Genomic DNA, 56,956 nt, shown 5'->3' with positions numbered 1-56,956 from the left:
GTCACACGGCACTCGTCGGCACGCACGCCGACGTCACCACCGTCGCCGCCGTCGGCACACAGATCCTCGCCGACGACATGCGCGACACCGTCCGCAAGTCGTTCACCTCGCCGGCGACCGGCCGCTGGCAGATCATCCTCGTCGAGGACGCCGAGCGGCTGAACGAGAAGTCGGCCAACGCCGTCCTCAAGGCCGTGGAGGAACCCGCCCCCCGCACGGTCTGGCTGCTGTGCGCCCCCTCCGTCGAGGACGTCCTGCCGACCATCCGCTCCCGCTGCCGCCACCTGAACCTGAGCACGCCGAGGGTTGACGCCATCGCCGACATGCTCGTACGCCGCGAGGGCATCGAGCCGGACGTCGCCGTCGCGGCGGCCCGCGCGACCCAAGGCCACGTCGAGAGGGCACGCCGCCTGGCCACCGACCCGGCCGCGCGCGAACGCCGCGCCGCCGTGCTCAGGCTGCCGCTGCGCGTCGAGGACATCGGCGGCGCGCTGAGGGCGGCCCAGGAGCTGGTCGACGCGGCCGCCGAGGACGCCAAGCAGCTCGCGGAGGAGATGGACTCCAAGGAGACCGAGGAGCTGAAGGCCGCTCTCGGCGCCGCCCAGGGCGGTCGCATGCCCCGGGGCACCGCGGGCGTGATGAAGGACCTGGAGGACAAGCAGAAGCGCCGGAGGACGCGCACGCAGCGTGACAGCCTCGATCTCGCCCTGACCGACCTCACGGCCTTCTACCGCGACGTCCTCGCCCTCCAGCTCGGCTCGCGCGTGGCCATCGCCAACGCGGACGCCGAGGACGCCCTGGAGCGCCTCGCTCGCGGCAGCTCCCCGGAGGCCACGCTCCGCCGTATCGAGGCGATCGCGGCCTGCCGTGACGCCCTCGACCGCAACGTGGCGCCGCTGCTCGCGGTGGAGGCGATGACGATGGCGCTCAGGGCGGGCTGAGGGGCCGGCAGGACACCCGGGGTCGGGCAGGCGGTTGACTCCGTAACTCGTACGAGGCACGACATGCACGCAGGGCATTCATTTCGTCGCCCAGAGTTACGATCGCTGGATGGACACACGGCGTACCCCCCGTTCCGCCTCCGTCTCCGGGGGTCTCCACCGCAGGACACGCAACCGGGCCGAGACCGCCGCCGGTCTCCTCGCCACGGCCGCGCTGCTCGTCTCCGCCTGCTCCTCCGGGAGCGCGACGACCTCCGCCTCCGCGGCGCAGGAGGCGGCCCTGGCCGCGCTGCCGAAGGCCACGCCCGCGGCGCTCTCGTCGTACTACGGGCAGAAGCCGGCCTGGCGCGGCTGCGGTGCCGGCTTCGAGTGCGCCACCCTCAAGGCGCCGCTCGACTACGCCGAGCCGTCCGCCGGCGACGTCCGGCTCGCCGTCACCCGCAAGAAGGCCACCGGCCCGGGCAAGCGGCTGGGCTCGCTGCTCGTGAACCCCGGGGGGCCGGGCGGCTCGGCGATCGGATACGTGCAGACGTACGCGGGCATCGGCTACCCGGCCGAAGTGCGGGCACGCTACGACATGGTGGCGGTCGACCCGCGCGGCGTGGCCCGCAGCGAGCCCGTGGAGTGCCTGGACGGGCCGGGGATGGACAGGTACACGCGGACGGACACCACGCCCGACGACGCGAAGGAGGCGGACGGGCTGGTCGCGGCGTACCGGACGTTCGCCGAGGGGTGCGGCGCGGACGCGCCCCGGCTGCTGCGCCATGTGTCCACCGTGGAGGCGGCCCGGGACATGGACATCGTGCGGGCGGCGCTCGGCGACCGGAAGCTGAACTTCGTCGGAGCCTCGTACGGCACGTTCCTCGGGGCGACGTACGCCGGACTGTTCCCCGAGCGGGCGGGCCGGCTGGTGCTGGACGGCGCGATGGACCCGTCGCTGCCGGCCCGGCGGCTGAACCTCGAACAGACGGCGGGCTTCGAGACGGCGTTCCGGTCGTTCGCGAAGGACTGCGTGCGGCAGACCGACTGCCCGCTGGGCGGCAAGGGCACCTCGCCGGAGCGGGTGGGCGCGAACCTCAAGGCGTTCTTCGAGAAGCTGGACACGCGGCCCGTCCCCACCGGTGACGCGGGTGGCCGCAGGCTCACCGAGTCGCTCGCCACGACCGGCGTGATCGCGGCCATGTACGACGAGGGCTCCTGGGAGCAGCTGCGCGAGGCGCTGACGTCCGCGATGAAGCAGAACGACGGATCCGGACTCCTGGTGCTGTCCGACGGCTACTACGAGCGGGACGCCGACGGCGCCTACAGCAACCTGATGTTCGCCAACGCGGCGGTGAACTGCCTGGACCTGCCGGCCGCCTTCGACACCCCGGAGCAGGTGCGCACGGCCCTGCCCGAGTTCAAGAAGGCGTCGCCGGTCTTCGGTGAGGGCCTCGCCTGGGCTTCCCTGAACTGTGCCTACTGGCCGGTGCACGCCACGGGTGAGCCGCACCGCATCGAGGCGAAGGGCGCGGCGCCCATCGTCGTGGTCGGCACCACCCGTGACCCGGCGACCCCCTACCGCTGGGCACGGGCCCTGGCCGGCCAGCTCTCCTCGGCGCGCCTGCTCACCTACGAGGGCGACGGCCACACCGCCTTCGGTCGCGGCAGCTCCTGCATCGACAGGACGATCAACGCCTATCTCCTGCGCGGCACCCCTCCCACGCACGGAAAACGCTGCTCATAGCGCTGCCGCCGGCCCCGGAAGGCCCGCCTCCGGGGCTGGTGCGGAGCACTCTTCGAAACTGTGTAGACTTACCGTCGTTGCTGATCGCACCATAGTGCGGACAGCGCGCCGCCTTAGCTCAGATGGCCAGAGCAACGCACTCGTAATGCGTAGGTCTCGGGTTCGAATCCCGAAGGCGGCTCCACCTGAGGCCAGGTCAGATTCCTTCTGACCTGGCCTTTTGCGTTGCCTTCCTGAGGGTCGGTCAGCTTGCGCGATGGCGTCACCACACCCGTGACCAAACCGGCCGGCAGTCACGACATGCACCGTTGCAGTACCGAGCCCCCGGAGACACGGGCGTGCGGTAGCGCGGACGGGGCTTTTGTGCGATATACAGTCATTTGGGTGTCCAAGCTTGCCGTCAGGCCTGATTCTCTGGAGTCCTCCCGATGACGTCGATGAGCCGCCTGCCATGAGGCCCCGGACGCGGGGGCGGATCACGGCGCTGGACGCCTACGACATCCGGTTTCCCACGTCGCGTCGGCTCGAAGGGTCGGACGCCATGAACCCCGATCCGGATTGTTCGGCGTCCTATGTGATCATCCGCACCGATGCCGGGGACGGGCTGGAGGGGCACGGGTTCTGCTTCACCATCGGCCGGGGCAATGAGGTCGAGGTGGCGGCGATCGCCGCGTTGCGCCCGCATGTGGTGGGGCTGCGACTGGGAGAGGTCCTGTCCGACCTCGGGGGTTTCAGTCGCTCGCTCGTCGGCGACAGCCAGCTGCGCTGGCTGGGGCCGGAGAAGGGCGTGGTGCACATGGCCATCGGGGCCGTGGTGAACGCCGTGTGGGATCTGTACGCGAAGCGGGAGGGGAAGCCGCTGTGGAAGCTGCTGGCCGACCTGTCGCCCGAGCAGGTGGTCGGGTTGATCGACTTCCGCTATCTCGAAGACGCGCTGACCCCCGATGAGGCGCTGGAGATTCTGCGGCGGGCGCGGGGCGGGAGGGAGGAGCGGGAGGCGCGGCTGCTCGCTGAGGGGTATCCGGCGTATGCGACGTCTCCTGGCTGGCTCGGTTACCCGGACGGCAAGGTCGCCGGGTTGGCCCGGGAGGCCGTGGACAGCGGGTTCGGGCAGATCAAACTCAAGGTCGGCGCCGATCCGGAAGACGATGAGCGGCGATGCCGCACCGCGCGGGGGACGATCGGCCCCGGGGTGCGGATGGCGCTGGACGCCAATCAGCGCTGGGGGGTCGACGAGGCGGTCGGGTGGATCCGGCGGCTGGCGGAGTTCGACCCGTACTGGATCGAGGAGCCGACCAGCCCGGACGACGTTCTCGGTCTCGCGGCGATTCGCCGGGAGGTGGCGCCGGTGCGGGTGGCGACCGGCGAACATGTGCACAACCGGGTGATGTTCAAGCAGCTGCTCCAAGCGGAGGCGCTCGACTTTCTGCAGGTGGACGCCTGCCGGGTCGGGGGAGTCAACGAGAACCTGGCGATCCTCCTGCTCGCGGCCAAGTTCGGGATCCCGGTGTGCCCGCACGCGGGCGGGGTGGGCCTGTGCGAGCTCGTGCAGCACCTGGCGATGTTCGACTGTCTGGCGGTCTCCGGCACCCTCCAGGACCGGGTCATCGAGTATGTGGATCATCTGCACGAGCACTTCCTCGACCCGGTCGTGATCGTCCGGGGGCGGTACGCGGCCCCGACCGCCCCCGGCTTCAGCTCGGCGATGCGGCCCGAGTCGCTCGCCGCGTACGCGTTCCCCGGCGGCGCCGCCTGGCAGGCCCCGTACGACGTGCCTCCGGCCGAGGGCTCCCCGGCGTGAACCCCGGGGAGGAATTCCAGGGGCTGGTCGCGGTCATCACCGGCGGGGCGTCCGGGATCGGCCTGGCCACCGCCGAGACCCTGGCCGCGAGGGGGTGCCGGGTGGCGGTGCTCGACCGTAGTCCTGGGCCCGTGCCCGCATGGCTGCACCCGGTACAGGCCGATGTCGGGGACGCCGTCTCGGTGGCCGACGCCGTGAGCCGGGTGGCGGACTTGTTCGGGGGCCTGGATGTGCTGGTCAACAACGCCGGCATCGGCGCGACGGGCACCGTCGAGGACAACGCGGACGAGGAATGGCACCACGTGCTGGACATCAATGTGCTCGGCATCGTCCGCACCAGCCGGGCGGCACTGCCTTATCTGCGCCGGTCTCCCAGCGCGTCCATCGTCAACACCTGCTCGGTCGCGGCGCTGGCCGGGCTGCCGCAGCGGGCGCTGTACGCGGCCAGCAAGGGCGCGGTGCTCGCGCTGACCCTGGCGATGGCCGCCGACCACAGCGGCGAGGGCATCCGGGTCAACTGCGTCAACCCAGGCACCGTCGACACCCCCTGGGTGCGTCGGCTGCTCGAACACTCCGACGACCCGGAGGCCGAACGCGCCGCTCTCGTCGCCCGTCAGCCCACCGGCCGTCTGGTCACCGCCCAGCAGGTCGCGGACGCCATCGCGTATCTCGCCGGGCCGCTGGCCGGTGCCACCACCGGGACGGCACTCGCCGTGGACGGAGGGATACAGGGCATCCGCACGCCTCCGGATTCCTTCCACTGACATGACCGACCACTGACCACTCACTCGGAGCCGAGCACCATGAAGCGACGCATCGCTGCTGTCGGAACAGCCCTCGCACTCGGCTGCGGGCCGGCCGTCACCGCCTGCGGTGGGGGCACGAGCAGCACCACCGAGACCGCTTCGGGCAAGGTCGGGGTGGTGCTGCCGCTGCTCACCTCACCGTTCTGGGAGTCCTACGACTCCTACGTCCCCAAGCAGGCCGCCGCCCAGGACGTCCGCGTGCTTCAGATGGTGAACTCCGACTCCGATCCGAGCAAACAGATCACCGACATCCAGAATCTGCTCGCCCAGAACGTGAAGGGCCTGGTCGTCTCGCCGTTGGACTCCGCGGCGATCGTCGCCGGGCTGAATGCCGCGCAGCGCAAGGGCGTGCCGGTGGTCGCCGTCGATGTGGCGCCGGACAAGGGCAAGGTCGCGATGGTGGTCAGGGCCGACAACCGTGCCTTTGGGGAGAAGGCCTGTCGGCAGATCGGCGACGCGGTGAAGACGGGCAAGGTCGTACAGATTCAGGGCGATTTGGCGTCGGTCAACGGGCGGGACCGGTCGGAGGCGTTCAGTGCGTGCATCAAGAAGAACTACCCCGGCATCAAGGTGCTGGACATTCCCGCCGTCTGGAAGGCGGAAAGGGCGGCGGCCGGTCTGGAGGCGCTGTACACCGCCAACCCCGACATCAAGGGCATCTACATGCAGTCCGGCGGCGTGTATCTGGCCCCCACGTTGAGCACGCTGCGGCGGCACAACGCGTTGGTGGCGGCGGGTAGTCCCCGGCACATCGTGATCGTCTCCAACGACGGCATCCCGCAGGAACTGGATGCGATCCGCAAAGGCCTGATCGACGCGACCGTCTCCCAGCCGGCCGACCAGTACGCCAAGTACGGCATCTTCTACATAAAGCGGGCGATGGAGGGCCAGACCTTCCACCCCGGCCCGACCGACCACGACAGCACCATCGTCCGGCTGCCCAGCGGAATCCTGGAGGACCAGCTCCCGGCACCGCTGGTGACCGAGGGCAATGTCGACGACGCGTCGCTGTGGGGCAACCAGATCGGCAAGAGCTCCTGATCACCCGGAAGACCGTCTCCCCGGGCCCCCAGGAAGCGAGAGCGCGATGAACCAGACGCCACCGACCCACCCCCGCGCCGATGGCGCCGGCCGCCGCATCGTGGCCGAGGCCCACGGGATCCGGAAGCGCTACGGGCCCACCGTGGCCCTGGACGACGTGCGGATCGCCGTCCGGGCCGGTGAGTCGCATGCCCTCGTCGGCCGTAACGGGGCCGGCAAATCGACCCTGGTGGCCATCCTGACCGGACTGCAGCGGCCGGACCGCGGCGTTGTCCTGTTCGACGGCGAACCCGCACCCGGCCTGGCGGACCGTGAGGCGTGGCAGCGGCGGGTGGCCTGCGTCTACCAGCAGTCGACGATCATCCCTGAGCTCACGGTCGCCGAGAACCTGTACGTCAACCGGCAACCCACGGTTCGCGGCCGGGTGATCAGCTGGCGGCGGATGCGCGCGGCGGCCCGCGAGCTGCTGGACGAATGGGGTGTGGAGGTCGACGAGACCGTGCCGGCCGGAGGGCTCACCGTCGAGGACGCCAAGATGGTGGAGATCGCACGGTCGATCTCGCGCGGAACCCGGTTCATCATTCTGGACGAGCCGACCGCCCAGCTGGACAGCCGGGCGATCGACCGGCTGTTCACCCATGTTCGGCGGTTGCAGCGGGCCGGGATCACCTTTCTCTACATCTCCCACCATCTGGAGGAGGTCTACGCCGTCTGCCAGGTCGTCACCGTCTTGCGGGACGCCCACTGGATCACCACGGCGCCCGTGGGCGAGCTGGGCAGGAGCGAACTCGTCCAGGCGATGACCGGAGAGCGGGGCGCGGGTGCGGTCCCCGGCTTCGGCGTGATCCGGTCGCGGCCGGCGGACGACGCGCCCGTGGCCGTACGGGTGGACCGGCTGAGCGGCCCGCATTTCACAGAAGTCGGCTTCACCGTCCGGTCCGGGGAGACGGTGGGGCTGACCGGGCTCGCGGGTTCGGGGAGCCGTCAGGTCGCCGAGGCGGTGGCCGGGCTGTACCGGCCCGACAGCGGGCGGATCGAGGTTCTCGGCCGTCCGACGCGGCCGGGCAGCGTGGCCTCGGCGCTCGCTGCGGGCGTGGGCTGTGTGCCGCGCGACCGGCACCATGAAGGGCTGGTACCGGAACTGTCGGTGGCCGAGAACGCCTCCATGACCATCATGGACCGGCTGGGGCGACTGGGTGTGATCTCGCGCCGGGCCAGGGACGCCTTCGCCCGGCGGACGATCACCGGTCTCGACATCACGACGGACGGCCCGGCTCAGCCGGTCAAGGACTTGTCGGGCGGCAACCAGCAGAAGGTCGTCATGGGCCGGGCGCTGGCCAACGACCCGGGGGTGCTGGTGCTCATCAACCCGACGGCGGGTGTCGACGTGAAGTCCAAGCGGGCGCTGTTGGCGGTCGTCGACCGGGCGAGGGCCGCGGGACGTGCGGCGATCGTCGTCTCGGACGAGCTGGCGGACCTGCGGACCTGCGACCGCGTCCTGGTGATGTTCAACGGCTCTCTCGCCGCCGAGTACAGCGTCGGCTGGACCGACGAAGAACTGGTGGCCTCGATCGAAGGGGTCGGCACCGGCCATGAATGACACCGCGCCGAACGGCCCGACGCCCGGTGGTGGGCCGGACCTGGCGGTCCGCCGCCCCGTCCGCGCGATCGCCCTGGGCCGGATCCGCGACCTGGCGCTGCTGCCCGCGGTGCTTCTGCTGCTGGTCATCGGTGCCGTCAGCAACGAGAGCTTCCTCGAGCGGGACAACCTGCTGAATGTGCTCAGCGCATCCTCGGCGCTCGGACTGCTGGTGCTCGCCGAGGCGGTGATCCTGATCAGCGGCAAGATCGACCTCTCGCTGGAGTCGATCGCGGGGCTCGCCCCGGCCCTTGGCTTCATGGCCGTGATCCCGGCCGCCTCGGCGGGTTTCGGCAGCGAGTTGCCCTCCTGGTTCGGGCTGCTGATCATTCCGCTCGCCGGGGCGCTGATCGGGGTCGTGAACGGTCTGCTGATCGTCAAGCTCCAGCTCAACGGCTTCATCGTGACCCTGGCGATGAACATCGTGCTGCGCGGAGTCCTGGTCGGCATGGTGTCCGGCAAGACCTTGTTCGAAGCCCCGGCCGCGTTCTTCGCCCTGGGGTCCGAGAACTGGCTCGGGGTCCCCGTCTCCGTATGGGTGACCGGCGCCTGTTTCGCTGTCGCCGGGTGGGCGCTGCACTACCACCGGCTGGGACGCGCGGTGTACGCGGTGGGCGGCAACGCCCCGGCTGCGCGGGCGGCGGGCATCCGGGCCGACCGGGTGGCCTGGGGGGTTCTGGTCATCGGCGGGACGCTGGCCGCGCTGGCGGGCCTGGTGATCGCCGGGCGGGTCGGGGCGATCAACGCCAATCAGGGACAGGACCTGATCTTCACCGTGTTCGCGGCCGCTGTCATCGGCGGCATCAGCTTGAACGGCGGCAAGGGATCCCTGGCCGGGGCGTTGCTCGGGGTCCTGCTGCTGGGAATGCTGGAGAACCTGCTCACCCTGGCGCAGGTGTCGTCCTTCTGGATCCAGGCCATCTACGGCGCGATCATCCTGGTGGCGCTGATGATCGCCCGGCTCACCACCGGCGAGGGCCAGGAGTAGCGCACGGCCCAGAAGCGGCCCGAGGGGCGCAGTGCCATGCGATACGCCCTAGAATGACGCATATGCCATCCGCCAGATGGGACGGCTGCCATGGTGTTCCACACGGAGGCAACACCGGACGGAACGCATGGACCGTTCGAGATGGCGAACGTGGCTGCTGCGGTGATCGACACGGAGGGCACGGTCATCGGCTGGACAGGGGCCGCTGAGCGGCTCCTGGGATACGGCGCGGCGGAGATCCTCGACCGCTCCGCCGCAACGCTGCTGGCGCAGTCCGAAGACGCCTCACGGGCGGCCGAGGTCGCCGAGGAGTGCGGGACCCGGGAGAGCTGGGGCGGCCTGGTGGGCGCCCGGCACCGTGACGGCCGCCGTCTCGAGGTCGGGCTGCGGGTGACCGCGATGTCCGACACCGAAGACCGCAAGGCCTGGCTCGTATCGGCGATCGATGTGTCGAAGGCCCCGACCTGGGCGGTCAGCGGGGAGGTGCTGGAGGGTTTCCTCACCCGCTCACCCCTCGGCATGGCCGTGCTGAGCCCGGACCTGCGGTACGTGTGGTTGAACGACACCCTGGAGCGCTACGGCGGCGTGCCGCGCGATGAGCGGCTCGGGCGCCGGATGTCGGACTCGTTGCCGGGCCTGAACACCGAGGCGCTCGAAGCGCAGATGCGGCGGGTGCTGGAGACCGGCGAGCCGGTCGTCGACTACGAGTACCGGGGCTGGACCTGGGCGGATCCGCACCAGGAACACGCCTACTCCACCTCGTTCTTCCGGCTCGACGCCCCGGACGGCAGCCCGCTGGGCGTGTGCTATATGGGCATGGACGTCACCGACAGATGGCGGGCCCGGGAGCGCCTGGCCCTGCTCAGCGAGGCCAGCGCCTGTATCGGGGGCACGCTGAATGTGATGCAGACCGCCCAGGAGCTGGCCGACTTCTCGGTGCCGAGGCTCGCCGACTTCGTGACCGTCGATCTGCTGGAAGCGGTGCTGCACGGCGAAGAACCCGGTTCGGGGCCGGCTGACAGCACGTACCTGGTGCGGCGTGCCGGGCAGCAGTCGATCCACGAGGGTTGCCCGGAGTCGGTGGTCGCCACCGGCGACTCGATCGACGCGCCCAGGTCCTCGCCGTACTTCGAGAGCATGGTCAACGGCAGCCCGGTGCTGGAACCGTTCCTGGACCCGGCCACCGCCCCGTGGGTCGCGCAGGACCCGGCGCGGGCCAGGAGCATCGCGGAGTTCGGGATGCACTCGGTGATGTGGGTGCCGCTGTCCGCGCGCGGCGCCGTGCTGGGAGTGGCCACCTTCATCCGGACGGAGCATCCGCAGCCGTTCGAGGAGGACGACCTGCTGCTCGCCGAAGAGCTGGTCAGCCGGGCCGCGGTGTGGGTGGAGAACGCCCGCCGTTACACCCGTGAGCACGCTGCGGCGCTGGCCCTGCAGCGCAGTCTGCTCCCGCGGGGGCTGAACGGTGGGACCGCCATGGAGGTGGCCTCGCGCTATCTGCCGGCCGATGCCCGGGAAGGGGTGAGCGGCGACTGGTTCGATGTGATCCAGCTGTCCGGCGCCCGGGTCGCCCTCGTCGTCGGTGACGTCGTCGGGCACGGCCTCAACGCCGCGGCGACCATGGGCAGACTGCGTACCGCCGTACAGACGCTCGCTGACATGGACCTGCCGCCTGATGAACTGCTGGCCCACCTGGACGACCTGGTGATCCGCCTGACGGAGGAGAAGGGTGGCGACGACGAGCCGATCGCCACCGCGGTGCTGGGCGCCACCTGCCTCTATGCCGTCTACGACCCGGTCACCCAGCTGTGCACCATGGCCCGGGCCGGACATCCGCCGCCCGCAGTGGTCACCCCCGGCGGCAAGGTCGTCTTCCCGGACCTTCCGGCGGGTCCTCCGCTGGGTCTCGGCTCGTTGCCCTTCGAGTCCGCCGAGATATCCCTCCCCGAGGGAAGCCTGATCGCCCTCTACACCGATGGCCTCATCGAGACCAATGACCAGGACATCGACGTCGGGCTGTCCCGCCTCAGCCATGTGCTCGCGCAGTCCGGCCTGCCGCCGGAGGCGTTGTGCTCGGCGGTCGTGAACCATCTGCTGACCGGCCCGCAGACCGACGATGTCGCTCTGCTCCTGGCCCGGCCGCATGCGCTGGGCGCCGACCGGGTCGCCTCGTGGGACCTGCCGACGGATCCGGCGATCGTCGCGAGCGCCAGGGAGCTGGCTGTCCGCGAGTTGCTCGGATGGCAGCTGGACGACCTGGTGATGACGACGGAACTGGTGGTCAGCGAGTTGGTCACCAATGCCATTCGGCATGGCACCGGGCCCGTCAGGCTGCGCATGATCCGGCATGACAAGTTGATCTGCGAGGTGTCCGACGCCAGCAACACCTCCCCCCGGATGGGCCATGCGCGGACCACCGACGAGGGCGGCCGGGGGTTGTTCCTGGTCGCCCAGCTGACCCGCCGTTGGGGTACGCGCTACACCCCGGCCGGAAAGATCATCTGGGCCGAGCAGGACCTGCCGGGCGAGTGGGCCACCGGGGCGGGGGCTGACGGCCCGGGTGCTTGAGAGCCCCTCTCCGGTGGCGTTGTCCACGGTGTGCGCGAGAAGGGATCCGATGCGACCGCGAGGCTCTGGAACCCCGGGCCGGACGGAATCCGGCCCGGGGTTCTTCCGTGTTTCAGCGGGTGGTTTCCCGTTCGACCGGCAGCCACAGCTCGGCGTCCGCCTCCGTGCCGTCGGCGGACAGGCGGGTGCGGAAAATCTCCGGGCCGGGGCGGGTGCGGTAGGGGTTGGACGGGAACCACTCGGTGTACGCGTCGTGCCAGAGACGCTGGATGGCCTGCGGGGCGGGCCCCGAGGTGGTGAAGACCGCCCAGGTGCCCGGCGGTACCGGGAGGGTGGTGGTGCCCTCGGGAGCCGGCGTCGGAACCGGGTTCGAGGTGATCACGGCGTGGTAGTAGTCGAGTTCCGTGCCCTGGGCGCGGCTCGGATCCAGGTCGTCGCAGACCGCGACGAGGCCCTGCGGCTCCTGGTCGGACAGTTTCTCCAGCTGATCCACGGCGGGCTTGTCGAGGCCCCGGACGAAGTCGATGATCGCCTGGTTCGGGCCGGAGTGGATCAGGGGGACTCGGGTCTTGAAGCCCGTGACGGTGAAGGCCGGGCGGTCCATGACGCGGTAGTGCATGCTGCTGCTCCCTTCGACGGTGAGGCGGAAGGCCAACCGGGGCTGGGAGACGAGCGCGGCGCCGGTGCGCCGGGCCTCGCCCGGGCCCACGCCGTGCATCGCGCGGAACGCCCGGGCGAACGCCTCGCCGGAGCCGTAGCCGTAGCGGACAGCGATCTCCAGGAGCGTGACGTCTCCCGCCAGCACCTCCGCGCCCGCGACCGTCAGCCGGCGGCGGCGGATGTACTCCGACAGCGGCATGCCGGCCAGGGCCGAGAACATGCGGCGCAGGTGGTACTCCGAGGTGCATGCCGTACGCGCCAGGTCCGCCGCGTCGACGGTGTGGCGGAGGTCGCGTTCGATCCGGTCCATCGCCTGGTTGAGCCGGTCCAGCACGTCCGGTCCCCTTCCTTTCGTGCCCTCACGCTAGGCAGCGCGTGCCCTGCCGCACCCGACATCCTGTGCCCGTTCCGGTCGGGTGCCGCCTGCGCCGAACGGCGTAGGGGAACCGCTGTCCGGCAGGCGTCCTTAAGACGTCCCTACCGTGAACGGCTAGCATCGCCCGTCAATCAGTCAGCTGCCGACCGGTACGAGGTGAGGACATGGGGGCGCCCAGGATCGCCGTCGCCGTGGTGACGATGGGCAACCGGCCCGACGAGGTCGACGCCCTGCTGGAGTCCGTGGCCAAACAGGACGTGCCGCCCGAGCGGATCGTCGTCGTCGGCAACGGCTGCCCGCTGCCCGACTTCGCCCAAAGACTTTCGCTGCCCGGCGAGGTCACCACCGTCGAGCTCGACGAGAACGTCGGCTGTCCCGGCGGGCGCAACGCCGCCCTGGCGCGGCTGCGGGAGTTCGGCGACATCGACGTCGTGGTGGATCTGGACGACGACGGACTGCTCGTCGACCCCGACGTGCTGCGCCGCGTGCGGGACCTGTACGCCGCCGACGATCGGCTCGGCATCGTCGGCTTCCGCATCGCCGACGAACTCGGCGAGACGCAGCAGCGGCACGTGCCCCGCCTCGGCAACTCGGACCCCCACCGGGGTGGTTACGTCACCGGTTTCCTCGGCGGCGGACACGGGCTGCGGATGGCGATGCTCGACGAGGTCGGCGACTGGCCCGCCGAGTTCTTCTTCGCGCACGAGGAGACCGACCTCGCGTGGCGGGCCGTGGATGCGGGGTGGCGGATCCTGTACGCGCCTGAGCTGCTGCTCCGGCACCCCAAGACCTCGCCCGCCCGGCACGCCATCTACTACCGGGTGAACGCCCGCAACCGGGTCTGGCTGGCCCGGCGCCGGCTGCCGCTCCCGCTCGTCCCCGTCCATCTGGGCGTGTGGGTGCTGCTCACCCTCGCCCGGAACCGTTCGGGCGCCGGGCTGCGGGCGTGGTTCGGCGGATTCGTGGAGGGCGTACGGGAGCCGGCGGGGGAGCGGCGGCCCATGCGGTGGCGGACGGTGTGGCGGCTGACCCGGCTGGGACGGCCACCCGTCATCTGACGTGCCATCCGTGATCTGACGTGCCGCCTGTGATCTGGCGTGTCGCCCGTCATTTGGCGTGCCGCCCGTGATCTGACGTGAGGCCCGTCGTTTGGCGTGCCGCCTGTGATCTGACGCGTCGGCGGAGTCCGCCTTGCCGCGGAACATGCCGCGCCGGAGAGATGGAGAGGGTCCCGGCCGTTCACCTCGCCGACCGGGACCCGGACCCGGCCGCGGCGGCGACACTCCCCCGAGTTGCGCGTCCAGACGCGCGCACCGCCGGGCCAGATCCGATGTAGTGATCACATCAGGCTTTGCCAACGGATCGCTAACATGTGGCCAACGCTTCGCCGTTGGGTCGTCCGCCGATCGGCCGGAAGTCGCCGAACCGGGGCCGAGGACGGCCAGGACATCGGCTGATCCCGACGCGGCAGGTGAGGCCGGGTGGCGGAAATCCGTCGCTCAGGGGTGGAAACCCGCCACGGCGGGGTGCACGGGGGGTAGTGGCGCGATGATGCGGTTCGGGCTGTTGGGCCCACCGGTGTTGTTCCGCGAGGATCAAGGCGGGCCCCGGAGTGACGCCATGCCTGTCGCAAGCGCGAAGTCCCGTGCCCTGCTGGCCACGTTGCTCCTCGACGCCGGACGGGTCGTCCCCGCCGAAGCGCTGGAGGACGCGCTGTGGGGCGGGGCGCCGCCCGTTTCCGCCCGGGCCTCGCTGCACAATCACATCGCCCGGCTGCGGCGGCTGCTCGACGACCCCGGACGGCTGCGCACGGTGCCGTCCGGGTATGTGCTGCGGCTCGACGCGGGCGAGCTGGACGTCCACGTCTTCGACGGACACGTCACCGCCGCGCGTGCCGCGCACACAGGCCAGGCGTGGGAGCGGGTCGTGCGCGAGTGCGCGGCCGCGCTCGGGCTGTGGCGGGGTGCGCCGCTCGCCGGGCTGCCGCCCGAGGTGGGCGGCTACGCCTTCGCGCAGCGGCTGTGCGAGGCCCGGCTGTTGCTGCTGGAGTGGCGCCACGACGCCGAGCTGGCGCTGGGCGGACCGCGGCTGCACGAGCTGGTGCCGGAGCTGGCGGCGCTGACCGCGGAGTATCCGCTGCGGGAGGTCTACCACCGGCAGCTGATGCTCGCCCTGCACCGCACCGGCCGTCAGGCCGAGGCCCTGGCCGTCCACCGGGACCTGCGGACTCGCCTCGTCGGCCGGCTCGGCATCGAACCGGGGGCCGGGGTGCGGGAAGCGCATGTCGAGGTGCTGCGGGGGGCCGTCGGCGACGGTGGTGCGGCGGAGCCGGGTGACAGCGGCAGAGTGCCGACGTGTCCGGTCGGCGGGACGTCACCCGGTGTCCAGGGTGGGCCGGTGCCTCACGTCGGGTCACCCGGTGTCCAGGGTGGGCCGGTGCCTCACGTCGGGTCACCCGGTGAATCAGGCGGGCCGGTGCCTCCCCCCGCGTCACCCAATGACCCGGGCAGGCCGGTGCCTCCCCTGGCGTCGCCCGGTGAAGTGAGCGGGTCGGTGCCTCCCCTCGCGTCACCCAATGACCCGGGCAGGCCCGTGCCTCCCCCCGCGCCGCCCACTGACCCGAGCAGGCCGGTGCCTCCCCCCGCCCAACTGCCCCTGGCTCCGACCCCTTTCGTCGGTCGCAGTGCCGTACGCGACTCCCTGCACCGCGCGCTCACGGCACCCGGCCCTCACCCCGTCGCCGTCATCAGCGGCATGGCCGGCGTCGGGAAGACCGCGCTTGCCCTGCAGGTCGCCCACCAGGTGGCGGAACGTTTCCCCGATGGGCAGTTGCACCTCGATCTGCACGGTGCCACCCCGGGCATGACGCCTCTCACTCCCGCTCAGGCGCTCACCGCGCTGCTGCGCGACCTCGGCACCGAGCCCTGCCGCATCCCCGAGCAGCCGGCCGCCGCCGCCGCGTTGCTCCGGTCGCTGCTCGCGCCGACCCGCACGCTGCTGGTGCTGGACGACGCCGCGAGCGCCGGGCAGGTACGGCCGCTGCTGCCGGGCGGTGGCGGCTGTGCGGTGATCGTCACCAGCCGTTCGCCGCTGACCGCCCTCGACGGCGCGGTCCGGTTCCCGCTGGCCCCGCTGTCGGACGAGGAGGGCGCCGAACTCCTGCGCTGCGCCTCGGGCCGCGACGGCCTGGACGGCACGGACGCCGCCCGGCTCCTCGTCGAGCTCACCGGCCGGCTTCCGCTGGCCCTGCGGGTCCTGGCCGCGCGGCTCGCCGCCCGCCGGGCTCTGACGCCCGAGATGCTCGCCGGGCAACTCGCCACCGCCGAGAGGCGGTTGTGCCACCTGGAGTACGACGACCTGAGCGTCCGCCGCTCCCTGGCCGTCGCCTACGACGCACTCGCCGCCTCTGAGCACGAGGCCGACCGGGACGCGGCCCGCACCCTGCGCGGTATCGGCACGCTCGACCTGCCCACCTACGGCGTCCCCCTTCTCGCCCGTCTCACCGGCATCGGCGAACCCCGCACCGAGGCGGCCCTCGACCGCCTCGTCGACGTGGCCCTGCTGGAGGAGACGACGTACGGCCGCTACGTGCCGCACGTCCTGGTGCGCGACTTCGCCCGTGAACGGGCCGGGGAGCGGGGCGCCGCCGACACCGCCGGCACGGCGCTGCGGTGGTACGCGGCTGTCGCCGAGCAGATCCTCGCCGCGACCGTGGGACCCGGCCGCGACCGGGACGACATCCCTCCTGGCGGACCACGGGCCGGCAGCCGGCGCCACGGCGCCGCGCGACCTCCGGGCGTCCCCGATGGTCGCGCCGCGCGAGCTCCGGGCGTCCCCGATGGTCACTTGGCGTCGGCGTAGCACTCCACCACGGCCGTCGTGAACGGGAACCGCACCGGTGTCTGACCGAAGGTCAGCCGCCCGGCCAGGGCCGCCGCCTCGCGGATCGCCGCCACGACCGCCTCGGCCTCCTCCGCGGGACAGTGCACGATCACCTCGTCGTGCTGGAAGAAGACCAGCTCGGCCGCCAGCTCGGCGCAGGTCCTGCGCAGCGCGGCGAGCAGCAGCAGCGCCCAGTCGGCGGCGCTGCCCTGGACGACGAAGTTGCGGGCGAAGCGGCCGCGGGCGCGGGCGTTGGTGGAGGCGTAGCCGGGCACCCACGCGGCGCTGTCGTCGGACTGGTCCGCCTCGGCGGCCGGGATGCCCGCTTCCTCGGTCGCGTCGTCCGTCCCCCGGGCGGCCGGCGGACAGGTCCGGCCGAGCCAGGTCCGCACGAGCCGGCCCTCCTCACCGGCCCGGGCCGCGTCGTCGACGTAGGCCACGGCTCTGGGGAAGCGGCGTCTGAGTGCCGCGAGGTTCTTCAGGCCGTCGCCGGAGGTCTGGCCGTAGACCGCGCCGAGCACGGCGAGTTTGGCCTGGGAGCGGTCGCCGGAGAAGGCCCGGTCGGAGACCGACTGGTAGAGGTCGCTCTCCCGCCCGGCCACTTCCATCAGGCCCGGGTCGCGGGAGATCGCGGCGAGGACGCGCGGTTCCATCTGGTCGGCGTCGGCGACGACGAGCCGCCAGCCGGGGTCGGCGACCACGGCCCGCCGGATCACCTTCGGGATCTGGAGCCCGCCCCCGCCGTTGGTGACCCAGCGGCCGGTCACCGTCCCGGCCGCGAGGAACTCGGGCCGGAAGCGGCCCTCGCGGACCCAGTCCTGCAGCCACGACCAGCCGTGGGCGACCCAGATGCGGTACAGCTTCTTGTACTCCAGGAGGGGTTTCACGGCCGGATGGTCGACCGTCTCGATCTCCCACCTACGGGTCGAGGAGACCTTGATGCCGGCCTGCGCGAAGGCCTTGACCACGTCGGCGGGCAGGTCGGGGCGGACCCGGCGGCCGAACGCGGTGGACACCTCCTCGGCCAGTTCGGCCAGCCGGCGGGGCTCGCCGCCGCCCGCGTACCGCTCGCCCAGCAGGTCGTGCAGAAGCGTGCGGTGCACCTCGGCGCTCCAGGGCAGCCCGGCGCGGTTCATCTCGGCCGCCACCAGCATGCCCGCCGACTCGGCGGCCGTGAGCAGCCGCATGCGGTCGGGGTGCTCGGCGCTGTCGTGCCGCCGCTGCTGCTCGGCGTACACCGCGAGGAGGTCCGCCAGGGGCAGGTGGACGCCCTGAGGCTCGAACAGGGACGACTGGGATCCCGGTTCCGCGGACCGCTGCGGCGGATCGGGCGGTACGGGGCCGCCGCGCAGCCGGGCCAGGGCGGCCGCGGCCGAGCGTGGTTCCCCGTACCGCCCCTCGTGGCCGAGGAGGAGCGTCTCGGCGGCCTCGATGTCGTAGCACCGCTCGACTCGCACCCCCGTGACGAGCAGGCGCGGGTAGACCTCGGCGGTGGACCGCCACACCCACCGCGTGACGCCGGGACGGCTCCGCACGGCCTCGGCGGGATCCGCCTCCCGCCGCACCGGTCCGGCGGGCAGCCCGTCGGGGCCGAGGGGGGCGACGTCCACGCCACCGTCCTCGGCCGGGGCGAGCGCCCATCGGTCGGCCATGCGGTGAGTGTGACAGGGGGGTCTGACAACGCCCCCTGTCGCCGCCGACCAGGGTCAGGACTCGTCCAGCACGTTCTCCTGTGCCTGCGCGATCTTCTCCAGCACCCTGGCCACGTACTGCTCGGTCCGCTCCTTGCCGATGCCCAGGCCGCTGAGGACCCCCTGGCCGTTCTCGTGCTCCAGCAGGGCGAGCAGGATGTGCTCGGTGCCGATGTAGTTGTGGCCGAGGCGCAGGGCCTCGCGGAAGGTGAGTTCCAGGACCTTCTTGGCGGCCGGGCCGTACGGCACGAGTTCCGGGGCGTCCTCGACGGCCTGCGGGAGCGCCGCCGTGGCCGCCGCGCGGACCGCGTCGAGCGAGACCCCCTGCTCGACGATCGCCTTCGCGGCGAGTCCCTCCGGTTCGGCCAGCAGTCCGAGGACGAGGTGTTCGGGCAGACCCTCGGCGTTGTGCGCGGCCTTGGACGCGTTGTGCGCCGCCATGACCACGCTGCGGGCGCGCGGCGTGTACCGGTTGAAGCCCTGGCTCGGGTCGAGATCGGCCGACTCCTTGGGCACGAACCGCTTCTGCGCGGCCTGCCGGGTGACGCCCATGCTCTTGCCGATGTCGGTCCAGGAGGCGCCGGAGCGCCGGGCCTGGTCGACGAAGTGGCCGATCAGGTGGTCGGCCACGTCGCCCAGGTGGTCCGCGGCGATCACCGCGTCCTGGAGCTGGTCGAGCGGCTCCTCGTGGACCTTCTTGATGGCCGCGATGAGGTCGTCGAGACGGATGGATGACGTGGTGTCGGGGTTCGTCATGTGTCAACCGTAGGTTGCGCTACGAGGACTGTCAACCACAGGTTGACATTCTGCCGCGGGTTCCGGGCCGGACGTGACGGCGTGGCACCATCGGCCCGTGAGTACGTCCAGCACCGTCGACCGCGCGTTCGCAGCGGCCCTCTACGAGACCGGCGAGACGGCCCTCGACACCGGCGCCTCCCTGCTCGCCTCCGACCCGGCGGCGGACCCCGAACTCGACCGGCGGGGACAGGAGTTCGTGGCGGCGGCCTGGCGGCGCGGCTGGCAGCCGGCCGACGTCGTACGGATCGTCCGGCGCGAGCTGGACGATGTCCACGTGCTCCTCGTGGCCGCGCTGATCCGCGCACAGGCCCCCGGCGACGGCCCCCGGGGCCGCCGCTGGAACGGGCAGCTCGCCGACCTCCCCGCCGACGCCCCGCCCCGCACCGACCGCTTCTCGTACGCCACGGCCGTGCTGGAGCTGTACCGGCTGCTGCTGCGGCTGCCGCCCCTGGAGGCCCTCGACGAGACGCCCGGGGCGGCGCCCGGGAAGACCGGCGCCGAGTCGCGGATGCTCACCCGCATCCGCGCCCTGCTGGCCAAGGCGGAGGCGACCGGGTTCCCGGAGGAGGCGGAGGCGCTCAGCGCCAAGGCGCAGGAGCTGATGGCACGGCACAGCGTCGACGAGGCGCTGCTCGCGGCGAGGGCACCCTCGCCGGACACACCAGGGGCCTGCCGGGTCGGGGTCGAGCCGCCGTACGAACAGACCAAGGCGGTGCTGCTGGACGCCGTCGCCGGCGCCAACCACTGCCGGGCGGTGTGGAACGAGCCGCTCGGCTTCTCCACCGTCGTCGGCTTCGAGGCCGACCTGGAGGCGGTCGAACTCCTCTACACCTCACTCCTGGTGCAGGCCACGACCGCGATGACCAGGGCGGAGGCCGCACAGAGGACCGGTGGCCGCAAGCGCACCAAGACGTTCCGGCAGTCGTTCCTCGCGGCCTACGCCCATCGCATCGGCACCCGGCTGGCGGCAGCCGCCGAGACCCAGGTGACCGACGATCTGCTGCCCGTCCTCGCCTCCCGGGAGGTCGCCGTCACCGGGCGGCTGGAGCAGATGTTCCCGGAGACGACCACGACCCGGCTGCGCGGGGTGCGCGACGAGGAGGGCTGGACGCAGGGCGCGCAGGCGGCGGACCGGGCCCAGGTCCGCCGCCGGCCGCCCCTGCGCTGACCTGCCGTCAGCGCCCTCGGCGCCGTCAGTCGCCCGAGGTCTCGAAGCCGCTCACCGAGGGCTTCTTGTCCGCCGCCCAGGCGACCTCGCCGTACGACCACTTCAGCTCGTGCGCCGTCCTGGTGTCGCCGGGCAGGGTGAAGGACGCCTTGCGCACGGCGAGGCTCTCCGCGGAGCCCGCCTCCCCCCGGACGTAGGTGATGGTGAAGGACGTGGTGCCGCCCTTCCCGAGGGTCAGCGACTGGGCCTTCGCGCCCTCGTCCGGGGAGACGGACGTCGTCTTGTCGTCGGCCAGCAGGTCCACGCCGGGGAAGCCCTTCAGCGTGCACTGTGCGCCCTTGTTGGTGAGCGTGACGGTGACGGTGCCGGTGTCCCCGGCGGCCGGGGCGGCCCCGGCACCGACCTCGACGCCCATGTCGCCGAGCGCGCAGGCCGAGTCGCTGGGCCGGTCCGCGTTCTTGACGTCATCACCACCGGCCTTGTCATCGCTGCAGCCGGTCAGCAGGACCGTCGCGGCGAGGGCGGCGGCCAGGGGGAGGGGGTAGGTGCGCATGAGGTCCTCTGGACGTGTCGAACGAAAGCGGCATCGGGCCCCTGGATCATCACGCACCCGGGCACCGCACGGCCACGCACCCCCTGCGATTCCCCCGAACGCCGGACTCCGGGCCGTACGCGTGGTAATCCGCGGAATCGCGCGCCCCGCCCCCCTCCCAGCGCCGGACTCCGGAACGTACGCGTGATGATCCGCGCAATCGCGCGCCCCGCCCTCGCCCAGCGCCGGACGGGCCGCGGTGCCCGTAGGCGATCCGTGGCCTTCCGTCCGGGGGTGGTGTGTCAGCCGAGGCTCGCCGTCGGCAGGCCCGTCGGGAGCTTGCCGCCCTCGGCCTTCCGGTAGGTCTCCGTACCGAGGCCGCCCTCCCAGGTGACCTTCAGGCTGGTCTTGTTCACCGAGTCGACCATGCCGGTCGCCCGGTCCTTGGAGCCGTCCGTGCACTTCAGGCGGATCATCCGCATGCCGGACTCCTCGCCCGCGGTGCCGCTGCACACGCTGCCGCCGGTGGCGAACAGCGCCGCCTGCTTGCCGGTGATCACCAGGGCCACGGCCTTGCCGCCGGTCGTCGAGAGCCAGCTGCCCGCCAGCGCACCGCCGGACGTCTCGTCGGAACCGGAACCGGAACCGGAGCCGGAGTCTGAGCCCGCCGGGGTGGACGCCGAGGCCGACGGGGAGGGGGCGGCGGACGAGTCGTCGCCCGAGTCGCCGCCGCTGCTGCACGCGCTCAGCACGAGCGCGGCCGCCAGCCCCGCGGCCGCCGCGGCGACGCGCACGGCGCCGGAGCGGCGCGAGAAGATCACCGAAGTCACTGCAAGCCCCCAAGCTGTAGCCGGCCGGCCGGCCCGGACGGCACCGGCCGGCCCCGTGGCCGGAACGACCGCAGCAAGCTACCAGGGCCCGTCAAGAGCCCTCGGGAACGCCTCTTACCAGGACGACTTGCGCACGCCGGGCAGATAGCCCGCGTGCGCCTGCTCCCGCAGACTCACCCGGGACAGCCCGAACGTCCGGAAGTAGCCGCGTGGCCGGCCGTCCACCTGGTCGCGGTTGCGTACGCGCGTGGCGCTCGCGTCGCGCGGCTGCCTGCGCAGCTCCGCCTGCGCGGCGAGCCGTTCGGCCTGAGTCGACGACGGCCGCCGGATGATCTCCTTCAGCTCGGCCCGCCGGGCGGCGTACCGCGCGACGACCTCCTGCCGCCTGTCGTTCTTCGCGATCTTGCTCTTCTTCGCCATCAGATCCTCACTCCCCGGGCGCGGATCCGGGCGACGGCCGCCTCGATCCCGATCGTGTCGACGGTATTGATGCCCTTGGTGCTGAGCCGGAGCCGGACGTACCGGCCCTCGCTCGGCAGCCAGTAGCGCTTGGACTGGATGTTGGGGTCGAACCGGCGCGACGTGCGGCGGTGGGAGTGGGAGATGCGGTTGCCGAAGCCCGGCTGTGCGCCGGTCAGCATGCAGTGCGCGGACATGGGTGGTGACGTACCTCTCTGCCTCGTACTGTGGAAATGGATTTCATTTTCAGTATCATAGCGGCATGGCACGCAACGAACTCCGTCCGGTCATCAAGCTCCGGTCCACCGCCGGGACCGGCTTCACCTACGTGACCCGCAAGAACCGCCGCAACGACCCGGACCGCATGGCCCTGCGCAAGTTCGATCCGGTCGCCGGCCGTCACGTCGACTTCCGAGAGGAGCGCTGACCATGCGCCAGGGAATCCACCCGGAGTACGGCCCCGTCGTCTTCCGCGACCGTGCCGCGAACTACGCCTTCCTCACCCGCTCGACCCTTTCCGCCACGGCGGGCGAGAGGACGATCGACTGGGAGGACGGCAACACCTACCCGGTCGTCGACGTCGAGATCTCCGACGTCAGCCACCCCTTCTACACCGGCACCGCCCGCGTCCTGGACACCGCCGGCCGCGTGGAGCGCTTCGAGCGCCGGTACGGAAAGAAGGGCTGATCGCGTGGCTGTCCCCCCTGGGCTCCCCGTCGTGATCGTCGGAGGGCTGCACGCCGACGCCCGCAGGGCGGCCGTCGCGCGGCTGCTCGCCGACGTGCCCGGCAGTGTCGTCCTCCACCACGACCTGGCGACGGCCGCCGCGGGCACGGTCGTACGGACCATCCGGGACGCCTCCGGTGTCCTCGACGCGGGGGAGGCACCGCTCGTCAACGACTGCGCGTGCTGCGCCCTGCGCGAGGACCTGGTACCGGAGCTCGAGCGGCTGCGGGACGCCGGATCCACCCGGCTGGCCGTCGTCGAGCTGTGGGACTCCGTCGAGCCCAAGGCCATGGCCGAGGTCGTCACGGCGGGCGGGCTCACCGTCACCGGCGTGATCACCGCCGTCGACCCGGCCCTGGTCCTGCCGTACCTCGGCAACGGCGACGACCTGGCCGACGCCGGTCTCGCCGCCGCCGCGACCGACCAGCGCACGATCGCCGACACCTTCGCGCGCCAGCTCGAGTACGCCCCCGTCCTCGCCGTCGCCGACTCCCCGGAGGCCGACGACGAGGACCGCGAGCTGCTCGCGCAGCTGCACCCGACGGCCCGCTTGGCCCCGGTCGGGCAGGGAGCCCCAGCGGACCGGGCCGACGACGGCCTGACCGTGCCGACCCCGCGCAGGCGTCCGCTCTCGCCCCTGGCCGAGGCCGCCCTGGCCGGCTTCGATGTCGAGGCGGCCGCCGCCGCCCAGCACCCGGCCTGCGCGCTGCTCCCCGCCGAGGCCGACGCGCACGGCGTCTCCACCCTGGTGTGGCACCGGCGCCGCCCCTTCCACCCGGAGCGGCTGTACGCCGCGCTGGAGGATCTGACCTGCGCGGCCGCCCGCAGCCGGGGCCGGTTCTGGCTCGCCGACAAGCCCGACACGCTGTTCCACTGGGACGCGGCGGGCGGGGCCCTGTGCGTGGAGAGCGTGGGCCCCTGGCTGGCGTCCCTTCCGGACGCGGCCTGGGAGATGGTCCCGCCGGTGCGCCGCGCCGCCGCCGCGCTGGACTGGCACCCCGAGCACGGGGACCGCGGCCAGCACCTGGTCTTCACCTCGCCCGGCCTCGACCGGGACGGCCTGGCACGGCTGCTGGAGTCCTGCCTGCTGACCGACGCCGAGTACGCCGCCGGCCCCGACGCCTGGCAGAGCCTGCCGCACGCCTTCGACACCCTCCTGGAGGTCTGACCCGCCATGCCCCGCAAGCCCGACCGCAAGCCCGCCAAGGACCGGCCCAACCCCCTGTACCAGGACGGGATCACGTACATCGACTACAAGGACACCGATCTGCTGCGGAAGTTCATCTCCGACCGCGGCAAGATCCGAAGCCGCCGCGTCACCCGGGTGTCGTCCCAGCAGCAACGGCAGCTGGCCAGGGCCATCAAGAACGCACGCGAGATGGCGCTCCTGCCGTACGCCGGCCGCTGAGCCCGTCCGGCCGCGATCGGCGCGGAGTACCGGGAGGAGCGGGCGCTGCGCGAGGCGGCGCAGGGGGTGAGGTTCCCCACGCTTGACGGGTGGGGGACCTTTCGCCCGTGCCGTGGCCGGGCCGGAGTCCGCCGACGGCCGTCCGGCGTCGGGGCGCGCGGCGGGTCCTCAGGGCCGGGCCGGACGCAGGTCGGACCGGCCGCGCGGCGGCATCGTCGCGAGCCGTGCCGGGGCGCTCCGGGACGCGGGTCGCGCAGGTCGACGGGCGCCGCGAGACGAGCGGGTGTCCGGCGTTGGTCCGAGCCGGGCACCGGCCATACGGACGACCCCGGCCTCCTGCGACCGGCCCATTTCTCCTCGTCCTCGCAGGCCACGGCCGCCTTCCGGATGCGGGTCGGTCGGCCGAACGCCCTTCGCACGGCCGTGCGTCTCAGCTCCCGCTTCTCCGGTGCGGCACCCGCGCCGCCGCCTCGGCCCGCCGCCGAGCGGATGCTCCGCCTCCACCGGACCTCCCCGAACCGGGCCACTTCGGCGCAGGCCGCAGGGAACGAGAGGTGGGGACGAGCCGTCAAACAGTCGAGAGCTTCGGTCAAGCGGTCGTCAAAGCTGTAACCGCAGGACCACCCCGCGTGCACGTGCATCTGCCCATGCATCTGCACATGAACAGGGCTATGATCCGGGTCAGTTGACCACTGCACCAATGGCCACACCAGCCAGTGCACCATCGGGGAGCGACCTGTGGACCACGACGTGTACAACGGTATGGCGGCCGCCGGACTGCGCGGTGTGGCCTGGCAGAAGAGTCGGCACAGCAATTCGCAGGGCTCGTGTGTGGAGTTCGCCCGACTGCCGGGCGGTGACGTGGCCGTGCGCAACTCGCGCTTCCCCGATGGCCCCGCGCTGGTCTACACCCGTGCGGAGATCGAGGCGATGCTGCTCGGCGTGAAGGACGGCGAGTTCGACCACCTGGTCGGCGGCTGAGGCTCCGCCCGCCCCGGCGAAAACGGGGCGATCCGCCCTCAGCGCGCGGTGACGCGCGTAGAACCGCGACGCGAGAATGCGCCGCGGTCTCTCATTCCCCGCAGGGTCGTGAACCGGCGTGCGGCAGCCGGAACAGCGCCCAGACCACCTTGCCGTCGAGCGCGCCCGCGAGCGGGTGCCAGCCCCAGCTGTCGCTGAAGGAGTCGACGAGGAACAGCCCGCGGCCCGACTCGGCCGAGAAGTCGTCGGTCTCCCGGGCGACCGGACTGTCGTGACTGGGGTCGCGTACCGCGCACACCAGCCGCTCGGCCCACCGCATCAGGTGCAGCCGCACGGGGGGTTCGCGGTCGCCGGTGCACGCGTTGCCCGTCGGCAGGCCGTGGCGCAGCGCGTTGGTGACGAGTTCCGAGACCACCAGGCAGACGTCGTCGAACCGCTCGCCCATGTCCCACTGGTCGAGGGTCCCGCGGGTGAACCGCCGTGCCTCGCGCACCGCTTCGTAGCGGGCGGGAAGGGCGCAGGAGGCGGCGTCGGACACGGCCGCTGGATCCAGCGGCGGAAGGCCCTGCCGTAACGGCTCGAGCATGGTCGATCCATTCGTCCCCATGCGAGGCACTCCCGGGAATTCGCGGTCGGTGCGATGCGGCGGTGGTGCGGGACCATGGTTTCGGATGCGTACAGCAGATGCAAGGGCAGATGCACGTGCACGTGACCGGAATGCGATGTCCCGTACCGGTTGTTGGGAAATTTTTCCGTCATCTTCGCGTCGCTCTTTGGCCGTTCACTTGCCTTCTTCTTGCTCCCGCGCGCGAGCGTCGACCGTCTCGATTCCGTTTCCGTAACCGGACGAGTACAGCTCGGAGTGTTTTAGTGGCAGACTGCGGCCCCTGAAGACGTTGGGGAGGCTGGCGAACGTGAGCGCGGGAGAGCCGGGATCGGTGGTGCGGCGCATGCTGCTCGGATCACAACTCAGGCGACTGCGTGAGGCGCGGGGCATCACGCGCGAGGCGGCGGGCTATTCGATCCGCGCCTCCGAGTCGAAGATCAGCCGGATGGAGTTGGGCCGGGTGAGCTTCAAGACCAGAGACGTCGAGGACCTGCTCACCCTGTACGGCATCACGGACGAACAGGAACGCGCCTCCCTGCTGTCGCTGGCGAAGGAGGCCAATGTCGCCGGGTGGTGGCACAGCTACTCGGACGTGCTGCCCAGCTGGTTCCCGACCTACGTCGGCCTGGAGGGCGCGGCCTCGCTGATCCGGGCGTACGAGGTGCAGTTCGTGCACGGTCTGCTGCAGACCGAGGCATACGCCCACGCGGTGGTCCGGCGGGGCATGCAGGGGGCGAGCGAGGCCGACGTCGAACGCCGCGTGGCGCTGCGGCTGGAGCGGCAGAAGTACCTCTTCGACGAGCGCGCGCCCGACTTCCACATCATCCTGGACGAGGCCGCCCTGCGCCGCCCGTACGGCGACCGCGAGGTGATGCGGGGCCAGCTCCAGCACCTCATCGAGATCTCCGAGCGGCCCAACGTCCGGCTCCAGGTGGTGCCGTTCAGCCTCGGCGGCCACTCCGGCGAAAGTGGCGCGTTCACGATCCTCAGCTTCCCGGAGTCCGACCTGTCGGACGTCGTGTACCTGGAGCAGCTCACCAGCGCGCTGTACCTGGACAAGGCCGAGGACGTCGCCCAGTACGAGAAGGCGCTCAAGGAGCTCCAGAGCGACAGCCCGGGCCCGTCGGAGAGCCGGGACCTTCTGCGGGGCCTCCTCCAGCTCTCCTGAAGTACTCCTCCAACTCGCCTGAAACATCAGTACGATGACGTGTGATCAGATCGTGAAGGCGCGATCAGGGGTCTGCCAGGGATCGAGGGATCACACATGTCGTCGTCCTGCTTCACCGACCTTGCACAGCAGTACATCGACGGTGAGTGGCGCCCGGGTACCGGTTCCTGGGACATCATCGACTTCAACCCGTACGACGACGAGAAGCTCGCGTCGATCACCATAGCCACGGTCGACGAGGTCGATCAGGCGTACCGGGCGGCGGCCCGCGCCCAGAAGCGGTGGGCCGCGACCAACCCCTACGCCCGCCGGGCGGTCTTCGAGAAGGCGCTGCGCCTGATCGAGGAGCGCGAGGCCGAGATCGCCGAGGCCATCATCGCCGAGCTCGGCGGCACGCGCCTGAAGGCCGCCTTCGAGCTGCACCTCGCCAAGGAGTTCCTGCGCGAGGCGGTCCATCTGGCGCTGGCCCCCGAGGGCCGGATCATCCCGTCGCCGGTGGACGGCAAGGAGAACCGCGTCTACCGCGTGCCGGTCGGTGTCGTGGGTGTGATCAGCCCCTTCAACTTCCCGTTCCTGCTGTCGATCAAGTCCGTCGCCCCGGCGCTCGCGCTCGGCAACGCCGTGGTGCTCAAGCCGCACCAGAACACGCCGATCGTCGGCGGCTCCCTGGTCGCGAAGCTCTTCGAGGACGCGGGGCTGCCCGGCGGTCTGCTGAACGTCGTCATCACCGACATCGCGGAGATCGGCGACGCCTTCATCGAGCACCCGGTCCCCAAGGTCATCTCCTTCACCGGCTCCGACGCGGTCGGCCGGCATGTGGCGACCGTCTGCGCCCGGCTGTTCAAGCGCTCCGTCCTCGAACTGGGCGGCAACAGCGCGCTGGTGGTCCTCGACGACGCCGACATCGACTACGCCGTCGACGCGGCGGTCTTCAGCCGCTACGTCCACCAGGGCCAGGTCTGCATGGCCGCCAACCGGGTCCTCGTGGACCGTTCGATCGCGGACGAGTTCACCGAGAAGTTCGTCGCCAAGGTGAAGACCCTCAAGGCGGGCGACCCGCGCGACCCGGAGACCGTCATCGGCCCGGTCATCAACTCCTCGCAGGCGGACGCCGTCTCCGGTGTGGTCGAGCAGGCCCTCGCCGAGGGCGCCACGGCCCTGGTGCGCGGTGGGCGGACCGACAACCTCGTCGAGCCGTCGGTGCTGACCGACGTCCCCGCCGACTCGGCGCTGCTGCGCCAGGAGGTCTTCGGGCCGGTCGCCTTCCTCGTCCCGTTCGACGGCGAGGAGGAGGCCGTACGGCTCGTCAACGACACGCCCTACGGCCTGAGCGGTGCCGTCCACACCGGGAACGTCGATCGGGGTGTGGCGTTCGCCCAGCAGATCGACACGGGCATGTTCCACGTCAACGACGGCACCGTGCACGACGAGCCGATCGTCCCCTTCGGCGGTGAGAAGCACTCGGGCATCGGCCGGCTCAACGGCGACACCATGCTCGACTCGTTCACCACGACCAAGTGGATCTCGGTGCAGCACGGCCGGAGCAGGTTCCCGTTCTAGAGCCTTCCGTTCCAGAGCCTTCCGTTCCAGAGCCTTCCGGCGCGCGGGCCCTTGCGGACAGAACCTGACCGCAAGGGTACGTAGCTTGGTCGGTGTCAGGGGGAGAGGCCCCCGGTCCCGGTGAAAGGCGGCGGTCATGGTCACTCACGTTCCGGCGGAGGCACACGGCGACGAGCGCGGAGCGCTCCTGTCCTTCATCGCCGAGCAGCGCGGCGGCGTGCGCCGGGCCGTGCTCGGGCTGACGGACGAGCAGGCGGGCTCCCGCCCCAGCGCCAGTGAGCTGTCCCTGGCCGGGCTGGTCAAGCACGTCGCCGAGGTCGAGCAGATGTGGGTCTCCCTGGCCAAGGGCGAGCCGCCGGCCATCGTGCGGGACCGGACCAACTGGCACGAGTGCTTCCAGCTGGTCGAGGGCGAGACCGTCGCGTCGCAGCTGGCCTACTGGGAGAAGGTCGCCGCCGAGACCGAGGCCTACATCCGCTCGGTCCCGAGCCTCGACGACACGTTCGCGCTGCCGGCCCAGCCCTGGTTCCCGCCGGACGGCCGGGTCTCCCACCGCTGGCTCTGCTTGCACCTCATCCGCGAGACGGCGCGGCACGCCGGTCACGCCGACATCATCCGCGAGTCCCTGGACGGCAGGACGGCCTTCGAGCTGGTGGCCGAGGAACAGCGGGTGGTGGCCGAGGCATAGCCTTGGCCGCATGTCAACGATCCGCCTCCTCGTGCTCGGCGCGGTCCGTATGCACGGGCGGGCCCACGGCTACCAGGTGCGCAACGACCTGGAGTACTGGGGCGCGCACGAGTGGTCCACGGCCAAGCCCGGCTCGATCTACCACGCGCTGAAGCAGATGGCGAAGCAGGGGCTGCTGCACGCGCACGAGATCGCGCCGTCGACGGCCGGCGGTCCGCCGCGCACGGAGTACGAGATCACCGGGCAGGGGACCGAGGAGTACTTCCGGCTGCTGCGGGAGGCGCTGGTCACCTACGACCAGCGCGGGGACCTGAAGACGGCCGCCGTCGGCTTCGTCGTCGACCTGCCGCGGGCCGAGGCGGTGGCGCTGCTGAAGGAGCGGACCCTGCGGATCGAGCAGTGGCGGGCCTCCGTCCTGGAGCACTACGTGCCGGAGGAAGGGCCCGAACAGCTCGGGCACATCGGCGAGATCATGAACATGTGGGTCCACACGGCCGACTCCGAGGGGGAGTGGACCCGCGGTCTCATCGAGCGCATCGAGGGCGGCGCCTACACCTTCGCCGACGAGGGCGATCCGTTCGTCGGCGTCCTGGCCGACGGCGAGGAGAACCCGTACGCGACGGGGGAGCGGCATCCCGGGGACGAGCACTAATCAAGTTTGACGAATGGCTGGGGCAGGGTTATCTTCGAGCCTGTAGTCAAGTTTGACTAGATGGGGAGGCTTAGTGGCCGACGCGGCGATCACCGTCGAAGGCGCGGAGAAGACGTACGGCGACAAGAAGGCGCTGAACGGGCTCGACCTCACGGTCGCGCGCGGCACGGTGCATGGCGTGCTCGGCCCGAACGGCGCCGGCAAGACCACCCTGGTGAGGGTCCTGTCCACCCTGCTGCGGCCCGACGCGGGCCGGATCGAGGTGGCTGGGCACGACGTGGTGCGCGAGGCCTACGCCGTGCGGCTGCGCATCGGCCTGCTCGGCCAGCACGCCGCGCTCGACGAGGAGCTCGGCGGACGGCAGAACCTGGAGCTGTTCGGCCGGCTGCACCACCTGGGCGCGCGGCGGGCACGCGCACGTGCGGACGAACTCCTGGAGCGTTTCGGCCTGGCCGACACCGGCCGCAAGGCGGTGCGGCAGTACAGCGGCGGCATGCGGCGCCGCCTGGACCTCGCCGCGTCCCTGATCACCGAGCCGGAGGTGCTGTTCCTGGACGAGCCCACCACCGGTCTGGATCCACGCGGCCGTGCCGAGGTGTGGTCGTCCGTCCGCTCCCTGGTCGGCGGCGGCACGACGGTCCTGCTCACGACCCAGTACCTGGAGGAGGCCGACCAGCTCGCCGACCGCATCTCGGTCGTCGACGCCGGACGGGTCATCGCCGAGGGCACGGCGGACGAACTGAAGGCCGAGACGGGGGGCGACCGCATCGACGTGGTCCTGCGCGACGCCGGTCGACTGGGGGCCGCCGTCGCGCTGTTGCCGCTGACCGGGATCAGCGTCGACGCCGACCGCCGGCTGCTGAGCGCCCCGGTCACCGACCGCATGGAGGCCCTCTCCGGGGTCGTACGGGCCCTTGGGGAGGCCGGGATCGAGGCGGAGGACGTCGCCCTGCGCCGCCCGACGCTGGACGAGGTGTTCCTGCACCTCACCGGAGACGTCCGCCGAGTGAAGGAGACCGCGTGACCGCGCACGCCCTGACCGACTCCTGGACCATGACCCGCCGGGAACTCGCCCGCTGGGGACGGCAGCCGGTGCAGCTGGTCGTCAACCTGGTCTTTCCGGTGATGCTGCTGCTGATGTTCGGCTACCTCGTCGGCGGCGGCCGCGGGGTGAGTGGCGAGTACCGCGACTACCTGATCCCCGGCATGCTCGCGCTCACCATGGCCTTCGGCCTGGAGGGCACGATGCTCGCCGTCACACAGGACCTGAACAAGGGTGTCATCGACCGCTTCCGATCGATGCCGATGGCCGACGGGGCGGTGCTGGTGGGCCGTTCGGCCGCCGACATGCTGCAGTCGGCGGCGGGCCTGATGGTGCTCATCGGCGTGGGCGCCGCGCTCGGCTGGCGGCCCGGCGGCGGCCCGGCGGCCCTCCTCGCGGCCGTGGGCCTGCTGCTCCTGTTCCGGTTCGCGATGCTGTGGATCGGCATCCACCTGGCGCTGGTGGCGGGGAAGCCGGAGATGGTCCAGGCGGTGCAGATCCTTGTCTGGCCGGTCGGCTTCCTCTCCAACGCGCTGGCCGCACCCGGCTCCATGCCCGGCTGGCTGGGCACGGTCGTCGAGTGGAACCCGATGTCCCACACGGCCACGGCCGTACGGGACCTGTTCGGTGTGCCCGGCACGGAGTCCGGGCACACGTGGGCCGCGGTCGTCTGGCCCCTGGCCCTGCTGGCGGTGTTCTTCCCGCTGGCGGTGCGCAGGTTCGCGCGGCTGAGCCGCTAGGGAGTGCCCGCGAAGTCCCGGCGGGCGCCCCCTGCCCAGCCCTCGGAGCAGCCACAGACAGCCCAGAACCTAACGAAGCATTACTAGTGGTGGAAGCCGGTCGCCGCGCCCCTGTCCTCGGTCAGCGGGCGCGGCTGCCTGCGCAGGTCCGGCAGCAGCCGCTCCAAGTCCTGCGCGAGCAGATCGGCGAGGTCCGCGGAGAAACCGTTGCGGCACACCACCCGCAACACGGACAGGTCCTCCCGGTTCTTCGGGAAGGTGTACGCGGGCACCAGCCAGCCGTGCTCGCGCAGCCGCCGGGACACGTCGAAGACGTCGTACGCCGTCACGTCCGGCGCGGTCGTGAAGGCGAACACCGGCAGTTCGTCGCCCCGGGTCAGCAGCCGGAAGTCGCCGAGCGCCTCGACCCGCCCGGCCAGCTGCGTGGCCACGTCCCGCGCGGCCTGCTGGACGGCCCGGTAGCCGTCCCGGCCCAGCCGCAGGAACGTGTAGTACTGCGCCACGACCTGCGCGCCCGGCCGGGAGAAGTTCAGCGCGAACGTCGGCATGTCGCCGCCCAGGTAGTTCACCCGGAACACCAGCTCCTCCGGCAGCGCCTCCGCGTCCCGCCACAGCGCCCAGCCGACGCCCGGGTAGACCAGCCCGTACTTGTGCCCCGAGGTGTTGATCGACGCCACCCTCGGCAGCCGGAAGTCCCACATCAGGTCCTCGTCGAGGAAGGGCGCGACCATGGCCCCGGACGCCCCGTCCACGTGCACCGGGACGTCCAGCCCGGTCCGTTCCCGCAACCCGTCCAGCGCCGCGCACAGGTCCGCGATCGGCTCGTAGGACCCGTCGAAGGTGGAGCCGAGGATGCCGACCACCCCGATGGTGTTCTCGTCGCACAGCTCGGCCGCGGCCTGCGGGTCCAGGTGGAACCGCTCGCCCTCCATGGGCACCAGACGAGCCTCCACCTCCCAGAAGTTGCAGAACTTCTCCCAGCAGACCTGCACGTTCACGCCCATCACCAGGTTGGGCCGCGCCCCGGGGTAGCGGTCGGCGTTGCGCTGGGCCCAGCGCCGCTTCAGCGCCATCCCGGCGAGCATGCACGCCTCGCTCGACCCGGTCGTCGAACACCCCACGGCACTCGCCGGGTCGGGCGCGTTCCACAGGTCCGCGAGCATCGCCACACAGCGCCGCTCCAGCTCGGCGGTGCGCGGGTACTCGTCCTTGTCGATCATGTTCTTGTCCCGGCACTCCGCCATCAGCAGCCCGGCCTCCGGCTCCATCCAGGTGGTGACGAAGGTGGCGAGGTTCAGCCGGGCGTTGCCGTCGAGCATCAGCTCGTCACGCACCAGCTGGTGGGCGGTCGTCGGGGCGATGGGCTGGTCCGGGAGCCGGTGGGTGGGCGGCGCCTCGGCCATGTCGCCGAGCGGGTTGGCCGGACCGTAGAAGGGGTTGACGGACAGGCGGCGGTCGCCGGTGCGGGGGGTGCCTTCGCTGAACGGCACGGGGGCCTCCAGGGGTGGGTTCGGGTGGGGGAGGAGAAGGCGTCAGCGGACGGGTGTGCCGTCCGCGCGCAGCTGCATCTGCGGCCGGCCCGTCACCAGCAGCCAGGCCGGCAGCGAGGCGATGCAGAGGACGGCGATGATCCCGGGCGAGGCGACCAGCACCGCGGCGACGAAAAGGCTCACCCAGCCCTGCCGGGTGATGGCCAGCAGCAGTCCGAGCACGGCGGCCGCGACGCCGATCGAGGGATGCACCCCGGACACCGCGGCGTGGGCGCCCAGGCCGAGGGCGGTACCGACGAACACCGCCGGGAAGATGCGCCCGCCCCGGAAGCCGCAGGACGCGGCGACCAGCAGCGCGGCCAGCTTCACGACGGTCAGCAGGGCGTACTCCCCGGCCGACCGGCTGTCCGGGTTCTTCGCGAGCTCGGCGATCTCGTCGAGCCCCTTGAACAGCGTCAGATGGCCGCCCAGGGCCGCGAGGGCGCCCAGCACGAGGCCGCCCGCCGGGAGCATCAGCATCGGGTGGCGCAGCCGGCGGAAGGCGCCGTGCACGTAAGGGAAGGCCCGCACGGCGGCCATGCCGAGCAGCGCGGCCACCGAGGCGATCACCGCCGCCGCGAACAGGTCGCTCCAGCCCGGCCGGCCGAAGGCGGGCAGGTTCAGGTCGAAGCTGGGGTGGTCGATGAGGGTGGCGGTCAGGGCCCCGGCCGTGCCGGCGGTCAGCGGGGCGAAGACGTTGTCCCAGAGCAGTCCGCGGGTCTCCCGCACGGCCAGCGCCTCGGAGATCACCAGGGCCGCCGCGACCGGCGTGCCGAACAGGGCGCCGATCGTCGCCGCCTCGGCGAGCGCCGGCCAGACCCGGCCCGGCGCACGCGGCACGAGCCGGGCGCCCAGCCAGGCGGCCAGGGCGACGTTCACGGTGATGATGGGGTTCTCGGGGCCGAGGCTGGGCCCGCCGGCCAGCATCAGCGCGGTCACCAGCACCAGCCCCGGCAGCACGACGGGCGGCAGCACGGGGGCGTCGAGGCCGACGGTCGCCGGATCCGGGCCGGCGTGCCCCGGCGCCTTCCACACCACGAACCCGACCGCGACCCCCGTCGCGAAGAGCATCACGAACATCCACGCCACGGAGTACCTGCCGATCCCCAGCGCGTCGGGCAGCGGCCCCCAGAGCACGTCCTGGAGTTCCTCGGCGGCGACCTCGACCCCCACCAGGACCAGGCTGGACATGATCCCCACGGCGAGAGCGGGCAGGATCGTCGGCAAGAGCGTGCGGGCGGGAGTCGCGGGGGTGACGGAGGGTGCCTGCTGCGCGGAGTCCTGGACCACGCGCACACCATAAACGCCTCAAAGAGGACAAACAGGGAACACGCTTGCACCTCACGTGGCGTGAGGCCCGACCGTGGAGCACGGAAGAAGGGAGCGGAAGTGAACTACTCGGTGGGACAGGTCGCGGGCTTCGCCGGTGTCACGGTGCGCACGCTGCACCACTACGACGACATCGGCCTGCTCGTCCCGAGCGAACGCAGCCACGCGGGCCACCGGCGCTACAGCGACGCCGACCTCGACCGGCTGCAGCAGATCCTGTTCTACCGGGAGCTCGGCTTCCCCCTTGAGGAGGTCGCCGCCCTGCTCGACGACCCGGACGCGGACCCGCGCGCGCACCTGCGCCGCCAGCACCAACTGCTGACCGCCCGGATCGAGAAGCTGCGGAAGATGGCGGCGGCCGTGGAGCACGCCATGGAGGCACGCACGATGGGACTCAACCTCACGCCCGAGGAGAGGTTCGAGGTCTTCGGGGACAACGACCCGGAGCAGTACGCCGAAGAGGTGGAGGAGCGCTGGGGCGGCACCGACGAGTACGCCGACTCGCAGCGCCGCACCGCGAGCTACACCAAGGAGGACTGGAAGCGCATCCAGGCCGAGGCCGCCGACTGGGGCGAGCGCTACGGCGCCCTGATGGCGGCGGACGAGCCGCCCACCGGCGAGGCGGCCATGACCCTGGCGGAGGAGCACCGGCAGCACATCTGCACGTGGTTCTACGAGTGCTCCTACGAGATCCACCGCTGCCTCGGCGAGATGTACGTCTCCGACGAGCGGTTCAAGGCGTTCTACGAGGTGCTGCGTCCGGGCCTCGCCGAGCACCTGAGGGACGCGATCGTCGCGAACGCGGCACGTCACGCCTCCTGATCCCCGGCCCGGGAGTGCCTCACTCCCGGGTCAGGACCACCGCAGTGCCGTACGCGCACACCTCGGTGCCCACGTCGGCCGCCTCCGTCACGTCGAAGCGGAAGGCGAGGATGCCGTTGGCGCCACGCGAGCGTGCCTGCTCGACGAGCCGCTCCATGGCCTGGTTGCGGGTCTGCACCAGCGTCTTGGTGAGCCCGCGCAGCTCACCGCCGACCATCGACTTCAGCCCGGCGCCGATCTGGCTCCCCACGTGCCGGGACCGCACGGTCAGGCCGAAGACCTCGCCGATCACCTCCCGCACGTGGTAGCCGGGTACGTCGTTCGTCGTGACGACGAGAACATCGGGCTCCGGCCCCTGTCCGCCGCCGTACTCATCGATGCCCATGGTTCACAGCTTTGACCGGGACCGCGCACAGTGCATCCTGAGTACGCCCATGGAACCTGGGCCATGACGGCTGCGTTGATACGTTGAGGCAGCCAGCCCCCGCCCGTACCCCACTGCAGCAGGAGCCACATCCCCGTGACCACGCTTGCGCTCGGCCCCGAGTGGCTCAGCCCGGACTACCTGATCTCGACGTTCAGCCTGCCCGGCATCCTGCTCATCGTCTTCGCGGAGTCCGGTCTCTTCGCCTTCCTGCCGGGCGACTCCCTGCTGTTCACGGCCGGGCTCTTCGTGGCCGAGGGCACCTACATCACCCAGCCGCTGTGGCTGGTGTGCGCCCTGATCGTGCTCGCCGCCGTCCTCGGCGACCAAGTGGGCTACATGATCGGCAAGTTCCTGGGCCCGAAGCTCTTCAGCCGTCCCAGCTCCAAGCTCTTCAAGCAGGAGAACCTGGACAAGGCCCACGAGTTCATGGAGAAGCACGGCCCCAAGGCGATCGTCCTGGCCCGCTTCGTCCCCATCGTGCGCACCTTCGCCCCCATCGTGGCGGGCGCCGGCCGCATGAAGTACCGCACGTTCCTCACGTACAACGTCATCGGCGGCATCGCCTGGGGCACCGGCGTCACCCTCGCGGGTTACTGGCTCGGCCAGATCGGCTTCATCAAGAAGAACGTCGAGTCGATCCTCATCCTGATCGTCCTGCTCTCCGTCGTCCCGATCATCATCGAGTACCTGCGCGACCGCTCGAAGAAGAAGGCCGCGGCGGCCGAGGCCCCCGAGCAGTGGCAGCAGCAGCCCCCCGCCATGGACGACGCGACGACCCAGCTCCGCCGCATCACCCCCGACGGCCAGCCGCCCCACCAGCAGCCGCAGCAGCCCCCCTACGGCAACCAGAACGGCTACGACGACCAGCAGTACTACAACCAGTACCCGCAGAGCCCGGGCTACGGGCAGCAGGGCGGCCACCAGCAGCCTGCCCCGGGGTACGGCCACCAGCAGCAGGGCGGCCACCAGCAGCCGTACGGCACGCAGCAGGGGCCTTACAACAACGGCTACTGACCGACTGTCCTGGGGGCGCGGGGAACTGCGCGAACACCCCCACCGGCCCGCGGCCGCCGACGCACCCCCAGCCCCGACCTCCTCGGCGCTAGAAACCCCTGGTGCGCTTGGCGGCCCGCCGCTTCTCCGCGGAGCCGATCCGCAGGAACATCCGGGAGATCTCGGACCCGAGGTTCACCCCGATGGCGATGGCCATGGCGAGCGCCACCGCCGCCGACAGCGACACCAGCCCTTCGTCCACCTTGTTCTGCGCGATCGCCAGCAGCCCGAAGTACGTCGCGGAACCCGGCAGCAGGGGCCCGATCGCCGCCGTCGTGTAGGGCAGGGCGGAGGCGAACTGGTACCGGGACAGCAACTGCCCGAACAGCCCCACGAGCCCCGCGGCGGCCGCCGTGGACGCCACCGGCGAGATGTTCCCGACGTAGTGCATCGCGCCGTACACGACCCACGCGACACCGCCGTTCAGCGTCACCCACATCACGGTGGATCGTTCCTGCTGGAGCAGCACCGCGAACGCCAGTGACAGCAGCATCGACGCGCCGATCATCATCAGCGGGTCGTCGGATGCCCCGAGCGCCTGGTCGGGGTTGAGCCGCGCGCCCAGCTGCACGCCGAAGTACAGCACCACCAGCACACCGGCGACGATGCCCACGAAGAAGTACAGAACCTCCAGCAGCCGTGCGGACGCGGTGATGTAGAAGCCGGTCAGACCGTCCTGCACACCCGCCACCAGCGCCCGCCCGGGCAGCAGCGCGAACAGCCCACCGGTGATGACGGCGGAGGCCTTCACGTCCACATGGCCGATCGTCAGCGCGACCCCGATCGCGGCCGGCGGCATTGCGGCGACCGTGAACTGGTAGAACTCCGGCAGCCCGCGCCCCGCGCACAGCCACGCCAGCCGGTCACCGAGCATCGCGCCCAGCGCCGCGGCGACGAACACGATCAGGTCGCCGCCCACGAGCACGGAGGCCGCACCGGCCAGCAGCCCGCTCGCCCCGGTCAGCGCCCAGCCGGGATAGGGGTGCCGGTTACGGCGGATCTCCGCCAGGCGCCGGTAGGCCTCCTCCAGGGAGACCGCCGTCTCGTCGTCACTGAGGTCGTCGACCAGCTGGTACACGGCCGCCAGCCGCGTGTAGTCCGTGCCCCGGCGGCGCACGGTCCGCGACGCCGTGACCGGGTCGTCGACCAGGGACGGCTGGTACGAGATCGCCAGCAGCGTGAAGGTGACGTTGGGCTCGCAGCGGTCCAGCCCGTACGACCGGCAGACGGCGAACATCGCCGCCTCCACGTCCTCGGCGCCCTCACCGCCCGCCAGCAGCAACTCGCCGATACGCAACGTCAGGTCGAGCACGCGGGGCACCGCGGGCCCGCTCTCGTCGGTGCCGCGCTGGCTCGTCTCCGGCGCCGGCCGCTCCGCCACCGGCATGCGCAGCATCGTGCGCATCCGGTCCTGCCAGGGCACGTCCTTGGTCAGGCTGACCACGGGAATGCCGCTCGGCGGCGTGAAGGCCGTCGGGGCGTGCTTCGAGCTGTATGTGCTCGGCGGGGTGAACGCCGACCCCTCCTGATCCACCGCAGGCGCCGCGTGGACGTCCAGTCCCTGCGGCACGGAGAACTCGGACGTCGTGTCGGACTCCGCACCGGCCGTTCTGTGCAGGGCCAGCCCCTCGGGGATCGCGAACTCCGACGTCGTCGACATGTCCCCGTCGATGCCGGTCCCGGCCGGCGGGACGAACGCACTCCTCGCCTCGTCCGACCTCGGTTTGCGGTCCTCCGCGTCCATCACTGCCTGGCGCTCCCTGTACGACACGTCAGCCTCGTACCCCCCACAGCCTCAGTATGCGCACAGACGGACGAACGGGCCGCACACGCAGGCATGCGGCCCGTCAGCATCAGAAGAGGAGGTCAGTGACCGCCCTGGTCCTTGAATCGCTTGTACGACCGCTCGATCTCGGCCTCGGCGTCGGTGCGGCCCACCCAGTCGGCACCCTCGACAGACTTGCCGGGCTCCAGGTCCTTGTAGACCTCGAAGAAGTGCTGGATCTCCAGGCGGTCGAACTCCGAGACGTGGTGGATGTCCCGCAGGTGCTCCACGCGCGGGTCCGTCGACGGCACGCACAGCAGCTTGTCGTCGCCGCCGGCCTCGTCCGTCATGCGGAACATGCCGATCGCCCGGCAGCGGATCAGGCAGCCCGGGAACGTCGGCTCGTCGAGGATGACCAGCGCGTCCAGCGGGTCGCCGTCCTCGCCGAGGGTGTTCTCGACGAAGCCGTAGTCGGTCGGGTAGGCGGTCGAGGTGAAGAGTCGCCGGTCCAGGCGGATACGACCGGTCTCGTGGTCCACCTCGTACTTGTTGCGCGAACCCTTCGGAATCTCGATCGTGACGTCGAACTCCACCGGTGGCTCCTCCATGATCAACACATAGTTCTGGTGGTTAAGTGTCCCTCACGCAGGTGTGTGATCGCGAAAGGGGCTGGTGGTCGTGCCAGAGCTGAGGCCTTGGCGGGCCGCGAAACCGCACGTGGTGCGGCTCGCGGATGCCGTACGACCGCGCCTGGCCCGGGCCGCGGCAGCCACGAAACCACAGCTCGCGCGGCTCGCACGAGCCGGGAAACCGCAGGTCGCGAAGGTCGCGCGGCCGAAGACCTGGCAGTACACCGCGGGCGCCGCCACCGTCGGACTCGCACTGACCGCCGGTGTGGTGACCGCCGCCGGCCCCTGGGACTCCTCGGGTCAGCGTACGGCCGAGCGGGACCGGGCAGTGGCCCTGGGCCGCGCGGGTGGCACAGATCACGGCAGCGCCCCCGGCGCACCCGGCCGGACCCGGCCCGCCCCCAGCGCCGGACCCGTGCTGACCGGCCTCGGCGGCGTCAGCACCGTGAAGTCCGCCCCGGACGGCAAGGCCCTCGCGGACGCCCTGCGCCCCCTGCTCAGGGACCCGGCCCTCGGCCCCCGGCCCGCCGCGGCGGTCATGGACGTGACCACCGGACGGCGCCTGTTCGGCTCCGGCGCGGGCACCGGGCTCACCCCGGCCTCCACGACGAAGATCGCCACGGCTGTCGCCGCGCTGTCCGCGATGGGCCCCGACCACCGCCTCACCACCCGCGCCGCACTGGAGCCCGACACGAAGGAAGTCGTCCTGGTCGGGGGCGGCGACCCCACCCTCACCGCCCGGGAGAACGCCGCAGGCCCGGCGAGCCTGCGCACCCTGGCCGCCCGGACGGCCGCCGCGCTCGCCGACCGGGGGGTGCGCGAGGTGACCCTCTCCTACGACACGACCCTCTACGTGGGCGACGAAAAACACCCGATCGGGGACAACCCCAACCTCGCACTCGTCAGCCCCCTGATGGCCGACGAAGGCCGCACGAACGGCTCGGCGAGCGGCCCGGTCGAGCGCGTGAAGGACCCGGCGGCGGACGCGGCCCGCCGGTTCGGGAAGCTCCTGATGTCGTACGGCATCACCACCACGGCCCCCGGCCCCTCCAAGGCCACGACCCGCGCCGAGACCCTCGCGGCGGTCTCCTCGCCCCCGCTCTCCGCGCTCGTCGAGCGCATGCTGACCAACAGCGACAACGACATCGCCGAGGCCCTCGCCCGCCAGACGGCGATCGCCACGGGCGAACGGGCCGACTTCGCCGGAGCCGGCCAGGCCATCGGCTCCCGGTTGCGGGAGCTCGGCCTCCCCCTGGAAGGAGCCGCCTTCAAGGACGGCAGCGGCCTCGACCGCGCCGACCGGCTGACCCCCGACCTCCTCACCGCGCTGCTCGCGAAGGCGGCCGACCCCTCCCACCCGGAGCTGCGCCCGGCCCTCACCGGCCTCCCCGTCGCCGGCTTCACCGGCACCCTGGCCACCCGCTACAGCGACGGAGCGTCCGGCGTCGTCCGCGCCAAGACCGGCACCCTCTCCGGCGTCCACACCCTCGCGGGCACCCTGGTCGACGAGGACGGCCGCCTGCTGGCCTTCGCGTTCATGGCCTCCGGCACGGACCCCGGCAGGCCGACAGCGTCCCAGCAGGCCCTGGACCGGATCGCGACGGCCCTGGCGGCGTGCGGCTGCGGGTGACGGACGTGCCCGACGGCCCTGGCGGCGTGCGGCTGTGGGTGACGGACGGAGCCGGCCAGGTGCGCCGCGGCCGCCCGCGCCTGGCACCGGAGCCGGCGACGTGCCCGCCGGCGGGGCTCCGCCCGTCGCCGCCCTGCCCCAGCGGGCGGCCCTCACGTACGGTTGACGCATGACGAGCATCGGTGGTGCTTCAACCGGCATGGTCGACTGGAATCTCGCGGTCGCGACCGCGACCCGGCTCGTACGGCCGGGCCCCGAGGTCAGTCGCGACGAGGCGAGGGCCGTCGTCGCGGAGCTGCGCCGGCATGCCAAGGCCTCGGAGGTACACGTCCGGGAATTCACCCGTCTGGGCACCGAGGAGGGGCATGACACCCCGGTCCTCGTCGTCGACCGGCCGGGCTGGATCCGGGCGAACGTCGCCGGGTTCCGGGAGATCCTGCGGCCCCTGCTCGACAAGATGCAGGAACGGCGCGGCACCACCACCGGCGGTGCGGTCATGAGCGCCGTCGGCGGCAAGGTCACCGGCGTCGAACTCGGCATGCTGCTGTCCTTCCTGGCCTCCCGGGTCCTCGGCCAGTACGAGACCTTCGCCCCCGCCACCGGCGACCTCCCCTCCGGCGGTTCCCCCGGCGCACCGGGTGGCGGCAGGCTCCTGCTCGTCGCCCCGAACATCGTCCACGTGGAGCGCGAACTCGACGTCGACCCGCACGACTTCCGGCTCTGGGTCTGCCTGCACGAGGAGACGCACCGCACCCAGTTCACCGCCGTGCCCTGGCTGCGGGACCACCTGGAGGGTGAAGTCCAGTCGTTCCTCCAGGAGACCGACGTCGACCCCATGACCGTCCTGGAACGCGTCCGGGAAGCCGCTCAGAGCCTCGCCGGGGGCCGTCCCGAGGCCGAGGAGGACGACGGCGGCCGCTCCCTCGTCGAGATCGTCCAGACCCCCGCCCAGCGCGAGATCCTCGGCCGCCTCACGGCTGTGATGTCCCTGTTGGAGGGGCACGCCGACTTCGTGATGGACGGCGTCGGCCCGGACGTCGTACCGAGCGTCGGGGAGATCCGCGAGAAGTTCCAGCAGCGCCGCGCCAAGGGGGCCTCCCGCCTGGACCTGGCCCTGCGCAAGCTGCTCGGCCTGGACGCCAAGCTCCGCCAGTACCGGGACGGCGAACGCTTCGTGCGGGCCGTCGTCGACGAGGTCGGCATGGACGGCTTCAACCGCGTGTGGACCTCGCCCAACACCCTCCCCACCAAGTCGGAGATCGCCAAACCGGCGGACTGGGTCGCGCGGGTGCACCGCAGGGCCGAGTAGTGAACTTCGCGGGGAAGGTCGTGAAGGGAAACCGGCGGACGGCAGGCGAACGCCCCTCCAATCACCCGTCCGAGGGACCGTGAGGCAGGGGTAGGCGTGCAATGCTCGGGGAACGGCCCGGTTCTGTCACCATCTACACACTCTGCGTGACCGGCACGCGGGCTCACCCCCCGAAAACTTCATGAAGGGAACCGGACATGGGTCCCCATCCTGCGGTCGCGGCGATACGCCTGGCGGTCCGCCGCGTCCTCCACGACCTCCTCACCGAACACCACCGCGCCCCCGTCGCGGTCCCGCACGCCTCCCCGCACGAGCCCTCACGCTCTCGGCCGCGCTCGAGCAGGGACGTACCCCCGTCCCCGCCGCTCGTGCTCGTGGCGTGCTCCGGCGGCGCCGACTCGATGGCCCTGGCCTCCGCCCTCGCCTTCGAGGCCCCCAAGCTGGGCATCAGAGCCGGCGGCGTCACCGTCGACCACGGCCTCCAGACCGGCTCCGACCTGCGCGCCGCGGAGGTCGTCCAGCGTCTGCGCGAACTCGGCCTCGACCCGGTCGACTCCGTCGCCGTCACCGTCGGCCGCGCCGGTGGACCCGAGGCCGCCGCCCGCGACGCCCGCTACTGTGCACTGGACACCGCGGCCGAACGCCACGGCGCCACCGCGGTCCTGCTCGGCCACACCCGCGACGACCAGGCCGAAACCGTCCTGCTCGGTCTCGCCCGGGGCTCCGGCATCCGCTCTCTGTCCGGAATGGCCGCGGTCTCGGGGGCCGGCGGCCGTTACCGGCGTCCCTTCCTGGAACTCGACCGGCAGACCGCCCGCAAGGCCTGCATGGTCCAGTCCCTGCCCGTCTGGGACGACCCCCACAACGCCGACCCGGCCTACACCCGCTCCCGGCTCCGCCACGAGGGCCTGCCCGCCCTGGAGAAGGCCCTCGGCAAGGGCGTCGTCGAGGCCCTCGCCCGTACGGCCCAGCTCTCCCGCGACGACGCCGACGCCCTGGACTCCTGGGCCGGCCAGGCCGAGCCCACCGTCCGCGACGCCGCCGGGTTCCTGGAGTGCGCCAAGCTCTACGCCCTGCCGCCCGCCGTACGCCGCCGCATCCTGCGCCGGGCCGCCATCGCGGCCGGTGCGCCCGCCGGCTCGCTGTTCGCCCGCCACATCGAGGAAGTCGACCGCCTGATCACCGGCTGGCGCGGTCAGGGAGCCATCAACCTCCCCGGCAAGGTCGTGGCCCGGCGGCAGGGTGGCAGACTGGTGATTCGGCAAGGCTGAACAGCGACCCCTCCCCGCAGCCGGCGGAGGGGCCGATCGGCCGGTGGGACGACCGAAAGTGATGCGGGTGGACGCGAAAGACATGGGTGCCGACCTCGAGAAGGTGCTCATCACCAAGGAAGAGATCGACGCCAAGCTGGCCGAGCTGGCAGCGAAGATCGACGCGGAGTACGCGGGCAAGGACCTGCTGATCGTCGGAGTCCTCAAGGGCGCGGTGATGGTCATGGCCGACCTCGCGCGGGCGCTGTCCACCCCCGTCACCATGGACTGGATGGCCGTATCCTCGTACGGGGCGGGCACCCAGTCCTCCGGTGTGGTGCGGATCCTCAAGGACCTCGACACCGACATCAAGGGCAGGCACGTCCTGATCGTCGAGGACATCATCGACTCCGGTCTGACCCTGTCCTGGCTGCTCTCCAACCTCGGCTCGCGCGAGCCCGCCTCCCTCAAGGTGTGCACGCTGCTGCGCAAGCCCGAGGCCGCGAAGGTCGCCATCGACGTGGAGTGGGTCGGCTTCGACATCCCCAACGAATTCGTCGTGGGCTACGGACTCGACTACGCCGAGAAGTACCGCAACCTCCCGTTCGTCGGTACGCTCGCGCCCCACGTGTACGGCGGCTGAGAACCCGGCCGCAGTGCCGTCACGGTGATCGGGAACCCCAGCGGGCCTCCCGCCGTTGGAGCAGGCGTAGGCGGATCGCCAGCCGTCCCACGCGGCTTCAGGTGACAATGCTGGGGTACCGTCCGAAGAACAGTCTTTATCAAACTCACTATGGCAGGAGGGACGGGGCGGCACCGCTCCGTATGGATGGACGTGAAGCGATACTTCCGTGGGCCGGTCATGTGGATCGTGCTGGCCGTCCTTGCCGTGGTCGTGTTGATGCAGGTCGTCGGCTCGTCCGGCGGCTACAAGACGGTGGACACCGGCCAGGTCGTCCAGGCGATCAACCAGAACAAGGTCGAGTCGGCCAAGCTGACCACCGGTGACGAGCAGACCATCAAGGCCACGCTCAAAGACGGTGTGAAGGTCCAAGGCAGCTCGAAGATCCAGGCGAGCTACATCGGCGACCAGGGCGTCGACATCGCCAACACGCTGCAGAACAAGTACCAGGACAAGCAGATCCCGGACGGCTACACCGTTTCGCCGTCCAAGCAGAACCCGTTCGTCGGCATCCTGCTCTCCCTGCTGCCCTTCGTGCTGATCGTGGTCGTGTTCCTGTTCCTGATGAATCAGATGCAGGGCGGCGGCTCCCGGGTCATGAACTTCGGGAAGTCCAAGGCGAAGCTCATCACCAAGGACACCCCCAAGACCACCTTCTCCGACGTCGCCGGGTCCGACGAGGCCGTCGAGGAGCTCCACGAGATCAAGGAGTTCCTCCAGGAGCCGGCCAAGTTCCAGGCCGTCGGCGCCAAGATCCCCAAGGGCGTCCTGCTCTACGGGCCCCCCGGCACCGGCAAGACCCTGCTCGCGCGCGCCGTCGCGGGCGAGGCGGGCGTCCCCTTCTACTCGATCTCCGGTTCCGACTTCGTCGAGATGTTCGTCGGTGTCGGTGCCTCCCGAGTCCGTGACCTGTTCGAGCAGGCCAAGGCGAATGCCCCGGCGATCGTCTTCGTCGACGAGATCGACGCGGTCGGCCGCCACCGCGGCGCTGGCCTCGGCGGCGGTCACGACGAGCGCGAGCAGACCCTGAACCAGCTCCTCGTCGAGATGGACGGCTTCGACGTCAAGGGCGGCGTGATCCTCATCGCCGCGACGAACCGGCCCGACATCCTCGACCCGGCGCTGCTGCGCCCCGGCCGCTTCGACCGGCAGATCGCCGTCGATCGCCCGGACATGCAGGGCCGTCTGGAGATCCTCAAGGTTCACCAGAAGGGCAAGCCGGTCGCGCCCGACGTCGACCTGTCGGCCATGGCCCGCCGTACGCCCGGCATGACGGGTGCCGATCTGGCCAACGTGTTGAACGAGGCCGCTCTGCTGACGGCCCGCAGCGACAAGAAGCTGATCGACAACCACATGCTGGACGAGGCGATTGACCGTGTGGTCGCGGGCCCGCAGAAGCGGACCCGGATCATGTCGGACAAGGAGAAGAAGATCACCGCGTACCACGAGGGCGGTCACGCCCTGGTCGCGGCGGCCTCGCCGAACTCCGATCCCGTCCACAAGATCACGATCCTGTCGAGAGGCCGTGCCCTCGGCTACACGATGGTGCTGCCGGAGGAGGACAAGTACTCGACCACGCGCAACGAGATGCTGGACCAGCTGGCCTACATGCTGGGCGGCCGCGCGGCCGAGGAGCTCGTCTTCCACGACCCGACCACGGGTGCCGCCAACGACATCGAGAAGGCCACGGGCCTGGCCCGCGCGATGGTCACGCAGTACGGCATGACCGAGCGTCTCGGCGCGATCAAGTTCGGTGGCGACAACACCGAGCCCTTCCTCGGCCGTGAGATGTCTCACCAGCGCGACTACTCGGAAGAGGTCGCCGCGCTCGTGGACGAAGAGGTCAAGAAGCTCATCGAGACGGCGCACAACGAGGCCTGGGAGATCCTGGTCGAGAACCGCGACGTCCTCGACAACCTCGTGCTGCAGCTGCTGGAGAAGGAGACGCTGGGCAAGGAGCAGATCGCCGAGATCTTCGCTCCCATCGTCAAGCGCCCGCCCAGGCCCGCCTGGACCGGCTCCTCCCGTCGTACGCCCTCCACCCGTCCGCCGGTCCTCTCCCCCAAGGAGCTGGCCCTGACGAACGGTGCGAACGGCGCGACGCCGGCCATCTCCACCGCGAAGAGCACCGCGGTGGAGCCCGCCCCGGCGCCCGAGCGGACCCCGGAGGACCGCCCCGAGAGCTGACCTGAGCTCTCCCGGCGGCCCACTGCCCCGGAATGGATGCCGCGCCCCCCAGGTTTTAGCCTGGGGGGCGCGGCTTTTCGCCATTTGTGCAGGCCGCCCCGTGAAGGACACAGGAACGAGGCAGCAGATGACCGACCCCGTGGTGCTGGACGGCGACGGCCGGATCGGCGAGTTCGACGAGAAGCGCGCCGAGAACGCCGTGCGCGAACTCCTGATCGCGGTCGGCGAGGACCCGGACCGCGAGGGCCTCCGCGAGACGCCGGCGCGGGTGGCGCGGGCGTACAAGGAGATATTCGCGGGGTTGTGGCAGCAGCCGGAGGACGTACTGACGACGACGTTCGACCTCGGGCATGACGAGATGGTGCTCGTGAAGGACATCGAAGTATTGAGCTCCTGTGAACATCACCTCGTACCGTTTGTCGGCGTTGCGCACGTTGGCTACATTCCGTCCGCCGAAGGCAAGATCACAGGCTTGTCGAAGCTGGCTCGCCTCGTGGACGTCTATGCCCGGCGCCCGCAGGTGCAGGAGCGGCTCACCACGCAGATCGCCGACTCCCTGATGTCGATCCTGGAGCCGCGTGGCGTGATCGTCGTCGTCGAGTGCGAGCACATGTGCATGTCGATGCGCGGGGTCCGCAAGCCGGGCGCAAAAACGATCACCTCGGCGGTCCGGGGCCAGCTTCGTGATCCGGCGACCCGTAATGAGGCCATGAGCCTGATCATGGCGCGATAGCCCGATTGTCAGTGGTACCCGAGATCGTCCCTGATCAGTGTGGTTGTGCACAGATCAGGGGGAGCGAGTGAGCTACGGGTTGCCGAGCAGGCAGACGGTGAACGCCGTGGGTGGTCGCCTGCGGGCGCGCGATGTACACGTATGACGTTCACGGTGGCGCCGGATCACATGCTGGGAACGCCCGACGGCTGGGTGCATGCACGTGATTCCGAGGGGACCGACAGCGACCATTGGGCTGGCTGCTCGGCTGGAACCGGTGACACGGCCCTCCGGCTGTCTCCAGCGGGATGTCCCCGGCTTCCTCGTCAACGGGCATCTCGCTCGTCAGCCCTGGTGGGTGCCAACGGCCTCAGACCGTCGGTGCCACGCCCGTGCCGTCGTTCTCGTCGTCCTCGGGGAGCTTGCAGACGCGTTCCAGGAAGATGGCGGCCGCTATGACGCCGATGCCCGCGACGACCGAGAGGCCGGCGTAGATGGCCTGGTCGCGGCGGGCCGGGATGTCGAGGGATTCCAGGAGGAAGACACCGGTGCCGCCGTACATGCCGGAGACGAGGGCGGCGACCAGGGCGCTGGCGTGGCCGAAGACGACCGCGCGGGCCGCCATGAGGGGATCGACGCCCTTCGCCTCGGGGCGGCGCTCGCGCTGGGCCTTGAGCCGGGCGCGGATGGAGAGCGCCGTGGCCAGCAGGACCACGGCGATCACGGCCAGGACGATGGGGGCGGCCAGCGGGACGCTCGGGAGCGTGCCGACCGAGCTCCACAGGCGGGCACCCGCCCAGGACAGGACTCCGGCCACGACGAAGACGCCGGCCAGCACCCGGATACGCAGCTCTCTCACGGTGTCCCTTCGGTTCCCCCGGCTTCCGGCCCGGTTCGCGGCCGTCTTGACCTTAACGGCTACTCGGGCAGCCGGAGTTCCAGGTCCTGGCGGGGCGCGACCCCGGCCCGGGTGACGGCGTCGAGGAAACCGGCGACGGGACCGAGGCCGGGCAGCTGCGCCTCGGGGTCCAGGTCGTGCCAGGGAGCCAGGACGAACGCGCGCTCGTGGGCGCGCGGGTGGGGGAGCGTGAGCTGCGGGTCGTCGGAGACGACATCGGCGTAGGAGACGATGTCGACGTCGAGGGTGCGGGGGCCCCAGTGCTCGTCCCGGACGCGGTGGAAGGCCTCCTCGACCGCGTGCGCGCGCTCCAGGAGTGAGGACGGCGGGAGGGTGGTCTTGAGGACCACGACGGCGTTGAAGTAGGCGGGCTGGCTGCCGGGGTCCACGCCCCAGGGCTCGGTCTCGTAGACCGGGGAGACGCCCTTGACGCGGACGCCGGGCGTGTCCTCCAGGGCGTCGATGGCTCCCTGGAGGGTCTCCAGGCGGTTGCCGAGGTTGGAGCCGAGGGCGACCACGGCCCGTTTGGGGTTGGACAGGGTCGTGTCGGCGGCGTCGACCTTCTCGACGACGGAGGCGGGCACCGGCTGTACGGTCGGGTCGGTCGGACCCTTGATGAAGGGCGCGGTCATACTCGGCTCCGGGTGATGGTGACGGTCACGTCGTCGAAGGGGACGGTGATCGGGGCGTCCGGCTTGTGGACGCAGACCTCGACCTCCTGTACCTCCTCGTGCTTCAGACAGGCCTGGGCGATGCGCTCGGCGAGCGTCTCGACGAGGTCGACGGGCTCGCCCTGGACGACGGCCACGACCTCCTCCGCCACGATGCCGTAATGCACGGTCTTCGCCAGGTCGTCGTCGGCCGCGGCCGGTCGGGTGTCCAGGCCGAGGACGAGGTCCACGATGAAGGTCTGGCCCTCCGCGCGTTCCTCGGGGAACACGCCGTGGTGCCCGCGGGCCTTCAGGCCGCGCAGCGCGACACGATCCACGCGAATCACTCCTGCAATCGTCGGTCAGGGCCGGTCGGTGCCGTGTGCGGTCGGCACACCGGCCTCGGTCGAATCTACCTGCGCGCACGGGCGGTCCCGGGTCACGGGGTGGGGGCCGCGCCCGGGCCCGGCAGGGTTCATCCAGCGTTTCCCCTGGGGAACCCGTCGGTGCGCAGGTTGGTAGCCGCCCCTACCCGGGCGTAGGTGATTCCAACCACTTCCTGGCGCGTACCCACTCAGGCGGGGGTGTCGTCCTGCTCGTCCTCCTCTGTTTCCGCCAGGACGGGGGAAGCGTGGTGCGACCAGATCTTCCACCCCTGAGGCGTGCGCCGGAACACGTTGGTGGCGACCACGAGCTGTCCGACGAGCGGGCCGAGCTCCTCGCCGGCGCCTTCGGGGGCGGGGCCGCCGCTGAGGATGTTCTCGGTGCAGTTGACCAGGGCGGTGTCGCCGGTGACGGAGACGTGCACGTCGGTCAGGAAGAACTGGATGTAGTCGGTGTTCGCCATGATCAGCGCGTACGACCGGAGGACCTCGCCGCGGCCGGTGAGGACGGGCCAGCCGGGGTGGACGCAGGAGACCACGCCGGTGTCGGCCGGGTCGTGGTACGTCTCGTCGACGCCCAGGTCGGAGGGGGTCAGCCAGAGCGACGCCAGTTCCTCGAAGTCGCCCTGTTCCAGTGCCTCGTAGAAGGCGGTGTTGGCGGCCTCGACCTGTTCGACGTCGGTGTGCGGGGCGCTCACCGGGTTCCTTCTGCGCCGGTGCGTGCTCCTGCGACGGCGCGGGCGACCCGTACGGCGTCCGCGGTGGCGCGCACCTCGTGGACGCGGACCGCCCATGCGCCGGCGTGCGCCGCGAGCGCGGAGACGGCCGCGGTGGCCGCGTCGCGTTCGCGTGCGGGCGGCGGGGGGCCGTCGGGGCCGGCGAGGACCCGGCCGAGGAAGCGTTTGCGGGAGGCGGCGACGAGCAGCGGGTGGCCGAGGGCGAGGACCCGGTCGAGGCCCGCGAGGAGGGCGAGGTCGTGCTCGGCGTCCTTGGAGAAGCCGAGGCCGGGGTCGACGATGACGCGGTCGGGGGCGATGCCGCCGGCCAGGACGGCCTCCACGCGCGCGTGCAGTTCGTCGACGACCTCGGTGACGACGTCGGCGTACTCGCCCCTGACGTTGCCGCCCTGGAGGAAGCCGCGCCAGTGCATGACGACGAAGGGGGCGCCCGCGTCGGCGACGGCCGGGATCATGCGGGGGTCGGCGAGGCCGCCGCTGACGTCGTTGACGAGGGCGGCACCGGACGCGATGGCCCGTTCGGCGACGGAGGCGCGCATGGTGTCGACGGAGACCGTGACGCCCTCGGAGGCCAGGCCGCGGACGACGGGGATGACGCGCCGCAGTTCCTCGTCCTCGTCGACCCGGGTGGCGCCGGGGCGGGTGGACTCGCCGCCGACGTCGACCAGGTCCGCGCCTTCGGTGACCAGGTCGAGGCCGCGTTTGACGGCGGCCGTGGTGTCGAAGAAGCGGCCGCCGTCGGAGAAGGAGTCGGGGGTGACGTTCACGACTCCCATGACCGCGCAGCGGTCCCATTCGGGTAGGCCCGCCACGCGCCCGCGTCCGCTCTGGTTGCTCATATGTTCAGCGTAGGCCCCGGCGGGGGCCGTCCGGCGCTGCGGCCCGTGCGACGGCCTCGGTCGGGGGGCGGGGTCATGCCGCCCGGACGTCGCGTTCGGCCGTGGTGGCGTGGGCGCAGGGGCGGGGCGTGGCCAGGCGCCGGCGGCGCAGGAAACGCGGCAGGGGGAGGGCGAGGTTGACGAAGCCCTCGGCCTGCATGGCGGCGAAGCCGATCCGGGGCAGGTCGGCGGGGGCCCGGTAGACGACGAAGCGCGGTTCCCAACGCGGCTGGAACTTGGCGTTGAACTTGTAGAGGGACTCGATCTGGAACCAGCGGGAGAGGAAGACCAGCAGTCCGCGCCAGGCGCGCAGCACCGGGCCGGCGCCGATCTTCTCGCCGCGGGCCAGTGCCGCGCGGAACATGGCGAAGTTGAGGGAGACGCGAGTGATGCCGAACCTGGGTGCTGCCTGGAGGGCGGCGACGATGAGCAGTTCGTTCATGCCGGGGTCGGCCGAGCGGTCGCGGCGCATCAGGTCCAGGGAGGCGCCGTCGGTGCCCCACGGCACGAAGTGCAGGATCGCCTTCAGATCGCCGTAGGGGCCCGGGTGGTCGTCCTGTTTGTGGGCGGTGGCGATGAGGCAGTCGCCGTCGGCGGGGTCGCCGACGCGGCCGAGCGCCATGGAGAAGCCGCGTTCGGTGTCGGTGCCGCGCCAGTCTTCGGCGGCCTGGCGGATGCGCTCCAGTTCGGCGTCGCCGAGGTCACGGACACGTCGTACCCGGGTTTCGTAACCGGCGCGCTCGATGCGCTTGACCATCTGGCGCACGTTGCGCATCGCGCGGCCGGCGAGGGAGAAATCCGCGACATCCACCACCGCCTCGTCGCCCAGTTCGAGGGCGTCGAGCCCGGTCTCGCGGGTCCACACCTCGCCGCCGGTCTCGGAGCAGCCCATGACGGCGGGGGTCCAGGAGTGGGCCCTGGCCTCGTCCATGAACCGTTCGATGGCGCCGGGCCAGGCCTCGACGTCGCCGATCGGGTCGCCGCTGGCGAGCATCACGCCGGAGACGACGCGGTAGGTGACGGCGGCCTTGCCGCTGGGGGAGAAGACGACGGCCTTGTCGCGGCGCAGGGCGAAGTGGCCGAGGGAGTCGCGGCGTCCGTGCTTGTCGAGCAGGGCGCGCAGCGCGGCCTCGTCCTCCGCGGTGAGTCGTGCGGCCGGGTGCTCGGGGCGGAAGGCCAGGTAGATGGTGGTGACGGCGGTGAGCAGGCCGAGGGCGCCGAGGGAGAAGGCGACGGTCCAGGAGGTGTCGCCCCGGTAGCCGACCGGGCCTTCGAAGCCGAACAGGCCGTAGATGACGTGGGTGATGCGGTCGGCGAGGCTGGGGTCGCCGATGATGCGCCCGCTGTGGACGCTGACGACGAGCAGTCCGAGCGCGAGCGAACCGGCGCTCATGAGCACGAAGTTGGCGAGGGCCTTCCAGCGGCTGCGCGGGTCGGGCAGGGCGTTGAACTGGTCGCGGTGGCGCAGCAGGGGCGCCAGCAGTACCAGGGAGATCAGCACGCCCACGAGCGAGTGCCGGTAGGTGAACTGGGCGACGGCACCGGCGGGCAGGAGCGCCACCGCGGCCCGCCAGGCCCTGCGCTTGGCGCGCTTGAGGCCGTGGGCGAGCAGCAGCAACAGCACGCCGGTGCTGAGGGACAGGGCGGCCGCGAACGGGCCGAGCGCGCCCGGCAGGACCTCGGCGATGGCGTGCATCCTGCTGTGCCGGAAGCGGGGGAAGACGCCCGCGGCGATGTCCAGGACGCCCACCAGGGCGCAGGCTCTGCCGACGAGGACGGGGACGGCCTCGGGGCGTGGCCCGCGCGGTATCCGGCTCAACCGGCCCGGACGGGCCGCATCGCTGCTGCGACGCGGAACCTCGCCCGACATTTCCTCATCTGTCCTGACAGACATCGCATCCCGTAGTTCTGCGAGAGACCTTGGATCCGGTGCCGATTCGGGCATCCGGCGACATTGCGCCCTCTAGGACGGTGTCTCGGGGAGAGAGGTTCACTCCCCATGTCAAAGCCGTTTCAAAGGCCGAGGAAAGTCCGGGACAAGCCCTTGCGCAGATGTGGGGGGTACGGGCCCGGACGGAGAGCGCGGACAGGTGACCGACCCATGGGTCTGACGAGCGACGAGGTGCTGGCGCTGGCCGTGCTGTCTGCCGTGCTGCTGTTCGCCGGCACGGTCTGGCTGTGGCCACGGCTGGCCCGGCGCGGCCTGCGGGCCGTGAGCGGGCGGGTCGCACTGCTGCTGGGCACCCAGGTGGCGCTGTTCGCCGCGGTGGGCCTGGCCGCCAACCAGTCCTTCGGGTTCTACGCGAGCTGGGCGGACCTGTTCGGGCAGGAGAAGGACCAGGGCGTGGTCGTCGACCACCTGCCGGACGGGGGCCCGTTGAAGGTGGTCGACTCCCGCCGGGTGCCGGGGGCGGGCGGTGCGCTGCCACAGGCCGGCGGCCGGATCCAGCGGGTCGACATCGTGGGCCGTACGACGCACATCGCCTCGCCGGCGTACGTCTATCTGCCGCCGGAGTACTTCCAGCCCCGGTACCGCACTCACAGGTTTCCCACCGCCGTCGTGCTGACGGGTTATCCGGGCACGGCGTCGGCGCTGGTGGAGAAGCTCCGCTATCCGAGTACGGCTCTGGAACTGGCCCGGGCGGGCAGGGCGAAGCCGATGATCCTCGTGATGCTGCGGCCCACGGTGGCGCCGCCCCGGGACACGGAGTGCGTCGACATCCCGGGTGGTCCGCAGACCGAGTCGTTCTTCGCGAAGGATCTCCCCGACGCGTTGCGCACGCACTACAGGGTGGCCGAAAAGCCGGGCGGTCTGGGCATCATCGGCAACTCCACGGGGGGTTACTGTGCGTTGAAGATCGCCCTGCACCATCCCGGTGTGTACGCCGCCGGGGCCGGCCTGTCGGCTTACTACAAGGCGCCGATCGACGCCACGACAGGCGATCTCTTCCAGGGCGACAAGGCGCTGCGCAATCGCGCGGACCTGCGGTGGTACCTCGCCCACGAGCCGGCTCCCGATACGTCCCTGCTGGTCAGCAGCAGCAAACAGGGAGAGACCAACTACAAGGACACGCTGAGGTTCATCGAGCGGGTCGAGGGCACCGGGCGGACGCGGATCTCGTCGATCATCCTCGAAAGCGGCGGACACAACTTCAACACCTGGCGGCGCGAGATTCCGGCGGCCCTGGAGTGGATGAGCGGGCGGCTGATCGGACCCTGAAAATGATCTTGGGAATTGGGTGAGCGATCGATTCCGGTTGTTCCCGAGTTCTGAAGTGGTGTGAACGTTTCGGTACGGCTTTGTTTTTGCGGGGCGGGTCACCATGATTCGCCTACGCGCGGTAAGTTTCTGGCCATGCCACGTGGACGTCACCGCCATTCCCCGCCCCTGCACAGGATGCTGCCCCCGTCGGCGATCGCAGGCGTCTCCCTCGTCTGCGCCCTGGGGCCCTGGGTGTTCACGGAGCCGATGGTGCTCCGCGGTCTGGCCGCCGCCGCGGCGGCGACGGCGGTCATCGGCGCGGTCGTGCTGCGCCGTTGGGACACCCAGGCGGGCAAGCGCGTCGCCGACCTCACGCGCGCGCGGGCGAGCGACGAGTGGCGCTTCGAGGAACGCGTGGCCGAACTGGAGGCCGACCTCGAGGAGTCGCGTGAGCTGCGCGGGAAGCTGGAGCAGCGGCTGCGCGCCAAGCGCACGGAGCTGGCCGGTCTGCGCAACGAGCACGCCGCGCTGCTGCGCCGGTACGCCACGGCGGAGGCGGAACGCGCGAGCGTCCTGGAGGATCGCCGGGTCCTCGAGATAGAGGCGACGGCTCCGGTTCGGGCCGCGCTGCCGGCGGGGGCGTCCGACGCGGTGGAGGCTTCGCCGGAGCCGGACGAGGCGCCTGCCGCTCTCGGTGCCGAGGAGCAGCCCGCACATCCCGCCGTGTTCTCGCCGGAGGGCACCCGGCTGTTCCTGCGGGCCGCGGCCGCACTCGCCCGGTTCGACGGTGAGACGGTTCCGGACCCGGACGGCGGCGGCGACGGTGATGGTGACGGCGTGCCGAGGGGCGAGGACGAGGACAAGGGAGAGGGCGAGGGCGAGGGCGAGGGCGAGGGCACGGAGGCCGCGCAGGAGGCGAAGCGGGAGCAGGCGGAGCAGGCGGAGCAGCGGGAGCAGGCGCGCGAGGACGAGGCGCAGGAGCGGTCCGAGGCGGCCGACGGCCACGAGCGCGCAGCCGCCGAAACGGCCGTTCCGGCGGCCGGGGTTTCCGCGAAGGGCGGCGGGGCTTCCGTGCCGGCCGCTAAGGCTTCCGCGGAGGCCGGCGAGACCGAGACCGGGCAACTTCCGCAAGCCGCACGGCCCGAGCAGTCGGTCCGCGCCGAACAGCCCGTCGGCACCGAGCAGTCCGCCCGGGCCGAACAACCCGTCGGCACCGAGCAGTCCGCCCGGGCCGAACAACCCGTCAGCCCGGAGCAGTCCGCCCGGCCCGAGCAGCCCGGGGGGCGGCTCTCCGGGCACTACACCGTTCCGACCGCCGTGGCCGTCCCGCCGCAGTCGCCGGTGCGGCGTCCGCCGACCGGGGGCGGGTTCGACTTCTTCGGCACGAAGGCCGGTACGTCCCCGGCGGCCCTGGAAGCCGTGCAGAACGAGGACCTCGCCGATGTCGTCGGCCAGGAGGCGCTCGCCCTGCACAAGGCCGAGACCGAGGCCCGCTACAAGCCGGCCGACGAGGAGTCGCGCGGCATCGGCCAGGTCATCGACCTGACGGCGCACGACGAGACCGAGCAGATCGACGTACAGGGACTGCGCAGCGCGGTCTCCTGAGGCCTGTGGTGACGAAGGGCCCCTCGGCTGCGGCCGGGGGGCCTTCGCTGTTTCCCGCGGTCACGCCACCTGGCCTTTCCCGCGGTCACGCCACCTGGCTTTTCCCGCGGTCACGCCACCTGGCTTTTCCCGCGGTCACGCCACCCGGCTATCCCCGCGTCACGCCATCCAGCTCCTCCCAGGGTCGCCCCATCCAGCTCCTGCGAGGTCACGCCATCCAGCGGTCCGGCCGCGCGTCCCTGCGCCCCGTACGGGACCGCTCCGCCTGTGCCGCCAGCAGCTCGCGCGCCTCACCGGCGTCCCGCAGCCGGGCCCGCACCGTCTTGTTCGCCCCCGTGTCCACACACACGTCGGCGACGCCCCGGGCACGCTCCCACGGCCCCTGCGTCATCCGCACGCTCTGCACCTTGGCGTGCGGCACCAGCGCCAGGCTCCGTCGCAGCAGCCCGGACCGGGCCACGAACACCGCGTCCGTGACGGCGAGTCCGTACCCGCGCCACCACAGCGGCACGCACCAGCGAGCGCTACGCGGGGCCGGCGACAGGGCCGTGGGCCCCGGCACGCTCACCCCCGGCAGCACGCGCGCGACCACGTCCTCGGCGATCTCGCGCGGAGCGACCGGCACCAGCACGGAGTTGGACGAACCGGCCACGTCCAGCTCCACCCGCACCCAGCCGCGTCGCCGCCACAGCAGCGGCTCCACGATCCGCACGGTCTGCACGCGCCCGGGCGGCACCGTCTCGTGGGCCCGGTCCAGCAGCCCGTGGTCGATGCGCAGCCCGTCGGGCGACTCGCCCACCGTCCAGTCGTACTCGGCGACGAACCGCCCCACGCTGCTCGCGCCCGCCGCACCCAGCAACGGCAGGGCGACCGCGAGGATCGTCCACAGGCTGTGGGTGACCAGCCACAGCACCGGCGGGACGACGAGCGCCGCGGCCAGCGACATCCAGGTGGCGCCCGTCAGCACCAGCGACAGGGCGAGCACGCCCGGTGGCACCCGCAGCAGCTGCCGGGACGGGGCCTCGCCGACCTCGTGCGCGGTCTCGGGTGCGAAACGGGCCGCCCGGGCGAGCAGTTCGGCCCGCAGCGCCCGTGCCTCGTCGGCGCCGAGGAAGGCCAGTTCGTCCTTCTTGTCGGTGCCTATGACGTCGAGTTTGAGCTTGGCGACGCCCGCGACCCGGGCCAGCAGCGGCTGGGTGACGTCGACGGCCTGGATCCGCTCCAGCCGGATGTGCGCGGTGCGCCGGAAGACGAGCCCGGTACGGATGCGCAGTTCGGTCCGGGTCACCGCGAAGTGCGTGAACCACCAGGAGCAGAAGCCGTAGAGGGCGGCGGCCGGGACGAGCACGGCGAGGCCGATGAGCAGCGTGGTCGTGGTCAGCCGGGTCAGCTGGCGCTGCGCCCCGTCGGGGTCGTGCACGGCCCAGCCGATGAGCACCGCGACCGGTGCCCAGGCGCGGCGCAGCGGTGTGACGGGGTGCAGCCGCCGCTCGGTCACCTCGGCGGCCTCCGAGGCCTCGGCGGCCTCCGGCGCCGTCACAGCCCCGCCGACCGGGCTTCGCCCAGCTCGGTGAGCCGGTCGCGCAGCCGTTCCGCCTCGGCCGGGTCCAGGCCGGGGATGGTCGCGTCGGTGGCCGCGGCCGCCGTGTGCAGCTGCACGCTGGCCAGCCCGAAGTGCCGCTCGACGGGCCCGGACGTGACCTCGACCAGCTGCATCCGCCCGTACGGCACGACGGTCTCCTCGCGCCAGAGCACGCCCCGGCTGATCAGCAGGTCGTCGGCCCGCTCGGCGTACCGCCAG

The 56,956-nt window shown here is 71.6% G+C and carries 53 protein-coding genes and 1 tRNA gene (2 of these 54 running past the window's edge); 33 read left to right on the top strand and 21 right to left on the bottom strand.

The window, feature by feature from the left end:
• The 9 genes from FDO69_RS29060 to FDO69_RS29020 form a co-directional block, all read left to right on the top strand.
• On the top strand, window positions 1-941 hold the 3' portion of the coding sequence (locus tag FDO69_RS29060; protein WP_104783588.1) for a DNA polymerase III subunit delta'. The gene continues 265 nt to the left of window position 1, outside the view; the window shows 941 of its 1,206 coding nt (coding positions 266-1,206); its start codon lies beyond the left edge, outside the window; it ends in the stop codon at window positions 939-941.
• Between the two features lie 109 nt (window positions 942-1,050).
• On the top strand, window positions 1,051-2,667 hold the full coding sequence (locus FDO69_RS29055; protein ID WP_104783585.1) for an alpha/beta hydrolase: 1,617 nt from the start codon (window positions 1,051-1,053) through the stop codon (window positions 2,665-2,667).
• Window positions 2,668-2,774: 107 nt separating this feature from the next.
• Window positions 2,775-2,851: transfer RNA gene (locus FDO69_RS29050), tRNA-Thr, on the top strand.
• Between the two features lie 267 nt (window positions 2,852-3,118).
• Window positions 3,119-4,468: an enolase C-terminal domain-like protein gene (locus FDO69_RS29045; protein ID WP_104783582.1), complete on the top strand. Its 1,350-nt coding sequence runs from the start codon at window positions 3,119-3,121 to the stop codon at window positions 4,466-4,468.
• Window positions 4,465-5,232 (top strand): SDR family NAD(P)-dependent oxidoreductase, encoded by a 768-nt coding sequence (locus tag FDO69_RS29040; RefSeq protein WP_104783579.1) that lies wholly within the window; start codon window positions 4,465-4,467, stop codon window positions 5,230-5,232. The genes FDO69_RS29045 and FDO69_RS29040 overlap by 4 nt, the downstream gene beginning before the upstream one ends.
• Before the next feature lie 39 nt (window positions 5,233-5,271).
• Window positions 5,272-6,315, top strand: a complete 1,044-nt coding sequence (locus FDO69_RS29035) for a sugar ABC transporter substrate-binding protein (RefSeq protein WP_104783577.1) — start codon at window positions 5,272-5,274, stop codon at window positions 6,313-6,315.
• A gap of 46 nt (window positions 6,316-6,361) precedes the next feature.
• Window positions 6,362-7,915 (top strand): sugar ABC transporter ATP-binding protein, encoded by a 1,554-nt coding sequence (locus FDO69_RS29030; protein WP_104783574.1) that lies wholly within the window; start codon window positions 6,362-6,364, stop codon window positions 7,913-7,915.
• Window positions 7,908-8,942 (top strand): ABC transporter permease, encoded by a 1,035-nt coding sequence (locus FDO69_RS29025; protein ID WP_234388157.1) that lies wholly within the window; start codon window positions 7,908-7,910, stop codon window positions 8,940-8,942. The genes FDO69_RS29030 and FDO69_RS29025 overlap by 8 nt, the downstream gene beginning before the upstream one ends.
• 141 nt (window positions 8,943-9,083) lie before the next feature.
• A complete protein-coding gene (locus FDO69_RS29020) occupies window positions 9,084-11,510 on the top strand; it encodes a SpoIIE family protein phosphatase (RefSeq protein WP_234388156.1) in 2,427 nt (808 codons plus the stop codon).
• Between the two features lie 112 nt (window positions 11,511-11,622).
• Here FDO69_RS29020 and FDO69_RS29015 read toward each other — a convergent pair whose 3' ends face one another.
• Window positions 11,623-12,504 carry an AraC family transcriptional regulator gene (locus FDO69_RS29015; RefSeq protein ID WP_104783569.1) on the bottom strand — a complete coding sequence of 294 codons (882 nt, stop codon included), beginning with the start codon at window positions 12,502-12,504 and terminating at the stop codon, window positions 11,623-11,625.
• A 206-nt stretch (window positions 12,505-12,710) separates the two neighbouring features.
• Between FDO69_RS29015 and FDO69_RS29010 the strand changes: the two genes are divergently transcribed.
• Entirely contained in the window at window positions 12,711-13,604 is an 894-nt protein-coding gene (locus FDO69_RS29010) for a glycosyltransferase family 2 protein (protein WP_104783566.1), read from the top strand.
• A gap of 490 nt (window positions 13,605-14,094) precedes the next feature.
• The gene (locus FDO69_RS29005) at window positions 14,095-16,407 is read left to right on the top strand and encodes an AfsR/SARP family transcriptional regulator (RefSeq protein ID WP_442802783.1); all 2,313 of its coding nucleotides are present in this window, start codon (window positions 14,095-14,097) and stop codon (window positions 16,405-16,407) included.
• On the opposite strand, the gene FDO69_RS29000 is transcribed toward FDO69_RS29005, so the two are convergent.
• Window positions 16,389-18,080: a bifunctional 3'-5' exonuclease/DNA polymerase gene (locus FDO69_RS29000; protein WP_104783563.1), complete on the bottom strand. Its 1,692-nt coding sequence runs from the start codon at window positions 18,078-18,080 to the stop codon at window positions 16,389-16,391. The two genes, FDO69_RS29005 and FDO69_RS29000, sit on opposite strands and share 19 nt — an antisense overlap.
• A gap of 54 nt (window positions 18,081-18,134) precedes the next feature.
• Window positions 18,135-18,875: a Clp protease N-terminal domain-containing protein gene (locus FDO69_RS28995; protein ID WP_104783560.1), complete on the bottom strand. Its 741-nt coding sequence runs from the start codon at window positions 18,873-18,875 to the stop codon at window positions 18,135-18,137.
• 97 nt (window positions 18,876-18,972) lie between these two features.
• Between FDO69_RS28995 and FDO69_RS28990 the strand changes: the two genes are divergently transcribed.
• Entirely contained in the window at window positions 18,973-20,085 is a 1,113-nt protein-coding gene (locus FDO69_RS28990; RefSeq protein WP_104783557.1) for a DUF2786 domain-containing protein, read from the top strand.
• 25 nt (window positions 20,086-20,110) lie between these two features.
• On the opposite strand, the gene FDO69_RS28985 is transcribed toward FDO69_RS28990, so the two are convergent.
• From FDO69_RS28985 to rpmB, 4 genes are all read right to left on the bottom strand, one after another.
• Window positions 20,111-20,638, bottom strand: a complete 528-nt coding sequence (locus FDO69_RS28985) for a DUF4232 domain-containing protein (RefSeq protein ID WP_104783554.1) — start codon at window positions 20,636-20,638, stop codon at window positions 20,111-20,113.
• A gap of 281 nt (window positions 20,639-20,919) precedes the next feature.
• Window positions 20,920-21,447, bottom strand: a complete 528-nt coding sequence (locus FDO69_RS28980) for a hypothetical protein (RefSeq protein ID WP_420878555.1) — start codon at window positions 21,445-21,447, stop codon at window positions 20,920-20,922.
• 114 nt (window positions 21,448-21,561) lie between these two features.
• Entirely contained in the window at window positions 21,562-21,867 is a 306-nt protein-coding gene (gene rpsN / locus FDO69_RS28975) for a 30S ribosomal protein S14 (RefSeq protein WP_104783548.1), read from the bottom strand.
• Entirely contained in the window at window positions 21,867-22,103 is a 237-nt protein-coding gene (gene rpmB / locus FDO69_RS28970) for a 50S ribosomal protein L28 (RefSeq protein ID WP_104783546.1), read from the bottom strand. Before rpmB ends, rpsN begins: the two co-directional genes overlap by 1 nt.
• 65 nt (window positions 22,104-22,168) lie before the next feature.
• Between rpmB and rpmG the strand changes: the two genes are divergently transcribed.
• The 5 genes from rpmG to FDO69_RS28945 all read left to right on the top strand — a co-directional run bounded on the left by rpmG (window position 22,169) and on the right by FDO69_RS28945 (window position 25,021).
• Entirely contained in the window at window positions 22,169-22,333 is a 165-nt protein-coding gene (rpmG, locus tag FDO69_RS28965) for a 50S ribosomal protein L33 (RefSeq protein WP_104783543.1), read from the top strand.
• Window positions 22,334-22,335: 2 nt separating this feature from the next.
• Complete coding sequence (locus tag FDO69_RS28960) at window positions 22,336-22,593, top strand: type B 50S ribosomal protein L31 (RefSeq protein WP_104783540.1); 258 nt, start codon at window positions 22,336-22,338, stop codon at window positions 22,591-22,593.
• A 4-nt stretch (window positions 22,594-22,597) separates the two neighbouring features.
• Complete coding sequence (locus FDO69_RS28955; protein ID WP_104783538.1) at window positions 22,598-23,800, top strand: CobW family GTP-binding protein; 1,203 nt, start codon at window positions 22,598-22,600, stop codon at window positions 23,798-23,800.
• A gap of 6 nt (window positions 23,801-23,806) precedes the next feature.
• Window positions 23,807-24,040, top strand: a complete 234-nt coding sequence (gene rpsR, locus FDO69_RS28950) for a 30S ribosomal protein S18 (RefSeq protein ID WP_104783535.1) — start codon at window positions 23,807-23,809, stop codon at window positions 24,038-24,040.
• A 762-nt stretch (window positions 24,041-24,802) separates the two neighbouring features.
• Entirely contained in the window at window positions 24,803-25,021 is a 219-nt protein-coding gene (locus tag FDO69_RS28945; protein WP_050810297.1) for a DUF397 domain-containing protein, read from the top strand.
• Window positions 25,022-25,112: 91 nt separating this feature from the next.
• On the opposite strand, the gene FDO69_RS28940 is transcribed toward FDO69_RS28945, so the two are convergent.
• Window positions 25,113-25,628, bottom strand: coding sequence for an ATP-binding protein (locus FDO69_RS28940; RefSeq protein WP_104783532.1), 516 nt, complete (start codon window positions 25,626-25,628; stop codon window positions 25,113-25,115).
• Window positions 25,629-25,971: 343 nt separating this feature from the next.
• Between FDO69_RS28940 and FDO69_RS28930 the strand changes: the two genes are divergently transcribed.
• From FDO69_RS28930 to FDO69_RS28905, 6 genes are all read left to right on the top strand, one after another.
• The gene (locus FDO69_RS28930) at window positions 25,972-26,796 is read left to right on the top strand and encodes a helix-turn-helix domain-containing protein (protein ID WP_104783779.1); all 825 of its coding nucleotides are present in this window, start codon (window positions 25,972-25,974) and stop codon (window positions 26,794-26,796) included.
• Between the two features lie 96 nt (window positions 26,797-26,892).
• Entirely contained in the window at window positions 26,893-28,356 is a 1,464-nt protein-coding gene (locus tag FDO69_RS28925; RefSeq protein WP_104783526.1) for an aldehyde dehydrogenase family protein, read from the top strand.
• A gap of 136 nt (window positions 28,357-28,492) precedes the next feature.
• Window positions 28,493-29,044 carry a DinB family protein gene (locus tag FDO69_RS28920; protein WP_104783524.1) on the top strand — a complete coding sequence of 184 codons (552 nt, stop codon included), beginning with the start codon at window positions 28,493-28,495 and terminating at the stop codon, window positions 29,042-29,044.
• Between the two features lie 10 nt (window positions 29,045-29,054).
• Window positions 29,055-29,696 (top strand): PadR family transcriptional regulator, encoded by a 642-nt coding sequence (locus FDO69_RS28915; protein ID WP_104783521.1) that lies wholly within the window; start codon window positions 29,055-29,057, stop codon window positions 29,694-29,696.
• A gap of 73 nt (window positions 29,697-29,769) precedes the next feature.
• Window positions 29,770-30,720 (top strand): ATP-binding cassette domain-containing protein, encoded by a 951-nt coding sequence (locus FDO69_RS28910; protein WP_104783519.1) that lies wholly within the window; start codon window positions 29,770-29,772, stop codon window positions 30,718-30,720.
• Window positions 30,717-31,478, top strand: coding sequence for an ABC transporter permease (locus tag FDO69_RS28905; protein ID WP_167526698.1), 762 nt, complete (start codon window positions 30,717-30,719; stop codon window positions 31,476-31,478). Before FDO69_RS28910 ends, FDO69_RS28905 begins: the two co-directional genes overlap by 4 nt.
• Before the next feature lie 83 nt (window positions 31,479-31,561).
• On the opposite strand, the gene gad is transcribed toward FDO69_RS28905, so the two are convergent.
• Together gad and FDO69_RS28895 are read right to left on the bottom strand one after the other, a co-directional pair.
• Window positions 31,562-32,968 (bottom strand): glutamate decarboxylase, encoded by a 1,407-nt coding sequence (gene gad, locus FDO69_RS28900; protein ID WP_104783516.1) that lies wholly within the window; start codon window positions 32,966-32,968, stop codon window positions 31,562-31,564.
• Between the two features lie 42 nt (window positions 32,969-33,010).
• Window positions 33,011-34,297 (bottom strand): ion channel protein, encoded by a 1,287-nt coding sequence (locus FDO69_RS28895; RefSeq protein WP_104783513.1) that lies wholly within the window; start codon window positions 34,295-34,297, stop codon window positions 33,011-33,013.
• 99 nt (window positions 34,298-34,396) lie between these two features.
• On the opposite strand from FDO69_RS28895, the gene FDO69_RS28890 reads away from it, so the two are divergent.
• Entirely contained in the window at window positions 34,397-35,158 is a 762-nt protein-coding gene (locus FDO69_RS28890) for a MerR family transcriptional regulator (protein WP_104783511.1), read from the top strand.
• A gap of 19 nt (window positions 35,159-35,177) precedes the next feature.
• Here the strand turns inward: FDO69_RS28890 and FDO69_RS28885 are convergent, their stop codons facing one another.
• A complete protein-coding gene (locus tag FDO69_RS28885; RefSeq protein WP_104783508.1) occupies window positions 35,178-35,543 on the bottom strand; it encodes a YbjQ family protein in 366 nt (121 codons plus the stop codon).
• A 135-nt stretch (window positions 35,544-35,678) separates the two neighbouring features.
• On the opposite strand from FDO69_RS28885, the gene FDO69_RS28880 reads away from it, so the two are divergent.
• On the top strand, window positions 35,679-36,599 hold the full coding sequence (locus FDO69_RS28880; protein ID WP_104783506.1) for a DedA family protein: 921 nt from the start codon (window positions 35,679-35,681) through the stop codon (window positions 36,597-36,599).
• A gap of 88 nt (window positions 36,600-36,687) precedes the next feature.
• On the opposite strand, the gene FDO69_RS28875 is transcribed toward FDO69_RS28880, so the two are convergent.
• On the bottom strand, window positions 36,688-38,385 hold the full coding sequence (locus FDO69_RS28875; protein ID WP_104783503.1) for a threonine/serine exporter family protein: 1,698 nt from the start codon (window positions 38,383-38,385) through the stop codon (window positions 36,688-36,690).
• Window positions 38,386-38,504: 119 nt separating this feature from the next.
• Window positions 38,505-38,996, bottom strand: a complete 492-nt coding sequence (locus tag FDO69_RS28870; protein WP_007452023.1) for an inorganic diphosphatase — start codon at window positions 38,994-38,996, stop codon at window positions 38,505-38,507.
• A 79-nt stretch (window positions 38,997-39,075) separates the two neighbouring features.
• Between FDO69_RS28870 and dacB the strand changes: the two genes are divergently transcribed.
• From dacB to folE, 6 genes are all read left to right on the top strand, one after another.
• A complete protein-coding gene (gene dacB, locus FDO69_RS28865; RefSeq protein ID WP_104783500.1) occupies window positions 39,076-40,662 on the top strand; it encodes a D-alanyl-D-alanine carboxypeptidase/D-alanyl-D-alanine endopeptidase in 1,587 nt (528 codons plus the stop codon).
• A gap of 169 nt (window positions 40,663-40,831) precedes the next feature.
• Window positions 40,832-41,971, top strand: a complete 1,140-nt coding sequence (locus FDO69_RS28860) for a zinc-dependent metalloprotease (protein ID WP_104783497.1) — start codon at window positions 40,832-40,834, stop codon at window positions 41,969-41,971.
• 197 nt (window positions 41,972-42,168) lie between these two features.
• Window positions 42,169-43,242 (top strand): tRNA lysidine(34) synthetase TilS, encoded by a 1,074-nt coding sequence (gene tilS / locus FDO69_RS28855; RefSeq protein ID WP_104783494.1) that lies wholly within the window; start codon window positions 42,169-42,171, stop codon window positions 43,240-43,242.
• Between the two features lie 61 nt (window positions 43,243-43,303).
• Entirely contained in the window at window positions 43,304-43,864 is a 561-nt protein-coding gene (gene hpt, locus FDO69_RS28850) for a hypoxanthine phosphoribosyltransferase (protein WP_053669745.1), read from the top strand.
• Window positions 43,865-44,050: 186 nt separating this feature from the next.
• Window positions 44,051-46,090, top strand: coding sequence for an ATP-dependent zinc metalloprotease FtsH (gene ftsH / locus FDO69_RS28845; RefSeq protein ID WP_104783492.1), 2,040 nt, complete (start codon window positions 44,051-44,053; stop codon window positions 46,088-46,090).
• A gap of 127 nt (window positions 46,091-46,217) precedes the next feature.
• Window positions 46,218-46,823 (top strand): GTP cyclohydrolase I FolE, encoded by a 606-nt coding sequence (gene folE / locus FDO69_RS28840; RefSeq protein ID WP_104783490.1) that lies wholly within the window; start codon window positions 46,218-46,220, stop codon window positions 46,821-46,823.
• Between the two features lie 349 nt (window positions 46,824-47,172).
• Here folE and FDO69_RS28835 read toward each other — a convergent pair whose 3' ends face one another.
• The 6 genes from FDO69_RS28835 to FDO69_RS28810 form a co-directional block, all read right to left on the bottom strand.
• The gene (locus tag FDO69_RS28835) at window positions 47,173-47,661 is read right to left on the bottom strand and encodes a DUF3180 domain-containing protein (protein ID WP_104783488.1); all 489 of its coding nucleotides are present in this window, start codon (window positions 47,659-47,661) and stop codon (window positions 47,173-47,175) included.
• Between the two features lie 59 nt (window positions 47,662-47,720).
• The gene (gene folK / locus FDO69_RS28830; RefSeq protein WP_104783485.1) at window positions 47,721-48,332 is read right to left on the bottom strand and encodes a 2-amino-4-hydroxy-6-hydroxymethyldihydropteridine diphosphokinase; all 612 of its coding nucleotides are present in this window, start codon (window positions 48,330-48,332) and stop codon (window positions 47,721-47,723) included.
• Window positions 48,329-48,688 carry a dihydroneopterin aldolase gene (folB, locus tag FDO69_RS28825; RefSeq protein WP_104783482.1) on the bottom strand — a complete coding sequence of 120 codons (360 nt, stop codon included), beginning with the start codon at window positions 48,686-48,688 and terminating at the stop codon, window positions 48,329-48,331. The genes folK and folB overlap by 4 nt, the downstream gene beginning before the upstream one ends.
• A 236-nt stretch (window positions 48,689-48,924) precedes the next feature.
• Complete coding sequence (locus FDO69_RS28820; RefSeq protein ID WP_104783480.1) at window positions 48,925-49,431, bottom strand: nuclear transport factor 2 family protein; 507 nt, start codon at window positions 49,429-49,431, stop codon at window positions 48,925-48,927.
• Window positions 49,428-50,309, bottom strand: a complete 882-nt coding sequence (folP, locus tag FDO69_RS28815; protein WP_104783477.1) for a dihydropteroate synthase — start codon at window positions 50,307-50,309, stop codon at window positions 49,428-49,430. The genes FDO69_RS28820 and folP overlap by 4 nt, the downstream gene beginning before the upstream one ends.
• 73 nt (window positions 50,310-50,382) lie before the next feature.
• Window positions 50,383-52,218, bottom strand: coding sequence for a phosphatidylglycerol lysyltransferase domain-containing protein (locus FDO69_RS28810; protein ID WP_104783474.1), 1,836 nt, complete (start codon window positions 52,216-52,218; stop codon window positions 50,383-50,385).
• Window positions 52,219-52,449: 231 nt separating this feature from the next.
• Between FDO69_RS28810 and FDO69_RS28805 the strand changes: the two genes are divergently transcribed.
• Both FDO69_RS28805 and FDO69_RS28800 read left to right on the top strand, forming a co-directional pair.
• On the top strand, window positions 52,450-53,568 hold the full coding sequence (locus tag FDO69_RS28805) for an alpha/beta hydrolase (protein WP_104783471.1): 1,119 nt from the start codon (window positions 52,450-52,452) through the stop codon (window positions 53,566-53,568).
• A 135-nt stretch (window positions 53,569-53,703) separates the two neighbouring features.
• The gene (locus tag FDO69_RS28800; RefSeq protein WP_104783468.1) at window positions 53,704-55,155 is read left to right on the top strand and encodes a hypothetical protein; all 1,452 of its coding nucleotides are present in this window, start codon (window positions 53,704-53,706) and stop codon (window positions 55,153-55,155) included.
• Between the two features lie 208 nt (window positions 55,156-55,363).
• Here FDO69_RS28800 and FDO69_RS28795 read toward each other — a convergent pair whose 3' ends face one another.
• Window positions 55,364-56,695: a PH domain-containing protein gene (locus FDO69_RS28795; protein ID WP_104783465.1), complete on the bottom strand. Its 1,332-nt coding sequence runs from the start codon at window positions 56,693-56,695 to the stop codon at window positions 55,364-55,366.
• Window positions 56,692-56,956: the 3' portion of a PH domain-containing protein gene (locus tag FDO69_RS28790; RefSeq protein ID WP_104783462.1), read on the bottom strand. It continues 266 nt past the right edge of the window; the window shows 265 of its 531 coding nt (coding positions 267-531); its start codon lies off the right edge, out of view; the stop codon is at window positions 56,692-56,694. The genes FDO69_RS28795 and FDO69_RS28790 overlap by 4 nt, the downstream gene beginning before the upstream one ends.

Source organism: Streptomyces tibetensis (assembly GCF_007655005.1).
Classification (GTDB): Bacteria; Actinomycetota; Actinomycetes; order Streptomycetales; family Streptomycetaceae; genus Streptomyces; species Streptomyces tibetensis.
The sequence above is the reverse complement of the archived record's forward strand: the minus strand, read 5'-3'. Positions and strand labels throughout refer to the sequence as shown.

Bases quoted from the DNA above. Each gene is read 5' to 3' on its own strand.
- FDO69_RS28945 (WP_050810297.1), top strand. From the start codon at position 24,803: ATGGCGGCCGCCGGACTGCGCGGTGTGGCCTGGCAGAAGAGTCGGCAC.
- rpsN (WP_104783548.1), bottom strand. From the start codon at position 21,867: ATGGCGAAGAAGAGCAAGATCGCGAAGAACGACAGGCGGCAGGAGGTC.
- FDO69_RS29005 (WP_442802783.1), top strand. From the start codon at position 14,095: ATGATGCGGTTCGGGCTGTTGGGCCCACCGGTGTTGTTCCGCGAGGAT.
- rpmG (WP_104783543.1), top strand. From the start codon at position 22,169: ATGGCACGCAACGAACTCCGTCCGGTCATCAAGCTCCGGTCCACCGCC.
- FDO69_RS28915 (WP_104783521.1), top strand. From the start codon at position 29,055: ATGTCAACGATCCGCCTCCTCGTGCTCGGCGCGGTCCGTATGCACGGG.
- FDO69_RS29020 (WP_234388156.1), top strand. From the start codon at position 9,084: ATGGCGAACGTGGCTGCTGCGGTGATCGACACGGAGGGCACGGTCATC.
- FDO69_RS29030 (WP_104783574.1), top strand. From the start codon at position 6,362: ATGAACCAGACGCCACCGACCCACCCCCGCGCCGATGGCGCCGGCCGC.
- FDO69_RS29035 (WP_104783577.1), top strand. From the start codon at position 5,272: ATGAAGCGACGCATCGCTGCTGTCGGAACAGCCCTCGCACTCGGCTGC.
- FDO69_RS29045 (WP_104783582.1), top strand. From the start codon at position 3,119: ATGAGGCCCCGGACGCGGGGGCGGATCACGGCGCTGGACGCCTACGAC.
- ftsH (WP_104783492.1), top strand. From the start codon at position 44,051: ATGGACGTGAAGCGATACTTCCGTGGGCCGGTCATGTGGATCGTGCTG.
- FDO69_RS29000 (WP_104783563.1), bottom strand. From the start codon at position 18,080: ATGGCCGACCGATGGGCGCTCGCCCCGGCCGAGGACGGTGGCGTGGAC.
- tilS (WP_104783494.1), top strand. From the start codon at position 42,169: ATGGGTCCCCATCCTGCGGTCGCGGCGATACGCCTGGCGGTCCGCCGC.
- FDO69_RS28930 (WP_104783779.1), top strand. From the start codon at position 25,972: ATGCTGCTCGGATCACAACTCAGGCGACTGCGTGAGGCGCGGGGCATC.
- FDO69_RS28925 (WP_104783526.1), top strand. From the start codon at position 26,893: ATGTCGTCGTCCTGCTTCACCGACCTTGCACAGCAGTACATCGACGGT.
- FDO69_RS29025 (WP_234388157.1), top strand. From the start codon at position 7,908: ATGAATGACACCGCGCCGAACGGCCCGACGCCCGGTGGTGGGCCGGAC.
- FDO69_RS28995 (WP_104783560.1), bottom strand. From the start codon at position 18,875: ATGACGAACCCCGACACCACGTCATCCATCCGTCTCGACGACCTCATC.
- folK (WP_104783485.1), bottom strand. From the start codon at position 48,332: ATGACCGCGCCCTTCATCAAGGGTCCGACCGACCCGACCGTACAGCCG.
- FDO69_RS28960 (WP_104783540.1), top strand. From the start codon at position 22,336: ATGCGCCAGGGAATCCACCCGGAGTACGGCCCCGTCGTCTTCCGCGAC.
- FDO69_RS29055 (WP_104783585.1), top strand. From the start codon at position 1,051: ATGGACACACGGCGTACCCCCCGTTCCGCCTCCGTCTCCGGGGGTCTC.
- FDO69_RS28800 (WP_104783468.1), top strand. From the start codon at position 53,704: ATGCCACGTGGACGTCACCGCCATTCCCCGCCCCTGCACAGGATGCTG.
- FDO69_RS29010 (WP_104783566.1), top strand. From the start codon at position 12,711: ATGGGGGCGCCCAGGATCGCCGTCGCCGTGGTGACGATGGGCAACCGG.
- FDO69_RS28885 (WP_104783508.1), bottom strand. From the start codon at position 35,543: ATGGGCATCGATGAGTACGGCGGCGGACAGGGGCCGGAGCCCGATGTT.
- folE (WP_104783490.1), top strand. From the start codon at position 46,218: ATGACCGACCCCGTGGTGCTGGACGGCGACGGCCGGATCGGCGAGTTC.
- FDO69_RS28805 (WP_104783471.1), top strand. From the start codon at position 52,450: ATGGGTCTGACGAGCGACGAGGTGCTGGCGCTGGCCGTGCTGTCTGCC.
- FDO69_RS28860 (WP_104783497.1), top strand. From the start codon at position 40,832: ATGACGAGCATCGGTGGTGCTTCAACCGGCATGGTCGACTGGAATCTC.
- FDO69_RS28810 (WP_104783474.1), bottom strand. From the start codon at position 52,218: ATGTCGGGCGAGGTTCCGCGTCGCAGCAGCGATGCGGCCCGTCCGGGC.
- FDO69_RS28985 (WP_104783554.1), bottom strand. From the start codon at position 20,638: ATGCGCACCTACCCCCTCCCCCTGGCCGCCGCCCTCGCCGCGACGGTC.
- FDO69_RS28920 (WP_104783524.1), top strand. From the start codon at position 28,493: ATGGTCACTCACGTTCCGGCGGAGGCACACGGCGACGAGCGCGGAGCG.
- FDO69_RS28940 (WP_104783532.1), bottom strand. From the start codon at position 25,628: ATGGGGACGAATGGATCGACCATGCTCGAGCCGTTACGGCAGGGCCTT.
- folP (WP_104783477.1), bottom strand. From the start codon at position 50,309: ATGAGCAACCAGAGCGGACGCGGGCGCGTGGCGGGCCTACCCGAATGG.
- hpt (WP_053669745.1), top strand. From the start codon at position 43,304: ATGCGGGTGGACGCGAAAGACATGGGTGCCGACCTCGAGAAGGTGCTC.
- rpmB (WP_104783546.1), bottom strand. From the start codon at position 22,103: ATGTCCGCGCACTGCATGCTGACCGGCGCACAGCCGGGCTTCGGCAAC.
- rpsR (WP_104783535.1), top strand. From the start codon at position 23,807: ATGCCCCGCAAGCCCGACCGCAAGCCCGCCAAGGACCGGCCCAACCCC.